Origin of the sequence: Gemella sp. 20925_1_85 (assembly GCF_041433735.1) — a bacterium.
Taxonomy (GTDB): Bacteria; Bacillota; Bacilli; order Staphylococcales; family Gemellaceae; genus Gemella.
Map to the genome: position 1 here is coordinate 1 of NZ_JAPWCC010000012.1, position 55,750 is coordinate 55,750.

General features: G+C 31.7%; 48 protein-coding genes and 1 riboswitch. Of the genes, 13 read left to right on the top strand and 35 right to left on the bottom strand.

Annotated features, from left to right (window positions below):
• Window positions 1-36 precede the first annotated feature (36 nt).
• The 19 genes from O3884_RS04935 to gnd all read right to left on the bottom strand — a co-directional run bounded on the left by O3884_RS04935 (window position 37) and on the right by gnd (window position 20,466).
• The gene (locus tag O3884_RS04935) at window positions 37-1,302 is read right to left on the bottom strand and encodes an NAD(P)H-dependent oxidoreductase (RefSeq protein ID WP_371452109.1); all 1,266 of its coding nucleotides are present in this window, start codon (window positions 1,300-1,302) and stop codon (window positions 37-39) included.
• Window positions 1,303-1,319: 17 nt separating this feature from the next.
• Window positions 1,320-2,033 carry an NADPH-dependent FMN reductase gene (locus O3884_RS04940; RefSeq protein ID WP_371452111.1) on the bottom strand — a complete coding sequence of 238 codons (714 nt, stop codon included), beginning with the start codon at window positions 2,031-2,033 and terminating at the stop codon, window positions 1,320-1,322.
• A 57-nt stretch (window positions 2,034-2,090) separates the two neighbouring features.
• Window positions 2,091-3,026: an FAD:protein FMN transferase gene (locus O3884_RS04945; RefSeq protein ID WP_371452113.1), complete on the bottom strand. Its 936-nt coding sequence runs from the start codon at window positions 3,024-3,026 to the stop codon at window positions 2,091-2,093.
• A gap of 543 nt (window positions 3,027-3,569) precedes the next feature.
• The gene (locus O3884_RS04950; RefSeq protein ID WP_371452114.1) at window positions 3,570-3,866 is read right to left on the bottom strand and encodes a hypothetical protein; all 297 of its coding nucleotides are present in this window, start codon (window positions 3,864-3,866) and stop codon (window positions 3,570-3,572) included.
• Window positions 3,866-4,558, bottom strand: a complete 693-nt coding sequence (locus O3884_RS04955; RefSeq protein WP_371452116.1) for an N-acetylmannosamine-6-phosphate 2-epimerase — start codon at window positions 4,556-4,558, stop codon at window positions 3,866-3,868. Before O3884_RS04955 ends, O3884_RS04950 begins: the two co-directional genes overlap by 1 nt.
• A gap of 4 nt (window positions 4,559-4,562) precedes the next feature.
• Window positions 4,563-5,390 carry a carbohydrate ABC transporter permease gene (locus O3884_RS04960; RefSeq protein WP_060913571.1) on the bottom strand — a complete coding sequence of 276 codons (828 nt, stop codon included), beginning with the start codon at window positions 5,388-5,390 and terminating at the stop codon, window positions 4,563-4,565.
• An 11-nt stretch (window positions 5,391-5,401) separates the two neighbouring features.
• Complete coding sequence (locus tag O3884_RS04965) at window positions 5,402-6,307, bottom strand: carbohydrate ABC transporter permease (protein WP_371452118.1); 906 nt, start codon at window positions 6,305-6,307, stop codon at window positions 5,402-5,404.
• Window positions 6,308-6,378: 71 nt separating this feature from the next.
• Complete coding sequence (locus O3884_RS04970) at window positions 6,379-7,680, bottom strand: ABC transporter substrate-binding protein (protein ID WP_299321669.1); 1,302 nt, start codon at window positions 7,678-7,680, stop codon at window positions 6,379-6,381.
• Window positions 7,681-7,735: 55 nt separating this feature from the next.
• On the bottom strand, window positions 7,736-8,839 hold the full coding sequence (locus O3884_RS04975; protein WP_371452121.1) for an ABC transporter ATP-binding protein: 1,104 nt from the start codon (window positions 8,837-8,839) through the stop codon (window positions 7,736-7,738).
• A gap of 567 nt (window positions 8,840-9,406) precedes the next feature.
• Window positions 9,407-10,723 carry a phosphopyruvate hydratase gene (eno, locus tag O3884_RS04980; RefSeq protein ID WP_371452123.1) on the bottom strand — a complete coding sequence of 439 codons (1,317 nt, stop codon included), beginning with the start codon at window positions 10,721-10,723 and terminating at the stop codon, window positions 9,407-9,409.
• 65 nt (window positions 10,724-10,788) lie between these two features.
• Window positions 10,789-11,553, bottom strand: a complete 765-nt coding sequence (tpiA, locus tag O3884_RS04985; RefSeq protein ID WP_371452125.1) for a triose-phosphate isomerase — start codon at window positions 11,551-11,553, stop codon at window positions 10,789-10,791.
• Window positions 11,554-11,580: 27 nt separating this feature from the next.
• Window positions 11,581-12,777 carry a phosphoglycerate kinase gene (locus O3884_RS04990; protein ID WP_004263110.1) on the bottom strand — a complete coding sequence of 399 codons (1,197 nt, stop codon included), beginning with the start codon at window positions 12,775-12,777 and terminating at the stop codon, window positions 11,581-11,583.
• A gap of 244 nt (window positions 12,778-13,021) precedes the next feature.
• The gene (gene gap, locus O3884_RS04995) at window positions 13,022-14,029 is read right to left on the bottom strand and encodes a type I glyceraldehyde-3-phosphate dehydrogenase (protein ID WP_060913578.1); all 1,008 of its coding nucleotides are present in this window, start codon (window positions 14,027-14,029) and stop codon (window positions 13,022-13,024) included.
• 13 nt (window positions 14,030-14,042) lie between these two features.
• On the bottom strand, window positions 14,043-15,089 hold the full coding sequence (locus O3884_RS05000; protein WP_371452128.1) for a sugar-binding transcriptional regulator: 1,047 nt from the start codon (window positions 15,087-15,089) through the stop codon (window positions 14,043-14,045).
• A gap of 169 nt (window positions 15,090-15,258) precedes the next feature.
• Complete coding sequence (locus O3884_RS05005; RefSeq protein ID WP_371452130.1) at window positions 15,259-15,885, bottom strand: exonuclease SbcC; 627 nt, start codon at window positions 15,883-15,885, stop codon at window positions 15,259-15,261.
• 98 nt (window positions 15,886-15,983) lie between these two features.
• On the bottom strand, window positions 15,984-16,946 hold the full coding sequence (locus O3884_RS05010) for an asparaginase (RefSeq protein ID WP_371452132.1): 963 nt from the start codon (window positions 16,944-16,946) through the stop codon (window positions 15,984-15,986).
• Between the two features lie 15 nt (window positions 16,947-16,961).
• Window positions 16,962-17,537, bottom strand: a complete 576-nt coding sequence (locus O3884_RS05015; RefSeq protein ID WP_371452134.1) for a beta-class carbonic anhydrase — start codon at window positions 17,535-17,537, stop codon at window positions 16,962-16,964.
• Window positions 17,538-17,690: 153 nt separating this feature from the next.
• The gene (gene zwf, locus O3884_RS05020) at window positions 17,691-19,082 is read right to left on the bottom strand and encodes a glucose-6-phosphate dehydrogenase (RefSeq protein ID WP_371452136.1); all 1,392 of its coding nucleotides are present in this window, start codon (window positions 19,080-19,082) and stop codon (window positions 17,691-17,693) included.
• Window positions 19,054-20,466, bottom strand: a complete 1,413-nt coding sequence (gnd, locus tag O3884_RS05025) for a decarboxylating NADP(+)-dependent phosphogluconate dehydrogenase (protein WP_371452138.1) — start codon at window positions 20,464-20,466, stop codon at window positions 19,054-19,056. The genes zwf and gnd overlap by 29 nt, the downstream gene beginning before the upstream one ends.
• Window positions 20,467-20,911: 445 nt before the next feature.
• Between gnd and aldA the strand changes: the two genes are divergently transcribed.
• Window positions 20,912-22,363 carry an aldehyde dehydrogenase gene (gene aldA / locus O3884_RS05030; RefSeq protein ID WP_371452140.1) on the top strand — a complete coding sequence of 484 codons (1,452 nt, stop codon included), beginning with the start codon at window positions 20,912-20,914 and terminating at the stop codon, window positions 22,361-22,363.
• 144 nt (window positions 22,364-22,507) lie between these two features.
• Here aldA and O3884_RS05035 read toward each other — a convergent pair whose 3' ends face one another.
• Entirely contained in the window at window positions 22,508-23,260 is a 753-nt protein-coding gene (locus O3884_RS05035; RefSeq protein WP_371452142.1) for a hypothetical protein, read from the bottom strand.
• 684 nt (window positions 23,261-23,944) lie between these two features.
• On the opposite strand from O3884_RS05035, the gene O3884_RS05040 reads away from it, so the two are divergent.
• The 5 genes from O3884_RS05040 (at window position 23,945) to ribH (ending at window position 29,001) form a co-directional block, all read left to right on the top strand.
• Window positions 23,945-25,288: a sodium-dependent transporter gene (locus O3884_RS05040; protein ID WP_371452144.1), complete on the top strand. Its 1,344-nt coding sequence runs from the start codon at window positions 23,945-23,947 to the stop codon at window positions 25,286-25,288.
• Between the two features lie 107 nt (window positions 25,289-25,395).
• A riboswitch (FMN riboswitch) is annotated at window positions 25,396-25,520 on the top strand.
• Window positions 25,521-25,691: 171 nt separating this feature from the next.
• Window positions 25,692-26,762: a bifunctional diaminohydroxyphosphoribosylaminopyrimidine deaminase/5-amino-6-(5-phosphoribosylamino)uracil reductase RibD gene (ribD, locus tag O3884_RS05045; protein WP_371452146.1), complete on the top strand. Its 1,071-nt coding sequence runs from the start codon at window positions 25,692-25,694 to the stop codon at window positions 26,760-26,762.
• Window positions 26,747-27,358: a riboflavin synthase gene (locus tag O3884_RS05050; RefSeq protein ID WP_004263116.1), complete on the top strand. Its 612-nt coding sequence runs from the start codon at window positions 26,747-26,749 to the stop codon at window positions 27,356-27,358. Before ribD ends, O3884_RS05050 begins: the two co-directional genes overlap by 16 nt.
• Entirely contained in the window at window positions 27,351-28,526 is a 1,176-nt protein-coding gene (gene ribA, locus O3884_RS05055) for a GTP cyclohydrolase II (RefSeq protein ID WP_371452148.1), read from the top strand. The genes O3884_RS05050 and ribA overlap by 8 nt, the downstream gene beginning before the upstream one ends.
• A gap of 13 nt (window positions 28,527-28,539) precedes the next feature.
• On the top strand, window positions 28,540-29,001 hold the full coding sequence (gene ribH, locus O3884_RS05060) for a 6,7-dimethyl-8-ribityllumazine synthase (RefSeq protein WP_004263049.1): 462 nt from the start codon (window positions 28,540-28,542) through the stop codon (window positions 28,999-29,001).
• Window positions 29,002-29,059: 58 nt separating this feature from the next.
• Here the strand turns inward: ribH and guaB are convergent, their stop codons facing one another.
• The 8 genes from guaB to O3884_RS05100 form a co-directional block, all read right to left on the bottom strand.
• Entirely contained in the window at window positions 29,060-30,523 is a 1,464-nt protein-coding gene (gene guaB / locus O3884_RS05065; protein ID WP_371452151.1) for an IMP dehydrogenase, read from the bottom strand.
• Between the two features lie 17 nt (window positions 30,524-30,540).
• Window positions 30,541-31,131: a xanthine phosphoribosyltransferase gene (locus O3884_RS05070; protein ID WP_371452153.1), complete on the bottom strand. Its 591-nt coding sequence runs from the start codon at window positions 31,129-31,131 to the stop codon at window positions 30,541-30,543.
• 108 nt (window positions 31,132-31,239) lie between these two features.
• A complete protein-coding gene (gene hslO / locus O3884_RS05075; protein ID WP_371452155.1) occupies window positions 31,240-32,115 on the bottom strand; it encodes an Hsp33 family molecular chaperone HslO in 876 nt (291 codons plus the stop codon).
• Window positions 32,116-32,280: 165 nt separating this feature from the next.
• On the bottom strand, window positions 32,281-32,826 hold the full coding sequence (locus O3884_RS05080; protein WP_371452157.1) for an LOG family protein: 546 nt from the start codon (window positions 32,824-32,826) through the stop codon (window positions 32,281-32,283).
• 118 nt (window positions 32,827-32,944) lie between these two features.
• Window positions 32,945-33,718, bottom strand: coding sequence for a type III pantothenate kinase (locus O3884_RS05085; protein ID WP_371452159.1), 774 nt, complete (start codon window positions 33,716-33,718; stop codon window positions 32,945-32,947).
• A gap of 162 nt (window positions 33,719-33,880) precedes the next feature.
• Window positions 33,881-35,059, bottom strand: a complete 1,179-nt coding sequence (locus O3884_RS05090) for a helix-turn-helix transcriptional regulator (protein WP_371452161.1) — start codon at window positions 35,057-35,059, stop codon at window positions 33,881-33,883.
• Between the two features lie 28 nt (window positions 35,060-35,087).
• Entirely contained in the window at window positions 35,088-35,909 is an 822-nt protein-coding gene (locus O3884_RS05095; RefSeq protein ID WP_371452163.1) for an ABC transporter permease, read from the bottom strand.
• Window positions 35,909-37,126 (bottom strand): ABC transporter ATP-binding protein, encoded by a 1,218-nt coding sequence (locus O3884_RS05100; protein ID WP_371452165.1) that lies wholly within the window; start codon window positions 37,124-37,126, stop codon window positions 35,909-35,911. The genes O3884_RS05095 and O3884_RS05100 overlap by 1 nt, the downstream gene beginning before the upstream one ends.
• A gap of 496 nt (window positions 37,127-37,622) precedes the next feature.
• Here O3884_RS05100 and O3884_RS05105 point away from each other — a divergent pair, with 496 nt between their 5' ends.
• Window positions 37,623-38,189, top strand: a complete 567-nt coding sequence (locus O3884_RS05105) for a 5-formyltetrahydrofolate cyclo-ligase (protein WP_371452166.1) — start codon at window positions 37,623-37,625, stop codon at window positions 38,187-38,189.
• A complete protein-coding gene (locus O3884_RS05110) occupies window positions 38,164-38,940 on the top strand; it encodes a class I SAM-dependent methyltransferase (protein ID WP_371452168.1) in 777 nt (258 codons plus the stop codon). Before O3884_RS05105 ends, O3884_RS05110 begins: the two co-directional genes overlap by 26 nt.
• Here the strand turns inward: O3884_RS05110 and O3884_RS05115 are convergent.
• The 3 genes from O3884_RS05115 to O3884_RS05125 all read right to left on the bottom strand — a co-directional run bounded on the left by O3884_RS05115 (window position 38,937) and on the right by O3884_RS05125 (window position 40,385).
• The gene (locus O3884_RS05115) at window positions 38,937-39,203 is read right to left on the bottom strand and encodes a UPF0223 family protein (protein ID WP_371452170.1); all 267 of its coding nucleotides are present in this window, start codon (window positions 39,201-39,203) and stop codon (window positions 38,937-38,939) included. The two genes, O3884_RS05110 and O3884_RS05115, sit on opposite strands and share 4 nt — an antisense overlap.
• Before the next feature lie 8 nt (window positions 39,204-39,211).
• The gene (locus tag O3884_RS05120; RefSeq protein WP_371452172.1) at window positions 39,212-39,886 is read right to left on the bottom strand and encodes a response regulator transcription factor; all 675 of its coding nucleotides are present in this window, start codon (window positions 39,884-39,886) and stop codon (window positions 39,212-39,214) included.
• Window positions 39,887-39,977: 91 nt separating this feature from the next.
• A complete protein-coding gene (locus tag O3884_RS05125; protein WP_371452184.1) occupies window positions 39,978-40,385 on the bottom strand; it encodes a VanZ family protein in 408 nt (135 codons plus the stop codon).
• A 300-nt stretch (window positions 40,386-40,685) separates the two neighbouring features.
• Between O3884_RS05125 and O3884_RS05130 the strand changes: the two genes are divergently transcribed.
• Window positions 40,686-41,003: a DUF1904 family protein gene (locus tag O3884_RS05130; RefSeq protein WP_003147927.1), complete on the top strand. Its 318-nt coding sequence runs from the start codon at window positions 40,686-40,688 to the stop codon at window positions 41,001-41,003.
• 64 nt (window positions 41,004-41,067) lie between these two features.
• On the opposite strand, the gene O3884_RS05135 is transcribed toward O3884_RS05130, so the two are convergent.
• The 3 genes from O3884_RS05135 to O3884_RS05145 form a co-directional block, all read right to left on the bottom strand.
• Window positions 41,068-42,801 carry an ABC transporter ATP-binding protein gene (locus O3884_RS05135; RefSeq protein WP_371452174.1) on the bottom strand — a complete coding sequence of 578 codons (1,734 nt, stop codon included), beginning with the start codon at window positions 42,799-42,801 and terminating at the stop codon, window positions 41,068-41,070.
• Window positions 42,788-44,551, bottom strand: a complete 1,764-nt coding sequence (locus tag O3884_RS05140) for an ABC transporter ATP-binding protein (protein WP_371452176.1) — start codon at window positions 44,549-44,551, stop codon at window positions 42,788-42,790. Before O3884_RS05140 ends, O3884_RS05135 begins: the two co-directional genes overlap by 14 nt.
• 123 nt (window positions 44,552-44,674) lie before the next feature.
• Window positions 44,675-45,280, bottom strand: coding sequence for a ribonuclease H1 domain-containing protein (locus tag O3884_RS05145; protein WP_371452178.1), 606 nt, complete (start codon window positions 45,278-45,280; stop codon window positions 44,675-44,677).
• 454 nt (window positions 45,281-45,734) lie between these two features.
• Here O3884_RS05145 and O3884_RS05150 point away from each other — a divergent pair, with 454 nt between their 5' ends.
• From O3884_RS05150 to mscL, 4 genes are all read left to right on the top strand, one after another.
• Window positions 45,735-52,019 (top strand): LPXTG cell wall anchor domain-containing protein, encoded by a 6,285-nt coding sequence (locus tag O3884_RS05150; protein WP_371452179.1) that lies wholly within the window; start codon window positions 45,735-45,737, stop codon window positions 52,017-52,019.
• Window positions 52,020-52,289: 270 nt separating this feature from the next.
• On the top strand, window positions 52,290-53,594 hold the full coding sequence (gene murC, locus O3884_RS05155; protein ID WP_371452180.1) for a UDP-N-acetylmuramate--L-alanine ligase: 1,305 nt from the start codon (window positions 52,290-52,292) through the stop codon (window positions 53,592-53,594).
• A gap of 65 nt (window positions 53,595-53,659) precedes the next feature.
• Window positions 53,660-54,178, top strand: coding sequence for a DUF948 domain-containing protein (locus O3884_RS05160; protein ID WP_060914209.1), 519 nt, complete (start codon window positions 53,660-53,662; stop codon window positions 54,176-54,178).
• Window positions 54,179-54,488: 310 nt separating this feature from the next.
• Window positions 54,489-54,860 (top strand): large conductance mechanosensitive channel protein MscL, encoded by a 372-nt coding sequence (gene mscL / locus O3884_RS05165; RefSeq protein WP_371452181.1) that lies wholly within the window; start codon window positions 54,489-54,491, stop codon window positions 54,858-54,860.
• Between the two features lie 137 nt (window positions 54,861-54,997).
• On the opposite strand, the gene O3884_RS05170 is transcribed toward mscL, so the two are convergent.
• Window positions 54,998-55,750: LPXTG cell wall anchor domain-containing protein (locus O3884_RS05170; RefSeq protein WP_371452183.1), on the bottom strand; the 753-nt coding region annotated here is incomplete at its 5' end.

Genomic DNA, 55,750 nt, shown 5'->3' on the forward strand with positions numbered 1-55,750 from the left:
ATACTTAAGCCTTTTTCTTATTTATTTTCGATTTTATTATGCTGAAGCTCCACTTGTTGCATCTGCTGCTGGTGCTGGCGCTGCTGGTGCTGCTCCACCATGACCTGCATCAGAAGCTCCACTTGTTGCATCTGCCGCTGCAGGAGCTGGTGCTGCTGCATATCCGTGACCTACAGGTACTCCATTTTTAACTAATGATTGACCTGTTTGTTTTAAGTACCAATCTACGATTGGTTTGAAGTCTAAGATGTACTCGTTGATACCTGCATATTTACCATTTTTGTCGTACATAGCTTGGTAGTTGTGCACAACATATTTATCTGGTCCATGAGTTGGAACGTGTGTACGGAATACATCGATTTGTCCTGAACGTAGTAATCCTACTAACCAGTTTACACTCTTATGTATTCTCTCTGGTTGCTCTGGGTGAACATTTGCTAATGAACATCCAACTTGTACTGGACGACGTTTTGCAAGCATTTCGTAATCTTCTTTGTGGTAGTTGTAGTATAAGAATTGGTTATTGCTGTCTGCATAAGTTAATTCCATTGGCATAGAGTTTAAGAAGTAGTTAAGTTGGTCTACTGTTAAGATACCACGATCAAGTTTAACATATGTATCTCCAGATACAGCGTTAACTTTTTCAGCTGCTTTTTCATACCAGTCATCAGCATTTCCATCAACACCTTCAATTGTTGTATCACATTTTCCACTAGCTGTTAAGTCTTCTGGCGGTGTTGGTTTTCTTTCTGCTAATGATTGCGCTACTGTAGCAAATTTAACGAATTTAGTTAAGCACATACGTAAGTAACCTACAGTACGATCATCTTTTAAGTTACCTTCAGCATCAAAAGCTTCTTTAGCTTTACCTAAAAGGAACTCATGTCCTGGGAATACAATCGCGTTTACACCTGGAGCGTCTAAGATTTGACGTAAGTGTAATTGAGCACGAGATGATCCTTGATCATAGTATGAAGCTCCAAGTACCATTACTGGTTTGTTTTCAAGTGGGTGTAATTCGAATGATAACCACTCTAATGCACTCTTAAGTGATGCAGTAATTGTGTGGTTGTGCTCAGGTGTAGCGATGATAACACCATCAGCTTGTAAAATTTTACGGTTCATTACTAATAAATCTTTGTTTTCTCTTGAATGATCTTCATCTTGGTTAAACATTGGTAAGTTAGTAATGTCTAATAATTCTAAAGTGAATAAATCTTTATATTCTTTTGCTATAAATTCCATTAATTTGCGGTTATAAGAAATCTCCGCGTTTGAACCTACGATACCTACTAATTTCATGTGTCTACACTCCTATCCTATTTTAAATCTTCCCAAGAGAAGTTTTCAATTTCTTTTTCAGCTAATTTATGAGCATTAATTAATTTCTCGGTAATTTTGATGAATAATAAGAAATCAGCAAATAAACTATCTAATTTAGCAACTGTTTCTGGATTAGAAATATCTCCAGCTTCGTCAAAAGCTTGTAAAGAATGTCCTAATAAGAACTCAGAACTTGGCATTACTCGTGCTTTAACTTCTGGTGAATCCATCATTTGACGTAAGTGCGCTTGTGCACGAGATGAACCAAGAGTTCCGTATGAAGCTCCTGTTAACATTACTGGTTTGTCAAGTAATGGGTGAATTCCATAAGATAACCAAGCGATTGCACTCATTAATGATGCAGGCACTGCGTGGTCATATTCAGGTGAACTGATGATAACCCCATCTGCTGCCTCAATTTTAGCTGCAATTTCTTTCACTCCTTCAGGTAATTCTTTATTAGCTGGTTTGTTGAATAAAGGAAGATCTTTAATTTCAACTAGTTCTATGTCAGCTTTACCTGCAAAATGTTTTTTAATATATTGTAAAAGTTGGCGGTTTGTAGATTTTTTAGAGTTTGTACCAACTAGACCAATTAATTTTACCATGTTTTTGTTTCCTCTCTCATTTTTTTTACTATCTACTTTATTTGTATCTAGATTTTCTTGTTTTGCTTTTTTAACATTTTTTTTGTTTTTTACTTCAGCCACTTTAATAGAGCCTCCTTAAATTAATAGTATATTCAGTATTCTTCAAGATATTTTTATCTAACATATTATTTTATCTAGCACTCCGCTTGTATAATAGACTTTACCTTCAGTTGTTACAACAACGCATTCTATATCAGGTAAGTTATTCACTTCTTCTAAAATATCTTTGATATCTTTTCCAAACAATCTTGTAGTCCAGATTTCTCCATCTACTGACTTCCTAGAGATTATTGATAGCCCAGCTACATTTGTTTCAACAGGATAACCAGTTTTTGGATTTAATATATGATGATACGTCTTACCATTTTCTGTATGATTTCGTTCATATATTCCTGATGTTACTACTGATTGATTTTTTATTCCTATAGTAAATAAATGATTCCCTCTTGTTTCAACTGGATTCTGTATACCTATGCGCCACATTAAATCTTGATTATGCTTAGCATCACCAAAAGTTAATACATTACCACCTAAATTGATTAACCCAGCATCTACTCCTCTTTTCTTCAAATATTCTATCATAAGATCAGCAATATATCCTTTTGCTAAGGCACCTAAATTAATAGCCATACCCTCTCTTGCAAGATAGACAGATTGTTCTTCTTCATTTAAGATTATTTGATTAGGATCAGTTATTTCTAATAAATTATCAATTTCTTGTTTTGTAGGGACTTTTACATCTTTAAACCCTATTCTCCATGTCTGCACAATCGGACCAATAGCAATATTTAAAAAGCTATTAGGAGCACAACTATGGTTTTTCCCTATTTTTATCAAATCAAATAAATCCGGATGGACTTTGACTGCTTTGATACCTGCATTATGATTAACTTCCATTAATTCAGAACTGTCGTCATTTGCACTAAATCTATGTTCATACATCTTCAACATTTCTACAGCATCATCTAAAATAGTTTCAGCATCAACGCTATCAAAAATAAGAATATCTATATGAGAACCCATTAATTTTAAGGTCTTTCTTCTTAATTCCATTTTTTTACACCTTACAATAAAAAATTTATTTGCTTAAGATAACTAAATATGTTATATACATCTACAAGAAACCTGTTATTAAAAGACAAAGTAATAATAGATGATTAATACTTTAATTACATTATATAACAGAAAGCTCTTCAAATCAATAAAATATTTAACTCATAAAGGAGATACAATATATCGTTTTCATTAAAAACACAATAATAAGTAATATCTTAATTTTAATTTTTCATAAAAAAAACTAAAAATATATCCCACATTTAATCTTTACTATCAAAAAATATTAATCTAGCAATATTTTATAACTTCTTAAGTTTTTTTAAATTTATCAAAATATATTTATTCTAAATTTCTAAAAATACAAATATAAACTAAAAAAAAACAAAAATGTGATAGTACACCTTTCATTTTCATTGATATTCATTTTCATTTACCTATCTGTATCATAGTAAGTATGTATATGCTGTTATAAAATAAAACTATTAATCAGTCTAAATATTAAAGAAAATCTTCCATTTTCAACTGATTAATAGTCTATTTTTAATTTTTAATTTTTAATTTGATTTTCCTAGCTGTAAATACTAGTAAATTCATTATAATGCTAGAAAATACTATTGGCATATACACATTTAATACTGACGCTCCTACTTCTTGCCCCTCTATTAACTTATAGTATATCCCTATAAATAATACTCCCAATGCAAGTGCATTTATTAATAATGGTGAAAGCCATAATTTCTTAAACGCTATATTTAAAATATATGTGATAAACCACGATCCTAGTATATACCATTTACTATAGGTATACCAATATGCCAATAAAACTATTATACTCATTATCTCAACTCACTTAAAAATCTTGTTGCAATTTCTTGCGGTCTAGTTATTGCTCCACCAACTACTATACAGTGTGCCCCCGCTTCAAAAGCTTGTTTCGCTTGTTGTGGGGTATGAATTTTTCCTTCTGCAATAACCGGAATTTTTACTTTTTCTACGATTTCTTTTACTAAGCTTGGATTGAATTCTTTAGAATCTGCCGTGTATGGTGTATAGCCATTCATCGTTGTCCCTACGAAATCTACCCCTGCTCTTTCCGCTTCAATAGCTTCTTCTAAATTAGAAATATCTGCCATCAATAATACATTAGGATACTTTTCTTTTATTTCTTCCACGAATTCACTAGGTGTTTTTCCATCCCCTCGTTCTCTATTCGTACAATCTAACGCTATTATATCAGATCCTGCATCAACTAATTTATCAACTTCATCCATTGTAGCAGTTATATATGAAGCGTATCCTTCATATGATTTTTTTATTATACCAATTACTGGTAAATTTGTTTGTTCTTTTATTTGTTTAATATCTAAAACTCCTTGAGCTCTAATAGCCTTTACCCCTGCATTCTTAACAGCTTGTGCCATTAAACACATTATTCCGCCTTCTTCTTTATATAAAGCTTCACCTGGTAACGCTTGACAAGAGACTATCATTTCCCCTTCTAGATACTCTAATAATTGTTGTTTATCCATAAGATTATCCTTTCACCGCTCCTAAAGTAACACCTTGAGTAAAGTAATTTTGGAAACAAATGAACACGATTATCATCGGTAAAGACGCTAATGATGCTCCTGCCATTAGTAATCCGTAGTCATTAGAGAACTCTTGACCTTGTGCTAACGCTGCTAACCCTAAAGGTAATGTAGACATGTCTGGTGTATTAGAGAAGATTAATTGTGAGAAGTAATCGTTCCAGCTAGCGATGAAAGTAAAGATCGCTAATGCTCCGATACCTGGTTTAATAATTGGTAAGGCGATATTTATAAATGTCCTTACTTCACCACAACCATCTATTCTTGCTGATTCAAGTAACTCTGTTGGAATTGCTTGAGAGAATTGTCTCATTAAGAATACACCGAACGGCCAACCTACTGCAGGTAGAATTAACGCGTAGTATGTATTCATTAAGTTAAATTCAGTTATTAAGTTTAATAAAGGTATTAAAATTACTTGTTTAGGTAATGCCATTGCTGCAACAAACACCATGAATATTATCTTAACACCTGGGAAATTTTTCTTAGCTAGCGCGTATCCTGCTAGAGCTGATGTAGCACAAACTAAAAATGTTGTCATTACTGAAATAAATACTGAGTTAAAGAACCATCTTAATGTATTTGATGTAAATAACTTCTCATAGTTTTCCAATGTTGGAGTTGATGGCCACCATTCTGGTGGAATTGTTATCGCTACATCTTGTAATTTAAATGATCCTGATGCAATCCAATAAAATGGAAAAATAAAGAATATAGTTAACCCAAGTAATATTATCATTGATACTATTTTAAAAATACTTATACTTTTCATTCTAAATCCTCCTAATCATTATCTGTAGATAGGAACTTGAATTGTAATATTGAAATTATTCCAATAATTACAGCAAGGATAATACCCATCGCACTAGCTACACCATGATTTCCGTTTTTAATTGCTGCTTCATAAACTAGATACATAATTGTACTTGTTCCATAGTTTGGTCCCCCAGCAGTTAATAACTGGATTAAGGCGAAAATTTGGAACGAGTTGATTGTAGTTACAACAACAATATATAATGTTGTTGGTTTAATCAGCGGCCAAGTGATTTTTGTAAATACTTGCCATTTTGTTGCTCCATCAATCTCTGAAGCTTCTAATAACTCTTTTGGCACGTTACCTAAAGCAGCAACATAAAGAATTATAGGTTGACCCAATGAAGTAGTAATCAAAATCGTAATAATAGCATATAATGCTGTACTCGGATTTCCTAACCAGTCTACATTATCATTAATTAAATGCATCGACTTAAATACATAGTTTAAAATTCCGTATTCTGGGTGATAGATCCAAGCCCAAACTACAGTGACAGAAACTACAGAAGAAATCGCTGGTATATAGAATACTCCACGGAAGAACGATCTTACTACTGCACTCTTATTGTAAATCGTTACTGCAACAAATATAGATACTAATACTACTATAGGCACTGCAACTACCGTTACAATAACGGTATTAATAAGGGATTTCATGAATGGTTCGTGGATCGTCGCTCCACTTCCACTGAACATTAAGTCTGAATAGTGTTTAAGTCCAACAAATACTGGATTCTTTTTAGCAAAACTATATAATGACAACTGCAGTCCACGTAACATCGGGACTAAAACAAATGTTATGAAAAATAAACTAACTGGCAAAATAAATAGATATGCACTAAAGTCTATTTTTTTTCTTTTCTTAGTAGTTTTCATAGAACCTCCTAAAAATTTTATTTTTTATCTAAAAAAGGGATAGAAGCAACTCTATCCCTTCATACGTCAAATTACAATGCTTCTTTTATTGTTTTATTTGCATCTTCAACAAATTTATCTAATCCTTCTTTAGGTGTAGTTTTTCCATTTAATACACCTTGAACCATGTTGAACCATAGCGGTCTCATTTTTGCGAATCCTGGAATTGTGTTATAGTATGGAGCATATTGTCCAGTTAATCCTTCAGCAAATTTAAGTTCTTCTGAATCGTATAATCCTGTTTCACCTTTTTTAGCTGAGAAGTTTCCAGATGCTAATAGAGTACGTTTACCCCAATCTTTGTCATTAACCATAAAGTCAACGAATTTTTTAGCCGCTGCTGCTTTATCTGCATCACCATTATCAAAGATAGCTGGTCCTGCAACTAGATAATCGTATTTAGCTTTTCCGCCATTGTTAGGGAACGGTAAGAATTTGTAGTTAAATCCAGATGCGTGTGAAGCTGCAATACCAGGAGAGAATAAGATTGTAGTTGCTGCACGCCCTGATTTGAATGCCTCTAGAGCATCTTTAGCCTCTAACGCTACCCCTTGTCCTAATAAACCATCATCATAAGCTTTTTTTACCCACTCTAATCCTTTAACACCATTTGCATCATTAATAGTGTATTTGCTGATTGCATCATCTGTGATCCAAGAGTTGTATAAGTTCGCTACAAATGCTCTTGGCCCTTGGTCTCCTGCTTGTGATTTAGTGTAGAATAAAGCTGGAGTGATACTTGAATCTTTTTGTTTAACTGCTTTTAAGAATTTTTCATATTCTTCTACAGTCCAACTTCTATCTTGTTTGTTAAGAGGTAGAAGGTCTGTTACACCTAACTTATCAGTTAAGTCTTTGTTAACACCCATTAAGAATGGTGCTACCCCTTGTGGATACATGTAAAGTTTATCTTTATAACTTGATGCTTTAACTGCTGCTTCATTTAATTTAGATTTATCAACATCATCTAATGGAACTAATAAATCTTTCGCTGCCCAAGCAATTACACGCCCTGGCGCATCATAAATTACGTCTGGAGCAGTTTTCGATTGAATAGCTGTTTCAATTTTGGCTGGTCCATCTGTAAATTCTATTTTTTGATAGTTAACTTTAATATTTGGATTTTTTGCTTCAAACGCTTTGATTAAAGCTGCATCAAAATCCTCAGTTTTTTTGAATTCTTTATCTTTTGTAAATTGTGGGAAATCCCAATAAGTAATTTCTACTTTTTTATTCGGATCGGCTTGTTTTTCTTCTTTTTTGCCACCCACACACCCTGTTAAAACAAGAGCTGTTGTTGCTGCTACAGCAAACAATTTATTTAATTTTCTCATAATATGAGCCTCCTTATTTTGTATGTTTTTTAAAAAATTTGACGTCTTAGTTAGATTATTCCAAGATACTTAGTTCTGTATCTACATCGAAGTAATGAGCTCTATTCATATCTAATGCGAATGTAAGTTCATCTCCCATTTTAATATTTTGTCTTGAGTGTACAATCGCTTTGATATTTTCACCATTTAAATCTGTATGAACGATATATTCTGAACCTAATAACTCTGCCACAATTACTTTTGAAGTAATTTTAGCATGTGAATATGTTTCTAGTACGAGTGGATCATTAGAGATATTCTCTGGTCTAATTCCTAGAACTACTTCTTTCCCTTCATAGCCTAGTTCTTTCAATTTATCATAGTGTCCTATCGGAATTTCTATTTCTCCTCCATCTTTAGTTACAAAGTTACCTTCAGCAACTCTTCCTCTCATGAAGTTCATTGTAGGAGCTCCGATAAATCCTGCAACGAATAGATTTTCTGGATGATCATAAATCTCTTTAGGACTTCCAACTTGTTGAACAATACCTTTTTTCATTACTACGATTCTATCAGCCATTGTCATAGCTTCAGTTTGGTCGTGTGTTACATAAATCGTAGTAGCTCCTAATGTGTTATGTATTTTAATGATTTCCGCTCTCATGTTACTTCTTAACTTAGCATCTAAATTCGATAACGGTTCATCCATAAGAAATACTTTAGGACTTCTAACTATTGCTCTTCCCAATGCAACCCTTTGACGTTGTCCTCCAGAAAGTGCTTTTGGCTTTCTATCTAAAAGCTCTTCTAACCCAAGAATTTTTGCAGCTTCTTCAACCTTCGCTTTAATTTCATCTTTAGGTACTTTTCTTAATTTTAAAGCAAATGCCATATTATCAAAAACTGTCATATGCGGATATAACGCATAACTTTGGAATACCATTGCGATATCTCTATCTTTAGGTTCAACATCATTAACTAATTTATCCCCTATGTAAAACTCACCTTCTGTAATATCTTCTAGACCAGCAATCATTCTAAGTGTAGTAGATTTCCCACACCCTGATGGTCCAACAAATACAACAAATTCCTTGTCAGCCACTTCCAAATTAAAATCAGTTACCGCGCAAAAACCATTATCATATTTCTTATAGATTTTTTTTAATGATAAACTCGCCATACTAACCTCCTATAAATTGATATTTATCTTTTCATCAAAAATAGTATCATAAATGAAAGCGTTTGTAAAGATAAAAATCTAGAAATTTAATGTTCTAACCTTTATAAGAAACTATTATTTTTTCATTTTTATTTGAACAATAAACAAACTTATTTTTTAGAAATATCGTGTAAAATATATTAAAAAACACATTTTTAACAGTAAAACAAACATTTTATTATACAATATTATATTGTATTTTTTTATCATATTAAACTTTCAATTTAACACATTAACACTTGTATAATTATAATTATCTTTTTAAAATGTTTTATTATTACCATTTTTAAACAAAAATCATATTCAATATTAATTAATAAACTCTAAGTTGTTTTACATAATATAAATTAAAGAACACTTATTAAAACTATTACTTTTTATTAGTAAAATATAGATTTTTAATATCCTTAATATATTTATAAATATTAATAAACATAAACATAATTTTTTTATATAAAAACTTATAAATATAAATAAAAAAAGGTAAAAGTCTTAGACTTTTACCTTTTTAAATCTATTTTATTCTAATTAGCGTTTGATGTTGTAGAATGCTAATTCACCTGGGTATACAGCTGTTGCATCTAATTCATCTTCAATACGTAATAATTGGTTGTATTTAGCAATACGGTCTGTACGGCTAAGAGAACCTGTTTTGATTTGTCCAGCGTTAGTAGCAACTGCGATATCTGAGATTGTTGAATCTTCAGTTTCTCCAGAACGGTGAGAAATAACAGCTGTGTAACGAGCACGTTTAGCCATTTCGATAGCGTTTAGAGTTTCAGTTAAAGTACCGATTTGGTTAACTTTGATTAGGATTGAGTTACCAACACCTTGTGCGATACCTTGTGATAATTTCTTAGTATTAGTTACGAATAAATCGTCTCCTACTAATTGTACACGGTCACCGATACGGTCTGTAAGTAATTTCCATCCTTCCCAGTCGTTTTCATCCATACCATCTTCGATAGTGATGATTGGGTATTTGTTTACTAATTCTTCTAAGTAATCAACTTGCTCTGCTGAAGTACGAACTGCTCCACCTTCACCTTCGAATTTAGCGTAGTTGTAAACTCCGTTTTCGTAGAATTCAGATGACGCACAGTCGAATCCTAAGAATACATCTTTACCTGGTTCTAATCCAGCTGCTTTAATTGCAGAAAGAATAGTTTCAACTGCATCTTCAGTTCCTTCGAATGTTGGAGCGAATCCACCTTCGTCACCTACTGCAGTAGATAAACCACGGTTGTGTAATAATTTAGCTAAGTTGTGGAATACTTCAGCTCCCCAACGTAAAGCTTCTTTAAATGTAGGTGCTCCTACTGGTAAGATCATGAACTCTTGGAATGCGATTGGAGCGTCTGAGTGAGATCCACCGTTTACGATGTTCATCATTGGAGTTGGTAATTCTTTAGAGTTTGTTCCTCCTAAGTATCTGTATAGAGGTACTCCTAAAGAATCAGCTGCAGCGTGTGCTACTGCTAAAGATACACCTAAGATAGCGTTAGCTCCTAGACGTCCTTTGTTTTCAGTTCCATCTAATTCGATCATAGCTTCGTCAATTCCTACTTGATCAAATACGTCGAATTTACCTTCTAATAATGGTGCAATTTCTTCATTAACGTTAGTTACAGCTTTAGTTACACCTTTACCTAAGTAACGACCTTTGTCTCCATCACGTAATTCAACTGCTTCGTATTGTCCAGTTGATGCTCCTGATGGTACTAGTGCGCGTCCAAACGCTCCTGATTCAGTTGTTACTTCAACTTCTACAGTTGGGTTACCACGTGAATCTAAAACTTCTCTTGCATATACTTCTGCGATAATATCAAATGTTTTTGCTAACATTAATTTTCTCCTTGTTGTTTAATTTATATTTCTATTATACTACAATTTTTTAAAAATTGCTAAACCTAATCTAATTTTCCGCCTTCTAAAAGAGCTAAGAATGATTCTGGTTGTAAAGCAGCTCCACCTACTAATGCTCCATCTACGTCTGGGCATGATAGATATTCTTTTACGTTTTCAGGTTTAACTGAACCACCGTATTGGATACGAACTTTTTCAGCAACTTCTTTTCCGTATAGTCCTTCAACTACATCACGAACAGCTTTACACATTTTTTGTGCGTCTTCTTTAGTAGCTGATTTTCCTGTTCCGATAGCCCAGATTGGTTCGTAAGCGATAACTGATGATGCTACTTGTTCAGCTGTTAAATCAGCTAAAGCGCCTTTTACTTGATCTCCTACGAATTCAGCAGCTTTTCCTGCTTCATAAGTTTCAAGTGTTTCACCACAGCAGATGATTGGTAATAAACCATTTGCAAAAATAGCTTTTGCTTTTTTGTTAATATCTTCATCTGTTTCGTGGAAATATTCACGACGCTCTGAGTGACCGATTACTACGTAATTAACTCCCATTTCAGCTAATACTTTTGGTGAAGTTTCACCAGTGTATGCTCCTGAGTTTTCAAAGTAACAGTTTTGAGCTGCAACTTTTAATCCAGTTCCTTCAGCAGCGCTAAGTAATGCACTTAAGTCAACAGCTGGAGCTGCAATACCAGCTTCAACTTTATCAGCTGATGGTAATTTCCCAGCGATTGCTTCAACAAAAGCTTTAGTTTCTTCTGGGTTTTTATTCATTTTCCAGTTTCCTGCGATAAATGGTAATCTTGACATAATGTTACTCTCCTTGAGTTTTAAAAATTATTTATTTGATAATGAATCAATTCCTGGTAATACTTTTCCTTCTAGGTATTCTAGAGAAGCTCCCCCACCTGTAGAAATGTGTGAGAATTTTTCTGCATATCCTAAAGAAATAGCTGCTGTCGCACTATCTCCACCACCGATAATAGTAGTAGCACCTTCTAGGTGAGCGATAGCTTCACATACACCAATTGTACCTTTTGCAAAGTTTGGCATTTCGAACACACCCATTGGTCCGTTCCAAATTACAGTTTTCGCTCCCTCAAGAGTGTTTTTGAATAATTCAACAGATTTAGGACCGATATCTAATCCTTCTTCATCAGGTTGAATATCACCTTCAGCAACACGGCTAGGCGCATCATTTGAGAACTCTTTAGCTACAACTGTGTCGATTGGTAATACTAATTTATCACCAGCTTTTGCCATAAGTTCACGAGCGTATTCAACTTTATCATCTTCACAAAGTGAAATTCCGATTTCTTTACCTTGTGCTTTCATGAAAGTATAAGCCATACCTCCACCGATGATTACTTTATCAGCTTTATCCAATAAGTTTTCAATTACTGCAATTTTATCAGAAACTTTTGCTCCACCTAAGATTGCAACAAGTGGTCTTTCTGGGTTATCTACTGCTCCACCGATAAATTTAATTTCTTTATCTACTAGGAATCCAGAAGCAGAGTTCCCTTCACCAATGTTAGATGCAATACCTACGTTTGAAGCGTGAGCACGGTGAGCTGTACCGAATGCATCGTTTACATATACATCACCTAGAGAAGCCCAATATTTAGCAAGTTCTGGATCATTTTTAGATTCTTTTTTACCATCTACATCTTCGAAACGAGTGTTTTCGAACATTAAGATTTCACCTTCATTTAATCCTTTAACCGCTGCTTCTAATTCAGCTCCGCGAGTTTCAGCTACGAATTTTACTTCTTTACCTAATAATTCTGATAATCTTTTAGCAACCGGTGCTAAACTTTTTGAAGCTTTATCAGCTTCTTCTTTAACACGTCCTAAGTGAGAGAACGCTACTACTTTAGCTCCTTGATTTAAAGCATACTCAATTGTTGGTAATGCTGCAGTAATACGATTATCGTTTGTAATTACACCATCTTTTAAAGGCACGTTGAAATCAACACGCATTAAGACAGTTTTCCCTTGTAAGTTACCTAAGTCTTTAATAGATTTCTTCATGGAAAGCTCCTTTTAAATATTTTTGGAATATATGAGACAAGGGAGTGACTCAAAAATCGTGATTTCATAGAAATCGATTTTGTCGAGTCACCCCCGCAAAGTTTATTAGATATCTAAAGAGCTTTTACAAAGCGAATTTAGATATCAATAAACCACTGCGTTTATGTACTCTCATATGAACTTTGTTAAGTTTTAGGACTTTTGGGAAAGCCCCTTATCTACTCTTATTTATTACCTAATTAGATTATTTGATTAATCCTGCAAAGTATTTTAATGTTCTTACTAATTGAGCAGTGTAAGACATTTCGTTGTCGTACCAAGATACAACTTTAACTAATTGTTTGTCACCAACTGTGATAACTTTTGTTTGAGTTGCATCGAATAATGATCCGTAAGAAATTCCTACGATATCAGAAGATACGATTGGGTCTACGTTGTAACCGAATGATTCGTTAGAAGCAGCTTCCATAGCAGCGTTAACTTCTTCAGCTGTAACAGTTTTTTCTACTACTGCTACTAATTCAGTTAATGATCCTGTTGGTACAGGTACACGTTGAGCAGCTCCATCTAATTTACCGCTTAATTCTGGGATTACTAATCCGATTGCTTTAGCAGCACCAGTTGTGTTAGGTACGATGTTAGCAGCTGCAGCACGAGCACGACGTAAGTCTCCTTTAGGGTGTGGAGCGTCTAGTGTGTTTTGGTCACCAGTGTATCCGTGGATAGTTGTCATTAATCCTTCAACTACTGTGAAGTTATCGTGTAATGCTTTAGCCATTGGAGCTAAACAGTTTGTAGTACATGAAGCACCAGAGATAACTGTTTCAGTTCCATCTAAGATTTCGTGGTTTACGTTGTAAACTACAGTTTTAACGTCGTTTCCACCTGGAGCAGAGATTACAACTTTTTTAGCTCCTGCTTTAATGTGAGCTTCAGCTTTTTCTTTAGAAGTGAAGAAACCAGTACATTCTAATACTACGTCTACTCCTAATTCTCCCCATGGTAATTCAGCTGGATTTGGATTAGCGAAAGCTTTGATTTCTTTACCGTTTACTACGATACTTCCTTCTGCTGCTGATACTTCTCCGTCAAAACGTCCTTGAGTTGTATCGTATTTTAATAAGTGAACTAGTTGAGCAACTGGTGTTAAGTCGTTAATTGCTACTACTTCGATTCCTTCTACGTTTTGGATTCTTCTTAGTGCTAGACGTCCGATACGTCCAAATCCGTTAATTGCTACTTTTACTGTCATTTTTTAGTTCCTCCTAAAAATTTTTATTAACTTTTTTTATTATTTTTTTGCAAATAGCCTCGTCAATAATTAGTGTCGCATTTGCTGGTTTAGTGTTTAGATAACTATACACCGCATCAGCCTTCGCTTCTCCACCAACTATCGTAAAGACATTATCAATGCCATTAACATCTTTAAAACTCATACCTATAGTAGAGGTTTTAAATATCTCACTGCCGTTCTCATCGAAATAACTTCCAAATGATTCACTAACAGCTTTTTTTTCGTTCAATACTTCTAAAACTTCTTTAGACGATTTACGCCTTTCTGCCATTTCAAAAGCATTTCCTATACTATGGATAATTATGGATGTTTTTTCTATAACATCAAGCGCATTTTTTACAACAGGTTCTTTTACAAGTTCCTCTAATGCTTTTTGTCCTATATTATCTGGCGCGTGTAACAATTGATATGCATGACCTGAATTTTTAGCCATTTTAGAAGCTATATCATTTGCTTGATACTCAGTATCCACAACAGATAGGCCACCTCTAATAGGTGTTATAGTAACATTTTTCCCATAACCAAATGTTGCATTAGCTTTGCCGGCTATGTAGTACATTGTACTTCCTCCGCTGACTCCAATTACGCAATCTTTAGTTATTTTAGCATTAACCTTATCCAACAGCAGGCTTGTCATTTCTTCTCTAGTGGCTTCATTATTAATGAAGTCACCAGCCACTATATGAACTTGTTTTAATGAAAAATGATTTTTTATAAAACTTCTTTCTTTTGCAAAGACATCGTTTATAACCGCTTCTTTTATCTCTAAAAGAAGAATCTCTCCTTTTTCAGTAACACTCATCCCTGTAGCATTTTTTGTAATTAGCCCTAACTTGGATAAAACTTCACATTCTGTACGTAATTGCCTTTCTGTCATATTGATAAAATTCAATAATGTTTTTCGACCAACAGGTTGATTAACTTTAATTGTAACCAACAGTTCATATCTATTATTAAATTTCATAAACATTTCAGGTACGAGTCTACTTTGCATATGTAACAAATGTAAAATATCCATCTTAAGTTTCCCCTATAGTATTGAAAATTTATTTGTGGACACCTATTGTCCAGTTAGGTCGTTTTTCGACCAACTTATTTTAAAAAAATAAACTTTCTGATTAAAATTATAGCAAAGGCTTAACAAAAAATCAAGTCTTTAGAATGATTTTAATCAAAAAATTCATTTTTTATTTCAAGATTGTTAGTAATTCAATTTGGATTATGAAATAAAATACAAATATCATTTCATATTCTTTGTAATCTATTGGTAACTCAGAGATGTATTGACTAGGATAATTTACTTCAATATCTTTTTTCAAGTCAGCGACATTAATATTATCAAAATTGTATCTAGCAAGTAAGCTCTCTAATTCACTATCACTATAATAGAATATTTTCTTAACTTTTGAAGAAAATAAACTGTCAGCAAGTGTAATATTCTCTAGTACAGACAATACTGATTGTAGATCATGCGCTGCTTTGTTAGAATTTCCCGAAATAAGACTGTATAACTTTTTCAATAAAAGTCTTGGAATTTTGTATTTTAATTCTAAAACTTCAAAATCTACTTCTTCTGTTTTTTCTGTATTATTTTGTTTTTTCGCTGTTTTTGACTTAACTACTTGATTAGAATTCTTATCAACAAAAACTACGAATTTATCATCTATATCTACTATTTCATGTTTATTAAACTCAGTTTCCCTATCTAAGTTTTTTAATGTTTTTTCTTGATCTAATTTTTGGTAAGGTCGCTTAAATTTATTTTCATCTAATAGATAAAAACCTCTATACGACTTATGATATTTAAATTTCAATTTTACACCTCTATCCTAATTTTAATCTTTTAATATACTACCATAATTACTAAAAATATTCAACCTTCTATTCATATTGGTATCAATTCTAACTATTATTAGAACAACTCTCGTAACTTATCAAACGGAATACCTGCTTCTAATAAAATCATTAATTTAATTCTAGCTTTTTGACCACTTAGCCCTGTTGTAAAGATAACCCCATCTTGTTGGAATCTTTTTCCTCCACCTTCATAGTCATAAACATCTTGAGTAACTCCATTAAAAGCACGAGAAACAAAAACAACAGGGATATTCTTTTCAATACAGTTTCTAATTGCTGAGACAGTTTTGGGAGGTAAGTTTCCAGCTCCTAAAGCTTCTATTACTAGACCATCTACTCCTAAATCACATACAGCATTAATTAAATCTCCATCCATTCCAGCATACGCTTTTAATAGGTATACTCTTTTTTCTGTAGTACTAACATTATAGTGCTCTTCTTTTATCAATTTTTGGAAATATATAACTTTGTTTTTTGATACCAGACCTATCGGACCAAATGTTGGGGTTTGAAAAGTAGCAACGTTGGTTGTGTGTGTCTTCGTAACATAGGTCGCTGTATGAACTTCATCATTCATAACTACTGAAACTCCCTTATCACTACTTTCATCATCAGTAGCAACTACTAAAGAACTTCTAAGATTTGCTAGGCCATCCGCTCCTATTTCATTACTTGAGCGCATAGCTCCAGTTATAACGATTGGAATATTTACATCTAGAGTTAACTCTAAATAATATGCTGTTTCTTCAAGAGTGTCTGTACCATGAGTAACCACTACACCATCATACCCTTCTTGAACAGCTTCTTCTATTCTATTTTTAATCCCGAACATTTCATTTTGCGTTATTTGAGGTGATGCTAGATGATATAAATCTTCAACATGTAAATCTCCGATATAAGAGAATATGTTTCCACCAACACCTATAGGATTACTATCAGTTGGAGCGACTTTCCCAGTTTTCTGATTTTCGCTCATAGAAATCGTACCGCCTGTATTTAGTATTAGTATTTTTTTCAACTTAAGTTCCCCTCTCTAATTTCTTAAATTATCATATCCATTTACAACTAAGTCTACTTTTCCATTTTCAGGATTGATAACCAACCCATGAACAGGTACATCTTTAGGAATCAAAGGATGTTTTGTTATCATATTTACGTCATGAGCTACACTTTCATTAACATCATCAAATCCATGTAACCATGAACTCAGATCAAGACCTGAATACTGTAGAATATCTAAAGTTTCCTTACCTACTCCTCTACTCTGCATTTTTTCCATAATTAAACCAGTATCTATATTTTGCATACCACAATCATGATGTCCCATAACGATAATCTCATCTGCTTTTAGCATATAAACTGCTATTATCAAACTTCTCATTATCGAACCAAAAGGATGAGTTAAGATTGCACCAGCATTTTTTACTACTTTCACATCTCCTGAAGATAAGTTTAGGGATTTTGTTGCTAACTCCACTAATCTTGTATCCATACATGTAAACATCACTACTCTCTTTGCAGGATATTTATCTTCAGTTTTATATTTTTGATATTCCTCAAATCTCACAAAATATTCATTATACTCTAACATTGAATCTAAAAGTCTCATTTATTGCTCCTTTTCAAACTCTCTATTTTTATTCATCTTTTCATTATACTACACTTATCTGATATCGTAAACTTTGCAATTCTGACACCAAAATTTCAAATTATAAAAATTAAATGTACTGCATGAGTTTACTCACACAATACATTTAATAATTTATTTAACCCAATTAACAAGTTCGTCAGCTTCTTTAGGACCTTTTGAACCTTGCTCATAAGTATATAATGGAGAACCTTGTTCTTCATACTTAGCTATTAATTCATTTACAAATGTCCATGAAGCTACTATTTGATTCCATTGCGAGAATAATGCTCTATCTTCTCTGAAACAAGCATCTAGTAGTCTTTCATAAGCCTCTGGAGTATTTATTATATTTTCTAAAATACAACTTTGACAGAAATCTAAAGAGATAGGTTGTAACTCTTGTTCAGTCCCTGGTTTTTTAGCATTAAATTGGAAATATACACCTTCTTCAGGTTGAATTTTTATTATTAATACATTACCTGGAGAAGATCCAACAGCTTTAAATTGAACTACTACTTGAGTTTCTCTTTTTTCTAGTTTTTTACCAGTTCTTATAAAGAATGGTACACCTTGCCAGCGTTCATTATCTACGAATAATTTTAACGCTGCGTATGTTTCCGTCTTAGAATCAGCAGGGATATTTTCTTCTTGAAGATATCCTTCATATTGTCCCATTACTAGACTTTCATGAACATCCTCAATCGGTTTAAGTGAAGCAAGAAGGTTGTATTGACTTTCGTGAATACCACGGCTTCCCTCTTCTTTAGGTTCTTCCATCGCTACAAGTGATAATACTTGTAATAAATGGTTTTGAACCATATCTTTTAAAGCACCACTTTTATCGTAGTAACTAGCTCTTGTTCCTACACCAACTGTCTCTGCAGCTGTTATTTGAACATTTTCGATAAAATCTTTATTCCAAATACCTTTGAAGATTATATTTTCAAAACGTAAAGAAAGAATGTTTTGAATCATCTCTTTACCTAAATAATGGTCGATATGATAAATTTCATTTTCATCGAAGAATTTAGCAAGCTCATCATTTAGTAATCCAGCTTTTTCTAAATCTTCTCCGAATGGTTTCTCAATAATAACCTTCGCATTATTATCAGAACAATGTTTTTTAAGTCCGTTCGTAATAGTGATAAAGAACGAAGGAGCCACTGCAAAGTAATATACATGATTTTGAATGTCTTGCTCAACATAGAAGTTTTGCAGCATTTCATAATCATCTGCATTTGTCATATCCATTTTGAAGTAAATAATTCTCTTAGCATATGCATCGAATTGTGCATCATCAAATTTTGTACGAGCGTATTCTTTAACCCACGTACGAGCAATATCGATATAATCAGATTGTGTATATGCTCTACGACCTATCACAACAATCTTAAAATCATCGGCTAATTTACCTAATGCGTTTAAGTTATATAATGCAGGTAACAGTTTTCTATATGTTAAGTCTCCTGTCCCCCCGAAAAGTGTTATAGCTGTTTTATTTTCCATTGTTTCCAACCCAGTCATAGTGATAACTTCCTTCTTTATCAGTTCTTTCAAAAGTATGTGCTCCAAAATAGTCACGTTGTGCTTGAATTAAGTTTGCACCACTGTTTGCTGTAGTGTAGATATCTAAGTATGAAATTGCAGATGTCATAGCACTTAGTGGTAATCTATTAGTAATTGCTAATGTAGCAACTTCACGTAAACTATCTTGTCTTGTTTCAATTACTTCTTTGAAGAATGGATCAAAAATTAAGTTTTCTAATTTTGGATTATTTTGGTACGCTTCGATAATATTTTGTAAGATTTTCGCTTGAATAATACATCCACCACGGAAAATTTTAGCAATTTGTGAATAATCAAAAGTCCAGTTATATTCTTTTTCAGCAGCTTGTAGTAATTTAAATCCTTGTGCATAAGATACAATTTTCGAAATAAATAATGCATCTTTTACAATATTTTTTAGTCTTTCTTTATCTTCTACAACTGCATAAGGTTTACGAGTAAATTCTTGTTCAGCAAGAACACGTTCTTCTTTAAGGTTTGACATATATCTTCCATTTAAAGCAGCTGTAATAACTGATACATCGATTCCTAAGTCAATAGCTTGTTCGTTAGTCCATTTACCTGTACCTTTTTGTTGAGATTTATCTAAAATTTTATCTACTAAGTAGCTTCCATCTTCTTCTTTAACTTTGAAGATATTTGCAGTGATTTCAATTAGATAAGATTCTAATTCACCTTTATTCCACTCTTCAAAAGTTTCTTGTAATTCTTCGTTAGTAAATCCACCTAGGTGTTTAAGAACTTTGTAAGCTTCAGAGATTAATTGCATATCTCCATACTCAATACCATTGTGGACCATTTTCACATAGTGACCTGCTCCACCAGTTGAAGTGTAGCTACAGCAAGGAACGCCATTCACTTTAGCAGCAATAGCTTCTAAAATTGGACGAATTTCTTCATATGCTTTTTCATCTCCACCAGGCATTAAAGCAGGACCGAATCTTGCACCTTCTTCTCCTCCTGATACACCAACACCGAAGTAGTTGATTCCTTTTTCTAATAATAAGTCGTATCTTCTTTGAGTATCTTTGAAGAATGAGTTTCCTCCATCGATAATAATATCACCTTTTTCAAGTAGAGGTGTTAATTGTTCTATTAAACTGTCAACAGCAAACCCAGCTTTAACCATTAAAACAACTTTTCTAGGTTTTTCTAGACCGTCAATCAGCTCTTGTAGTGAATATCTTCCTACTACATTTTTGTGTGGGTGCTCCTCTAGCATTTTATCCACAACTGTTGTTGTTCTATTAAATACCGCAACTTTAAATCCATTGTCCGCGATATTTAAAGCTAAGTTGCTTCCCATTACTGATAAACCAATAACTCCTATATTCTGTTTCATTAATGAACCTCCTAATTGTTTCTTACCTAAGATTATACCACTAAACATATTGAATATGGAAATAATTTTGCTCGAGAAAATTTTTTCTTATTATTTACTTTACTTACTTAATGTATTAAATACTAAATTTAACATCAATCTGTAATAAGTACAAAAATTCATTTTTAGAAAACAAGTAACCCCTTGCTCTTATGTATGCGTTTTATTTGCTATATTACAGATATCTATATTTTTTTGATTTTTTATACCCTTTATTAATTAACACTTATTTTTGAAAATATATATATGCAATTTTTTTATTAAAATTATTCAAATCAATCTTTAAATATATAAATATATATCAAAAACTTAAACAAAACACTTGATTTATACTTTTTCATAATATATAATGTTAGCAAGAAATGGTAACGTTTACTTACTAGAAAAGAAAAAGGAGAACTAAACTATGAGTGAAGTTAAAGTTTTAAAAAATTTTATCAATGGGGAATTCGAAAATAATTCAAATTATGATTATCTTGACGTGCTAAATCCGTCAACAGAAGAAGTTATCGCAAAAGTTCCTTCTTCAACTAGAGAAGATGTAGACCGCGCTATCGATATCGCAGAAGTTGCGCAACGTGATTGGGAGAAATTACCAGCTGTTGAAAGAGGAGCGTACCTAAGAAAAATTGCGAATCGTATTCGTGAACGCGAACCTGAAATTACACAAACTATTGTTAACGAAGGTGGTAAAACTTTCGATTTAGCTAAAGTTGAAGTGTTATTCACTGCAGATTACTTAGATTACATGGCTGAGTGGGCTAGAAGATATGAGGGAGAAATTATTCAAAGTGATAGAAAAGATGAACACATCTTCCTATTCAAACGCCCTCACGGAGTAACTACTGGTATCTTACCTTGGAACTTCCCATTCTTCTTAATCGCTAGAAAAGCTGCACCAGCTTTACTTACAGGGAACACAATCGTATTAAAACCAAGCCAATTAACACCAATTAACGCAGATATTTTCGCTGAAATCTGTGTAGAAGTTGGCCTACCTAAAGGTATCCTAAACATTATTCACGGTCGCGGATCTGTGGTTGGAAATAGATTAGCTTCTAACCCTAAAGTTGGATTAGTAAGCTTAACAGGTAGCTTAACAGCTGGACAAGAAGTTATGAAAGCTGCAGCTGAAAACATTACTAATGTTTCTCTAGAACTTGGAGGAAAAGCACCAGCTATCGTATTTAAAGATGCAGACTTAAATCTTGCTGCAAAAGCAATCGTAGCTTCTCGTGTAATTAACTCTGGACAAGTATGTAACTGCGCAGAAAGAGTATATGTACACGAAGATGTTAAAGCTGAATTCGAAAAATTATTATTTGCAGAACTTGATAAAGTTAAATTCGGTGACCCTAATAAAGAAGGTGGCGTAGATTATGGACCACTTATTGAAAAACGTGCTTTAGATACAGTTGCAGAAAAAGTAGCTTATGCAGTTAAACAAGGTGCTACTCTATCTTACGGTGGAACTCGTGATGAAAACCAAGTTGGATACTTCTTTGGACCAACTGTATTAACAGACGTAACTAACGAAATGAACATCATGAAAGAAGAAACATTCGGACCTGTAATTCCAATCGCTACATTCAAAACTTTAGAAGAAGTATTAGAATACGCTAACGATTCAGAATACGGATTAACTTCATCAGTTTATACTACTAACCTAAACACTGCATTCAAAGCAGTTAACGGTCTAAAATTCGGTGAAACATATATCAACCGTGAAAACTTCGAAGCAATGCAAGGATTCCACGCTGGACGTCGTAAATCTGGTATCGGTGGAGCAGACGGTAAACACGGTTTAGAAGAATACTTAACTACTCAAGTTGTTTACATGCAACTAGATAACGAATAAAAAAGAAAAACAGATTCTAGATTTCTAGAGTCTGTTTTCTATGTAATAAAAGATATCAAAAGAAAATGGATGCAATCCTAAATCAAGGACTACATCCATTTTTGAAATATCTATATTAGATTGGAATATTATTTTATAATATTCTTAGCTGATTGGTCCAGCAATTGGAAATGGATTAAACCCTGGGTCACTTGGAGTTTGATCGACTCTAATACTAGGATCGATTACTCTAGCTTTTTTAGGTGGTTGTGGCGCTGGTTGTGGTTCCGGAGTTGGTGCTGGAGCCGGTTGCGGTTGTGGTGCTGGTGTTGGCGCCGGAGCCGGTTGTGGTGCTGGCGTTGGTTTAGTTCCTCCGCCTAAAATTTCACTTAATCTTGGACGACCATCATCTGGTGTTCCTAGTTCTTTTTTATCTCCAACTTTGTTACCTGCTTTATCTCCAGGTACCCCTGTTTTAACAGCTGGTTTACCATCTTCGTATTTGTAAGAAACTGTTGCTCTTACTAAGTGAGAGTTGATAGATTTTGAGATTGTTACGTGCTCAGTTACTGCAGCAGTTTTTGGTAATGCTTTTGGAGCAAATCCGTTTCCTACTTTTTTAGCATCAACGTTGAAAGGTACTAATTTAGTTTCACCTTTTTTAAGGTTTCCAACGTTTACTACGTGTTGACCTTTTCCATCAACTGAAATTGTAACTTTTGCAGCTTGTACGTCTTGAGTTGCAGTAACTTGTACGAAGTTACCTTCTGCGTTTTGTACGAATTTAGCTACAACGTGTTTTGATTGAGCTTGTTCAGCAGCTTGCGCTACTGGTGTAGTTGTTTGAGCTGCTACTGGTGCTACTGCTAATCCAGCAACTACTGTAGCTGCTACTAATTTTTTAACATTTTTATTCATTGTTAAACTTCCTCCTAAATTTTCTATAAATACACTAATTTATGCATTAAATTCATATAGTTACAATACTAACATATATTAAAATTCAATGCAAGAGTTTACGTAATTTTTTAAAGATTTTTTACATATTATTTAAATATATTTACAATTGAAATTTATATAACCTCTTTTTTCCTATTATATTAAGCTTTTAGTAACTTTTTATAATAAAAATTTAAATCATATTAATTATTTAATTTATCCCCTATCCGATATTTTTTATCAATTAAAACGATTTTCATAAATTAGCATTAACTTAGAACTAGAGTTTTCTAATTACAATTGAAAATTTAATGCCCTTTTTATTTTTTTCATAAAGATTACAAAAAAATAATTGACAAATTTTCAGATAAATGTTAAGATTTTAAAACAATTACAAAAAGGAGCTACTCAATTATGAAAAACACAATTTTAACTAGTAAAAGAGAATACTTTTTCGTGCCATTTTAGCAGCACTTATATCTCATAGCATTGTAGATATAAGTGCAACGATGTCTACAATGGCTAGTTAAGTTTGTTTTTCGGCCATTGGTAAAAATACTAAATGGTCTTTGAGTATAATAATATATATTTCTAAAAAAGCTATTTAGTATTTTCTAAATAGCTTTTACTTATTTTTTAAATCAAATTTAGGAGGAAAAATTTATGTCAGATAATTCAAAATGGAGTTCTAAAATAGGATTCATACTTGCTTCTGCTGGTTCTGCAATAGGACTAGGTGCAGTGTGGAAGTTCCCGTATATGACCGCAGCTAATGGTGGAGGTGGATTCTTACTTGTCTTCCTTATCTTTACATTATTAATTGGATTACCGCTTCTTCTTGCTGAATTCGTACTAGGTCGTGGTGCGGGAGTATCAGCGATTAGAACTTTTGGTAAATTAGGAAAAAATAAAAAATACAATGTTATTGGTTATATCGGTGGATTCGCCCTATTTATCTTACTATCATTCTACAGTGTTATCGGTGGATGGATTTTAGTATATCTTGGTATTTCAATCGCGGATGCACTTGGCATCCACGCTACTACTGATCATGCAGCACTTTTCACTAGTATTATTTCTAACACTTGGATCGCATTAGGAGCTCAAGCACTATTCATCTTATTAAATATTTATATTGTATCTCGCGGGGTTCAAAAAGGTATTGAAAAAGCATCAAAAATTATGATGCCACTATTATTCATTATCTTCCTAGTAATTATCGCTAGATCATTAACATTACCTAATGCGATGAGCGGGGTTACTTATTTCTTAAAACCAGATTTCACTAAAATCACTAGTTCTGGTATTTTATTCGCACTAGGACAATCATTCTTCGCTCTATCAATCGGGGTTACAGCTATGCTTACATATGCTTCTTACCTTGATAGAAGAACTAATCTTGTTCAATCTGGTATCTCAGTTGTATTAATGAACATCGCTGTTTCAGTAATGGCTGGTCTTGCAATCTTCCCTGCGATGAGTTCATTCGGTATGGAATCTGAAGGTGGACCAAGTTTATTATTCATCGTACTACCTCAATTATTCAATAACATGGCATTTGGTAAAATTTTCTATATCTTATTCTTAATATTATTCCTATTCGCTACTATTACTTCATCAGTAGTTATGTTAGAAATCAATGTAGGAAACATTACTAATCAAAGAAATACTAACCGTACTAAATTCAGTGTGATTATTGGAATCTTGACTTTCATCGTTGGAATTCCTTCTGCTCTATCTTACGGTTCATTATCTAATACATTAATATTTGGAAAAACAGTTTTCGATTTAATGGATTTCTTAGTATCTAATATTCTAATGCCACTTGGTTGTCTAGCTTTATCAATATTCACAGGATATGTACTTGATAAAAAAGTAGCTTTAGAACAATTACACATCGACGAAAATAAAAAATCTAGCCTAGTATTATTCAAAGTATGGTTATTCTTACTAAGATATGTACTTCCAATTATTATCCTTATCGTTTGTTTAGCACAATTCTTATAATAAATTAAATAAAACTATCACATTGTATATTTCATATTTTGTGATAGTTTTTATTTTTTATCATTGACAACCGTTTTCATTAGTGTTAATATTAAGTCATGAATTAAATATTTCTTCGGGGTCGGGTGAAAGTCCCAACCGGCGGTGACTAGTTTACTAGAAGTCCGTGAGCGCAAGCTGATCTGGTGAGATTCCAGAACCGACAGTAAAGTCTGGATGGGAGAAGAAATTAGTAGTATTAGGATAAAAATACCTAATGCTTTATCGAGAATATTTTTATAGCCTATGGTGCATCTAAGAGTACTAAGGTCTATTAATCGAATATAAAACTAACCATCAATCCCGATTAAATTTGAAATTCAAATGTAATTGGGATTTTTATTTTTAGAAAGGAGTTGATAATATGCATGAATATTTTATGAATCTTGCTCTACTTGAAGCCAAGCGTGGCGCTAAGTATACACATACTAATCCAATGGTTGGAGCAGTTATTGTAAAAGATAATGAAATTATCGCAAGAGGTTCACACCTTCGATACAGCTGTGAACATGCTGAAAAAAATGCAATTTCTACTTGCAAAACTCCTGAAAAATTATTTAATTCAACACTTTACGTTACTTTAGAACCTTGTAATCATAAAGGTAAACAACCACCTTGTACAAATGCTATCGTAGAAATGGGTATCTCTAAAGTAATTGTTGCTCAATTAGATCCTAATCCTATCGTTAGTGGAAAAGGTATCAAATACTTGCAAGACAATGGTATCGAGGTAATAACTGGTGTTCTTGAAAAAGAAGCTTATAACTTAAATTACGCTTATAATCTATTCCATACTGAAAATAGACCTTATGTAGTTTTAAAACAAGCCACTAGTCTCGATGGAAAACTAGCCTTTACCGATGAAAGAACACAGATTACCGGTAAAGAAGTTTATGATTTTGTCAGAAATGAAAGAGATAATTATCAAGCAATTCTCGTAGGTGCCAAAACGGTATTAATAGATAATCCAACATTACTTGGTGCTAATACATCTCTTTTCCCACCAAAAAGAATTGTCCTAGATGCTGAAGGTTCTATCTTTGAACAAAGTAATCTTAACTTATTTAACAACAGTTCATCTGAAGTTATAGTTTTCACAAAGGTTAAACACGAAAACTTACCTTCACATGTGACTCTTATCACACCTAATGATTTCAGCATAAAAGAAATTTTATCAGAAATTGCGAAACTCGGTATTCAATCGGTTTATGTTGAAGGTGGGCCTAACATTCACGATCAATTCTTAGCTAGTGGGTATTGGGATGAAGTCATAACTTATATCTCCCCTATTCTTTTAGGTGGAAACAACACTTCGTCATTCACTAGTAGTAGAATAACAAATGAAAAAATAAAACTTCATGATACTAAAATTACTAAACTTGGCGAAGATATACGTATCTCAGGAAGGAGAGTATCTCAATGTTTACAGGATTAATAAAAGAACAAGGTAAAATAGTAAAAATTATTAAATCTAGCCACAGTATAAAACTGACTATTCAAGCGAGTAAGAATTTACTAGAAACATACAAAATTGGTGATAGTATGGCGGTAAACGGCGTATGTCTAACATGTGTTCAAAAAAGCTCATCACAATTTACTGTAGATATTATGCCAGAGACTTATAAAAGAACGACATTTAAAGATTTGAAAATAAATGACGCTGTCAACTTAGAACCTGCAATGGGGCATTCAGATAGATTCGAAGGTCATATTGTTTCTGGACATAGTGATGGTTTAGCACAATTAGCAGCTAGACAAAAAGACGAAAATGCCATCCTACTTACTTTCTCTTATCCTAGTAAATTCCAAGGTGAAATTATTAACCAAGGATCTATTACAATTAATGGGATAAGTTTAACAGTAGTAACTTGTGATAATAACAAATTTACGGTATCGCTAATTCCACATACAGCTAAACATACAAATTTAGAAAAATTAAAAATTGGCGATAGTGTAAATATAGAAACAGATATATTAGCAAAATACATAAAAGCTCAATTAAAACTATTTGGAGGAAAGTTTAATGATTAATAACGTAAGACAAGCAATAGAAGATTTAAAAGCTGGAAAATTAATCGTTCTTATCGATGATGATGACAGAGAGGCTGAAGGAGATTTAGTAGGACTAGCTGAACTTGTTACTGGTGAAACTGTTAATTTTATGGCAAAACATGCACGTGGTTTAATTTGCGCACCAGTTTCAACTGAAATAGCTAAAAGATTAAATCTGCACTCTATGTTAGATAAAAATACAGATCCACACGAGACTGCATTCACTGTTAGCGTTGACCACAAAACATCAACTACAGGAATCTCAGCTTTCGAAAGAGCGAAAACTATAAAAGAATTAGCAAATCCTAATTCTAGACCTGACGATTTCAATAGACCCGGACATATGTTCCCACTTATCGGTCGTGACGGTGGAATCAAGGTTCGTCGCGGTCACACAGAAGCAAGTTTAGACTTAGCAAGGTTAGCTAATAGTACAGAAGCCACATACATCTGTGAAATTATGAATGAAGATGGCACTATGGCTAGAAGAGATGACTTATATGAATTCGCTAAAAAATGGAATTTAACGGTTGTTGATTTGGATGAACTAACACGTTTTTTGTCATTTGAAGATAGTGTCAAAGTAAAATTACCTACAGAATTTGGTGATTTTGATTTACAGCTATTCGAAGACGAATTTAATAAAGAACATTTAATCATTAGCAAAGGTGATTTGACTTCTAAAGAACCTTTATTAATACGAGTTCACTCAGAGTGCTTAACTGGAGATGTCTTCACTTCACACAGATGTGACTGTGGGGAACAACTACACGCAGCTCTACAAAAAATTTCAGACTTAGGTCGCGGAGCAGTTCTTTATCTACGACAAGAAGGACGAGGAATAGGATTAAGAAATAAACTTCTTGCCTATCAACTACAAGAACAAGGCGTTGATACTTACGAAGCTAATGTTCAACTAGGATTTGCTCCCGATGAAAGAGACTATACTATAGCCGTAGATATACTAGACTATTTAGGAATTAAATCAGTAAAACTTCTAACTAATAATCCTGATAAAGTAGAGCAACTAAGCTCTCTAGGAATTAATGTGGTAGACCGTGTTCCAATAAATATAAAACCACAAAAAGAAAACAAACACTATTTACAAACAAAAAAAATTAAATTTAATCACTTTTTAGACATTTAAGGAGAATATTATTATGACAACATTTGAAGGAAAATTTATAGGTAAAGATATTAAAGTAGCAATCGTAGTAGCTCGTTTCAACGAATTTATTACGTCTAAATTATTAGGTGGAGCTAAGGATACACTAATTAGAAACGAAGTAAAAGAAGAAAACATCGATGTTTACTGGGTTCCAGGAGCATTCGAAATTCCATTTATCACTAAAAAATTAGTAGCTACAAATAAATACGATGGCGTTATTACATTAGGAAGTGTTATTCGTGGAAGCACTAGTCACTATGACCTAGTTTGTAACGAAGTTGCAAAAGGTGTTGGTCACATTAGTCTTAATAGCGACATTCCTGTTATGTTCGGTGTTATAACTACTGAGGACATCGATCAAGCTATTGAAAGAGCAGGATCAAAAGCAGGAAACAAAGGTAGCGACTGCGCGCAAGGTCTTCTTGAAATGATCGATTTAACTAAACAAATCTAAGAAATAAAACAAAGCTAGGAACTTGAACTTCAAGATCCTAGCTTTTTTATTATTCTTATTATTTAGAGTAGTTTGGACTTTCTTTTGTGATTTGAACGTCGTGTGGGTGAGATTCGATTAATCCTGCACCTGTCATGCGAACAAATTGTGAGTTTTCACGAAGTACACGTAAATCACGTGACCCTGTGTAACCCATACCTGCACGTAATCCACCAATAATTTGGTAAATTGTTTCAGAAACAGCACCTTTATAAGGTGTACGTCCTTCGATTCCTTCTGGAACTAATTTTTTACCGTCTTCTTGGAAGTAACGGTCTTTAGATCCTTTTTCCATTGCAGAAATTGATCCCATTCCACGGTATGCTTTAAATGTTCTACCTTGGAAAATCTCTAATTCACCTGGTGATTCTTCACAACCTGCAAGCATAGAACCTAACATTACTGCATGTCCTCCAGCTGCGATAGCTTTTACTACGTCACCAGTATATTTAATTCCACCATCAGCGATGATTGTTTTTCCTAATTCACGAGCTACTGTCGCACAGTCATAGATAGCAGTTATTTGTGGTACACCTACCCCTGCAACTACACGAGTAGTACAGATTGATCCTGGTCCAATACCAACTTTAACAACATCTGCCCCTGCTTCGAATAAATCACGAGCAGCTTCTCCAGTTGCTACATTACCTGCGATAATATCTAGGTTAGGATAGTTAGTTCTTAGTGTTTTAACAGCATCTAATACACCTTTAGAGTGTCCGTGAGCTGTATCAACTACGATAGCATCTACTCCAGCAGCTACTAAAGCATCTACACGGTCTACTGTATCGTTTGTAATCCCAACAGATCCAGCTACTAATAAACGTCCTTTAGCATCTTTTGCTGAGTTAGGGTATTTAGCTAATTTTTCAATATCTTTAATTGTAATTAATCCTGTTAATTTTCCTTCTTCATTAGTTAAGATTAATTTCTCAATTTTGTGGCTACGTAAGATTTCACTAGCCTCTTCTAAAGTAGTTTTCTCTGGAGCAGTAATAAGGTGCTCTTTAGTCATTACTTCACTAATTTTAATATCAAAATCAGTTAAGAATCTCATATCACGGTTAGTGATGATTCCTACTACTTTCATATCTTTTTCATTGTTTACAATAGGTACACCTGAAATTCTGTATTGTTGCATTAACTCTTCTGCTTCATATACTAAGCTATCTGGTGTAAGGAAGAAAGGATCAGTTATTACTCCACTTTCTGAACGTTTAACTTTTCGTACTTGCTCAGCTTGTTCTTCAATACTCATATTTTTGTGAATTACACCTAGACCACCTTCACGTGCCATTGCAATCGCCATTTTGTGTTCTGTTACTGTATCCATTGCAGCAGAAATAACAGGTACTGATAATTTGATTTTCTCCGTTAAACTAACTTTTAAATCAACCTTCTTAGGTAAGATATCACTTTTTGCTGGTACTAAAAGTACATCATCAAATGTTAAACCTTCTTTTTGAAATTTATTTTCCCACATTTTATTAAAATCCTTTCTTATTTTTCGTCATCTGATATATTAAATTTAACTTCGTTATTTTCAAGAGAAGCTATTCTACATAAAGAACAAACATTTACATTTCTTTCATCTAATAATTTTCTACCATCTTGGAAACTTTTCTCAACTAGGATACCAACACCGACAGTTTCGGCACCAGCTTGTTTCACTATTTCCATAAGCCCTAATGTAGCTTGCCCGTTAGCAAGGAAATCATCGACTATAAGAACTTTATCATCTCTATTGATGAATTTTTCAGAAACTACTATAGTATTAGTTATATTTTTAGTATAGCTATGAACCTCGGCAGTATACACATCATTATTTTTCAAAGTAGATGGCTTACTCTTTTTAGCAAATACCATCGGCACTTTAAATAAATTAGCAACCATAATTGCTGGTGCAATACCGCTTGCCTCAATTGTTAAAATCTTCGTTATCTTCTCTTTTTTAAAATACTCATAAAAAGACTCTGCCATTTTCATCATTAAACCAGCATCGATTTGATGGTTTAAAAATGAATCAACTTTAAGGACATTATTATCATAAACTTTACCATCGGTAATAACCATTTCTCTTAGTAATTCCATAACTCCTCCTATATAAACTTTGAGTAATTTTATTTATGATACCAAACTTTCATTGAAAATTCAAGAGCCTAATGAAATGTTATTCATTAAGGCTCTTTATTCATAATATTATTTTAAATTTTCTAATAAGTCAGTTATTTCTTTTTGAGAAAAATGATATTTTTCTTTACAAAATGCACAAACTAATTCTGTTGTCTCTTGCTTAGCGATATCTTCTAACTCTTCTTTACCTAGTGTTACTAAAGCATCAGCATAGCGTTCTTTAGAACATGTACATTTGAACTCAACGTCATTTTTATGTAAGATACGGTAGTTTTCTTCTCCACCAAAGATAATATTCGCAATTTCTTCTGGAGTTTTTCCTTCATGAATAAGCGTAGAAATTGGTTTAATATTACTAATTGCTTTTTCAATTTTTGTTATTGTATCATTAGTTGCATTTGGCAGTACTTGTAAAATGAATCCACCTGCAGCTATTACAGAATTATCAGTTTCTACTAATACCCCTAAAGAGACTGCTGAAGGTACTTGTTCACTAGCTGCGAAGTAATATGTGAAGTCTTCAGCAATTTCTCCAGATACGATTGGTGATGTAGTAGTGTATTTTTCATTTAATCCTAAATCACGCACCACTGTGATATTACCACCACCTACTACTCCTTTTACATCAAGTTTCCCTTGTGCATTACTTGGAATATGAACTTGCATATTTTTCGCGTATGCTGTAGTCTCTCCAAGTTCATTTGATGAAGCATATATAGTTCCTACAGGTCCATCTCCACGCACAGCTACATCAATTCTATCTCCACTCTTAAGCATAGCTCCCATCATAGTAGTAACTGTAGCAGTACGTCCCACTGCTGCAATCGCCGTTGGATACGCATCGTGTCTTTGTCTGATTTCTTCTACTAAATCTGTAGTTTTTGTTACAAAAAATCTAATTTCATCATTAAAGGCTAGTCCTCTAATTAAATAATCTTTCATTAAAATATTTTCCTTTCAAATTCTTATACTTCTAAAAATTTCTTACGATTTTCTATTATACATTTAATTTTTATTATTGTCTATTTTTTTATGTGAGTGACTCAAAAATCGTGATTTCGGAGAAATAAAATTTTGTTGAGTCAACCTCCCTAACATAACTACTTCTTATTTATTATTATAATTTGCGATAAACTCGTGCATCTCAGCTACACTATCAGTAAATAATGTTCTTTGTCTATCTTCTTTAGTTAAGAATCCTTCTTCAACCATCTTATCAAAATATTGTTCTAGAAAATCATAGTATCCGTCAACATTCATTAAAATACATGGTGCATCTTTTTTTCCTACTCGAACCCATGAAATCACCTGTGATATTTCTTCTAATGTTCCAGGACCTCCTGGTAAAGCAACAAATACATCACCTAAATTAACAAGCTTTTCTTTTCTTATAGACATGTCATCAACAATAATAAACTCAGTTATACCAGTGTGGCTTATCTCTCTATCTACTAAAAATTGAGGCATTATACCAATAACTTCACTATTATTTTCTAATACAGTATCAGCTATAACACCCATTAATCCAACTTTACCACCACCGTAAACTAGAGTGTGGTTATTGTCAGCAATCCACTTTCCAAGTTCTTTAGCATTTTCTTTATATGCTTCATTTCTACCATTATTCGCACCACAAAAAACAGTAATTTTCATATCAATTTATCTCCTTTTAAACTACACTAAAATCTTTGTTTTTACTATATTCAGAATAAAAGACTTACCTCTACTTTTTAAGTGGTAAATCTTCAATTCTTCTTATTAACAAATAATATTATTGCTCTTTATTAATTTTATATAATTCAATAATACCTTTCAGAGTTAATTCTTCATCAACTATATCAACTACATTACTATGCTTTGCGATAAATTTAGATAAACCACCTGTTAATACTACTTTATAATCTTTATCTAAATCTTGTTTAAGATGCTTAATAATATTTTCAAATTGTCCTAAGAAGCCATAGAATAATCCCGCTTGCATCTGGCTAGTTGTATCTAAGCCTAATGAAGTACTCACAGCTTCAAATTCTACTCTTGGTAACTTAGCAGCTCTTGCATACAATGCTTCTGCACTAATATTCATTCCTGGGCAAATAATTCCTCCACGGTAATTCATATCTTCATCGACACAATCAAATGTAGTCGCTGTTCCAAAATCTACAACAATTGCAGGTAAGTATGAACTAACTTTCGCTCCGACGATATCAACAACTCGATCCGCTCCAAGTTTACTACTATACGGTTCTGGAACTTTTATACCAGTATTAATTTCAGCAGATACAATAATAGGTTCCTTTTTAAAATATTTTTTACTCAGTAGTTCTAGAGCAAACATCATCTTAGGCACTACACTTGATATAACTACTCCATCAAAATCTTCAAACTTTATCCCTTTATCAATGAAGAAATTTCGAATAATAACATAAAGTTCATCTTCAGTTTTAGTATTATCTGTCGCAATGCGCCAAGAGTGCAGCATCTTATAATCACTTCCAAATACTCCAAGTACAATATTCGTATTTCCAACATCTAATGCAAAAATCATTTACAATCTCCTATGATTAACTTATTTTAAGAATGATTATATTATACCACAATTATTCTAATGCAAATAGTAAAATACAAATATATTAAAGTCAATAAATTAAACTACCAGAAAAACAAAAAAGATTATTGACTAATATATTAGCCAACAATCTTTTTATTATTATCTTTTCGATAATGACTCTCTATATTTAAGAGGTGTCATTTTCACTAGAGTTTTGAATATTCTAATGAAGTAACTTGTATCAAAGTATCCAATATAATCAGCTACTTCTGAGATAGAAAAATCAGTATTCGCTAGTAGATAACAAGCATTAGAAATACGTTTATCGTGAATATAGTCTACAATACTAATCCCCATGTCTTTATTAAAAATCGAAGATAGATAACTCTTGTTAACACCTAAGTAATCACTTACGTTGTCTAAGCTGATTTTTTCAGAAATACGATCATTAATATATGCAATACAGTTACGCACTACAGCTTGTTTATCTTTGTATTTATTTCTATCTACAAGTAAACAGTAACTTCTAATAACGTCTTCTGATAAATCGTAGTTATCAAGTTTGTTTTTAATCTTAACCCATAGTTCTTCAATCCCTAGGTAATCTTCGTTATGTTGTTCTAAAGCATAACGTAATAAATCATTCATATTATATGATTTTCTACGACGAACATTAACACCTTGTTCTATATGATTTTCTTCCACTCCATGATTTCTATGACGTAGATCAAATAACATATTTACACGAGAAATATTTCCATCTACTACAGCTTCTAATATTTCACGTTTAAATTTAACTTCACTCTCTAAAATTCCATTTAAATATGTGTTTTTTCTAGAAGATGCTCTTCTTACGTTTTTCACACTTGAGTCTTCAATTAAAACGATAGCATCTAAGAAATCAACATTTTCATCTTCTACTAATAACTCTATTAAGTAGTTGAATTTTTTACGTGGTGTAATTGGTAATGAAAAATATACATCACAAATTAATTCATTAATACTTGCTCCATATTTAGTTAAAGATTCTTGGAATAATTTTGTTGGTATTAAGTACTCTAAAAATGGAGTAATTAAGTAGAACTCTTCTTCGTTTTCACTCGGAATAAATAAACAAGAAATCCCTAATCCACTTTGACATTTTACTAACTTACCAGCTCTTAATCCTTCTTTTACTTTTGGTAAATTCCTCTTAATAAATCTACTAAAAATACTGCTTAATTGTTCTTCACCTAAATTAAGTCGGATTTCTTCATCCGTATATTTATAAGTTAATACATCTCCATTTAAATCTAAAATATCCTTAATTCGCTCAATTTTCTTTAATGAACTTCTCATCTTACCTACCTCCTAACAACTTTTAATTTTAGTCTATTGTAATATCACGTCTTGCATTTACAATATATGAAATTGTAAAGAATACAACACTATATGCTACTAACATAATAATTAATGCATTTGCATTATCAAACTTAAATACTTCTTTTACAGTCTGACGAGCTGCTTCATTTTGGTAATAGTTACTAAATAACGGAACATCAAACATATGGTATTTCGCCCATGAATATTTTGAAACAGCTAAAATTGTTAAACCTTGTATCAGTCCCGTTCCTAAAAGTGATAACATTACTAGTACTAGCGATAATATTTGTGTTTTAAACACTACACAAACTAATACTACCATAGCAACGAAGAAGATGAATACCGCTAAGTCTGCTAAATTCGTAATAATTAATTGCTTAGTAACTGTTCTACCAAAATATCCTTCTTCAATAGTATCATTCAAGTGATTTAAACCTACTTTTCTATCGAAAAATACATAATATTTTGTTAAAAAGTCAAATACCGTTCCTACTACTAAGAATATAATATAGTTAATAAACGCTAAAACTATTTTCGCAGTAAGTATTGCAGAACGAGATTTTGGTTTAGTATATAAGAATTTAATTGTTCCTTTTGAATACTCTTGTGATAAATTGTTAGCTAACATAATTAGTGAAAATACCAAAGCTAATGCTGCAGAAACCACTGTTATTCCACTTAATATTTTCACAGCATCAATGCCATCTTCAAACTGTCTTTTTGCAAAATAACTATTTAATAAAATAATCCCAAATGATAGTAAGAAGTATAACCATGTAGTTTTCTTTTTATAATCTTTTATAAATTCATTTATAAATAATTTCATTATTTTCTCTCCCCTCCTGTAATTTGTAGGAATCGATCCTCTAATGATGTATGTAATTCACGAATTGTATCTATTTCTACATTGTTATTAACTAAGTATGTAATAATACGAGCTTTCTCTTCGCGGTCAAGATTTTCAAATACAAATCCATCGTTAGTTAACTCATATCTAACACCTAATTCTCTCACTAATATTTCTGTTTTTTCTATATCATGTGTTTTTATTAATGTTTTAATAACTTCGTCTGCAACAAGGTTTTCTAGTTTATCATCCGCAATAATTTTACCTTTTTCGATTACGATAACTCTATCACAAACTTTTTCGATTTCATCTAGTAAGTGTGATGAAATTAAGATTGATACTCCAGTTGCTGCGATTTCTTTAAGTTTGTTACGGAAATCTTGAACTCCTTGTGGATCTAGACCATTTACAGGTTCATCAAGAATAAGTACCTTAGGATCATTAAGTAATGCTTGCGCTAATCCTAAACGTTGACGCATACCTAAAGAATAAGTTTTAACTTTCTTTCTAATAACTTTTTTTAGTCCAACGAATTCTACTAATTCTTTCATACGTGCTCTTGTTACTTTTTTACCGCAAACACGAGCAATTTGTTTTAAGTTAGACCATCCAGACATATAGTTATAAAACTCAGGTGTTTCAATCATCGCTCCAACTTCTTTTAACATAGTAGTTTTACCTAAACCTAAAGGTTTCTCAAAGCAATAAACATCCCCTTTAGTTGTTTTAGTTAATCCTACCATCATTCTCATTATAGTAGTCTTACCACTTCCGTTTGGCCCTAATAGTCCGATAATTTCACCTTCGCGCATGTCAAAAGTTATATCCTCAACTATTGTTTTTAATCCGATACGTTTTTTAAGTCCTAAAACCTCTAGTACTACTGGACTTTCTTCCACTTCTTCTTTTTTAACTTCTTTTGCTTGTTCATTTTCAATTGCATGAACTAACTCATTTCTATCTAATACAACTGTTTCCGCATGAACATCTGTCTCTTCAGTAACAGTAGGCATAATTACCGTCTCTTCTAAATTCTCCTGCTCATCATGCGATTTTCTAGTATATGTAGATGAGTTTTCTATATCTACTTGTTTTCTAATCTTTTCTAGTAAACTTGAATAATCATCTGATTTTTTACTATTTTTTCCCAATTCATCATTACTTAATATATCTTTATTTTTTTCTGAATTTGTCATTATTTGTAGAAGATTCCTTTCTTATAAATTTTCTTTTATATTATATCATATTTATACTATTATTTCCATTAAATAATGAATAATTATTTTTTATTTTACTACTTTATCAATTTACATATCATAAACCATTATTTAAGATTTTTTTATTTATATAATTGCCTTTAAATTCTGAAAGTTTGAAAGCTATCTACATCAACATCCATCGTTTTTTCACCTAATTATATTTTCTTAAAATTTTGATTATACTTGTACATACATTATTATAAAAATTCTAAAAATTTATACATAATATTCATATTTCTATCATAAGTTTATTTACTACTAAAATCCATATTTGTTTTTATAATAACTTTTATAAATAATAAACTATTAAATTTATTATTACAGATATAATATACTTTTTTTCATTTACATAACCTTATATATCCAAAACACTTTTTTCAAATTAAAATTACATTTGAATTTATGATATAATATAAATTGAGGTGAATTTACTTTGAAAAAAGAACTTAGAAAAAAATTTATTGTCGAAAGAAACAATTTAACTGAAGGGTACAGAAATAATGCATCTGCTGAAATACTCTCTAAACTTGAAAACAACGAATTATTTATATCTGCAGAAAAAATATTTATTTTTGTAGGATTTGATAGTGAAATACCTACCCTATCATTTATAAATAAATGGATTAGCAAAAAGCAGATCTTTGTACCAAAAATTGATAACAAAATTATGAATCTAGTACATATAAAATCTATAGATGATTTAGCTCCAGGGCATTTTGGAATACTAGAACCTACTAGTTCTAGCTATTATACTGGTAGTATTGATTTAGTAATTACTCCTTCTATAGTATTTGATAAAAATGGATATCGCCTTGGATATGGCAAAGGCTACTATGATAAATTTTTTGCGACAAATAAACATAAGGCTAGCATCGGTTTATCATACGATACGCTTCTTCAAGAAAAAGTTCCTACTGATCAATATGATAAAAAGGTAGACATTATAATAACAGAGGAGCAAACATTAATAATCAATGAAAAATATAATAGTAACGACTAGTGTAAAAACAACATTCGAACTCAACACTAAAGCACAAAGCCTTGCTAATGAATTAAATTTAAAATATATTATAAGAAATAAAAAAACAATTAAACAATTATTAGAGTCTGTTCAAGGCGTACTCGTTGTTTATAAAAACAAACTAAGTTATTTCGAAAATGATTCAGAATTATTCTTTCACTTAGATACAACTGCATTAAAAATAAAAAATTCGGACAATGAACCTCTAGTTGAGATAATTAATAAAGAAAAACAAAAAGTTCTAGATTGTACCATGGGCCTTGCAGGAGACAGCATTCTCTTAAGCTATTACGGCCATAATGTTACTTCTCTAGAAAAAAATAATATTATACATCTTATTACAAGTAACGGTCTAAAACACTACGTTTCTCCTAACGAAGAGATAAACAAAGCTATGAGAAAAATAATAACTTATAACGTTGATTGTATAGAGTATTTAAAGAGAACACCTGAGAATGCATTCGATATTATATACTTTGATCCAATGTTTTCACATGATATAGCCGAATCTAACAATCTTTCAGGAATAACTCCTCTTGCTGATAATAGTTTTCCATATGATGAATTTATAAAAGAGGCATATCGTGTTGCAAGAGACAAGATTATTATTAAAGCTCATTTCAAAGACAATATATTTGAAAAATACAATTTCACAAGAATAATTAGAAAAAATACTAAATTCCATTTCGGATTCCTTAATACAAATCAAAAACCAAAAACTAAGCATTAAAGCTTAATTTTTGGTTTTTCATTTTTCATTTCTTTTACAGCTTGATAACCATCATATCCCGTAATTTCTTTAAAATCACGATACAAAGAATTTTCCTCAGACTTAGCTCGAACTACACTCTTAAAGTCTTTGTATACAGCTTTAAACTCTGATAGTTCTACTCCTGATAAATAGCATTCTTCTATTAAATCTAAAAATTTAATAATAATAGTTATCTCATCCGTATTATATAATGTATAATCTATTGGATAATTAAATTCCATACTCTTACCTACTCAAATGTATAACCAACACCGCGAACAGTTCTTAGATTTTTATCATAACCAATTTTTCGTAACTCTTTTCTTAATCCTGAAATATAAACTTCGATAGCGTTAATTGTTGTTTCTGAATCAACACCCCACACACGATCAAATATTTCTTCTTTTTCTAGTACGATATTATTATTGATTACAAAGAATGATAATAATTCAAGGTATTTTCCTTTAATAGTGTCTAATGAACCTCCGTTTGAAGATACCAATTCATTTTTAAGATCTAATACTAAATCTTTATAAGTAATTTCATTCTCACCTTTTAGGTTACTTTCACGTTGAAGTAAGTTTGACATTGTTGTCAATAAAAGAGAAGCATCCGCTACACGTGGTAGATATTCTGTTACTCTATGCTTCATAACTCTAGCCTTTTCTTCTGTTGATTCAGCTATAGTTATTACAATTACTGGTGTTTTAAGTTCTTTTTCTTCACGAATGTAATCTAGTAGATCTATTCCGCCCATTCCTGGTAAAATACTATCAGCTATAACAAAATCATACACGTTCTCATTTATAAGTTTTTGTCCATCTAATCCATTATAACAAACATCCGCATCAAATTTTTCTGAAATTGCAGCTCTCAATGATGCAGCTAATAATTTGTCATCTTCTACAATAAGCGCTTTAAGCATCAATAACTCCTCCTTTTATTTTTTATTCATCTAAATAATTATTTTATATCTTTTCTAAAAAAAATACAACTAAAAACTACAATATTTTTTACTATTTTTTCATTATAAGAAAATATACAATACTTGAAACTAATATTCCTACTAAAGCCCCACTACTATCTATTAATACATCAACAATATTTCCATCTCTACCTGGTACAAAAGTTTGATGAAATTCATCGCTTGAGGCGTAGATAATAGAAAACAAGAAACTTAATATACCAGTTTTTTTAAAATCTTTTATATTGTTATTTTCTATAAATAAATTCGATAAATATGAAAATGAGAAAAATCCCAAAGTCATATATTCACTAAAGTGACCTAATTTTCTTATGATTAAATCATTAGAAATCTTTGATGATTCCTCCCCAGGTTGACTAGAAAATAAAAATATCACTAGGCAAACTAAAATTAATATTATTAATGAAAAGTATTTCTTATATAAAAGTTTAATAAAAATTTCTCCTTAGTATTTATTTTAATATTTTTTTCCTACTTTCTATCATACCATATTATTCTAATAAATGGTAATATTTGTAAGTAAAATAACCAAGAAAATACTTTTAACATTCTACTAACCATCTAAAAAACACAATATTTTCTTCAAATTACTCATATAATGAAATTTATAAATATTTATTATAAACAAAAATTTAATTTCATAAAACTTTAAACATCCTATCTCTAAACATTTCTCAACAAAAATATAAAATATTGTGATATAATTATAGTAAACGAATTCAAATAATGGAGGTCTATTATGCCACGTATAGTTGCTAGAGGATTTAAAAAAGAAGATTTAAAAAAAGTTAGTGCTGAACTTTTCGATACTATTGCTGAAATAATCGAAAGACCACGCGAAGCATTTACATTAGATTTAATTGAAAGTGTTGCTATTCTTGATGGAGAAGAAATCAGTAGAGCAAACTTAGAAATCGGTTGGGTTCACCGTCCAGTTGAAGTTTGCGAAAAAGTTGCTACTGCTGTTAATGAACTTTTCAAACCACTTGGTTATGAAACAGTTATGATTTCATTCAAAGACATTGATTTAGCATACGAATTTGTATTCAAAAAATAATTATTAAAAAAGTGATTCAAAAAATCAGGTTCAATCGAATCCTGATTTCCGAATCACTCTTTTTTTATCCTTTTACTTGAGTTTCATACATTTTTTTGTAACTTCCCTCAAGAGCTAATAATTGTTCGTGTGTTCCACTTTCAATTACCCTCCCTTTTCTAAGGACATAAATCATATCTGCATTTTTTATCGTCGATAATCTATGAGCTATTATAAGCGTTGTTCGTCCTTGTTTTAATTCTTCTATAGCTCGACTTACATTTTGTTCTGTTTCGCTATCGATATTGGCCGTCGATTCATCAAGAATCAAAATCTTAGGATCTTTAGCTAAAGCTCTAGCTAAACAGATAAGTTGCTTCTCACCTGTAGAAAAGTTATTTCCACCTACTTCTACTTTTGAGTCTAACGAGCGATTTTCTAATATGAAATCTCCTCCAACTCTAGCCAAGGCCTCTCTGGCAATCTTTTCATCATTAGAAGTAGTAATGTTTTCGAGTAAAGTCCCTTCAAATAAAAATGAATCCTGAAGTACTATAGCCGTTTTTTCTCTTAGATACTCCTTACTATAATCATTTATATTTCTGCCATTTATTAGGACATTTCCTTTAGTCGCACTGTAGAACTTAACAATTAAGTTCATTATAGTACTCTTACCGCTTCCTGTATGACCTACAAAAGCCACAGTTTGATTCTCTTTGATTTCAAGATTTAAATCACGTAGCACATAAAAATCATCTTTATAAGAAAAATACACATCTTCGAATTTAATATTTCCTCGGAAATCATCCTCGATAATATCGTTGTGACTGTCTTCCTCAACTCCTAGCTTAAGTATCTCTTGAATATTTATAGCCGCACCTTGCGCTCTGATATAATTAGAAATCCCCATCGTAAAATCTGCAATTCTATAAATTATATCGGTAGTATAATTTATAAATAGATATACCATACCCAATGTAATGCCATAAACATTATTAAAATGTGAATACGAATAGTAATAAACAATACCTATGAAAATCACTATTCTAAATACTCCAGTTATATTATGAAGTAATAGACTATCTACTAGATTTAATTTTTTCCAATATTTATAGCGCTCTTCATTATGCTTATTCCAATCTTCAATACTTTCTTTTTCTTTATTAAAAGCTTTGATTATTTCTAAATTTTGATAATTTTCATTGATAATCCCATTACTTTGAGAAAACTTACGTCTATATCCCTTAATACTATCTATAGATAACTTGTTGTAAATTTTTAATACTATAAACATTACCGGGAATAGCACTAGCATAAATAATCCAAAGCGTACATCTACATAAAATAATACAATATAAGAAAAAATAATCTTTAGCACAATTATTAATATCTGCACAAATGTCGAAACGAAAAATGTTCTAATTTGGTTTACATCACTCGTTATCCTAGATACTACAGAACCAGCGGGCATATTATCGAAATACTTAATCGGCAGACTTTGAATATGATCGTATACCTGCATCTGAATTCTAACGTAAACCTCGTTAGCACCTTTTACTAAGTAAATATTTCTAATATAGTTAGATATCCCCGAACATAATAGTATAAGTCCATAACCAGCTACTACCACCAATGATTTTAGAATTATCTGACGCGTTAAATCTCCAGTTATTCCATCAAAAACTTTCGACAACACGTACACACCAGCAACACCTAGCCCTACATTTAGTAGTGAAAAGACAAAACCTATTATATAAGATCTCTTTGCTTTTTTCATATAAGGAAGAAATTGAAATAACGGATTTTTATTCTTCATCATCTTCTACCTCCTTATTTTGATACTCATCTAGTTGTCTATACCAAGAACATTTTTCAAGAAGCTCTTCATGCGTTCCGAAATTTAATATTTTACCATTGTCTAATACAACTATTTTATTAGCATGCCTTACTGCAGAAATTCTATGAGCTACTATTATATTAGTCTTACCTTCTCGGGTTTTTTTAATATTTTCTATAATAGTTTTTTCTGTATTAGAATCTACCGCACTTAAGCTGTCATCAAGTATTAAGATATCAGGATCAGATAACAATGCTCTCGCTATACCTAGACGTTGTTTTTGTCCACCTGATAGAGATAAACCATTTTCTCCTACAAGGGTATCAATACCATCTTTAAATCTACTAATATCTTTTTTTATGTCCGCTTGCTCCAGCACCTCGTCTAATCTATCCTCTAAATCATATCTATAAAAAAGTACATTTTCTTTTATAGATTTTGAAAATAACTGATATTCTTGTGGTGCATAACCAATTTTTCCCCTAACAGAATAATCATAGTATTTCTCAATCCCCTTGCCATCAAGAAGAAGTGTATTCTCATCTATTGGATATAATCGCAGAAGTTGCTTAATAAATGTCGTTTTCCCACTACCAGTTTTTCCTACTACTCCTATAGTTTCACCTTTATTAATAGTAAAATTAATATCTTCTAGTACATGATTATTATCTTCATAACTGAAATTAAAATCTTTAAATTCAATACTACTATTAAACTCAAAATTACTTTCAGCTAGGTCATTGTTAACATCAGCTTTTTTATCAGAGATTTCTAAGACTCTTTTCGTAGCTTGTCGAACTTCTATAATCATAATAACTAACTCAGATAAAGCAATGTATGGCCACTGAATCATACCTATAACTACACAGACAGAAATCAACTCTCCTAATGTCATCATTCCTAAATTAATAAAGTAAAATCCTCCAGCTACAGCTATAATATAACTTGTCGCTAACGATACTGTATTAAGTGGTTGATAGACAAGAGTTTTTTTCATATATTCTTCATTACTTCTAGCATAACTTCTAAGTTTTCCTACAAAACTATTTCTCACTTTATCCAGTAAGCTATACGCTCTAATAACTCGAATACCTTTAACATTTTCTAAAGTCTCTTCTGTAATTTCATCCATAGTTTTCGCCATCTCATTATAATATTTTTCCTGAACCTTACGTCTTCTAACTAAATAAATAGTCTGAATAATCAAAGGTATATGTATCAGTAATAAATAAATTAAGCTAGATTTATTAAATATAAGAACACTTATAAATAAATTGTAAATTATCCCATCAAAAATTAATAAAATACCATACCCGAAAAGAGGCGCAATGTAGTTTGTAATATCATTAGTCGATCTACTAATTACCTCACCTATACTAAACTTATTAAAAAACACAGGGGTATGTCTATAAATATCATATTGAATATCATAGGTCATATCTTTAATAACTTTATCATATCCTATAAACGTATAGTATTCTTTAAAGAAGTAGACAATATACAGTGCTATTCCTGCTAAAACAATTCTTAGAATTTCATTAACTACACCATTAAAATCAATATTTCCACCTGCTATACCATCAACAATATAACTCAATCTGTCAGTTGGGTATAATGTAAAATAATAAGATGCAATTGAGACTATCAATGCAATTATTATGCGTTTTTTATCTCTATAAATAAGACTTGCTATTTTATTAAATATTTGCTTATTATTTATCATATCATTCATTTTTCACCCTCCTTTATTTATGTATTTTAATAATTATAACACATTTAAACACTTAAACAAATAATAGGGTAAGACTCAAAAATTATATTTTCAAATCATTACCCAACTTAATCTATTTCTTATTTAATTCGCTTTAAATTCTTCAATTGCATCCTTCGCAAGCTTATCTACTACTTCATTAAGTTCAACACCTGTATGTGCCTTAACTTTTACAAAATTTACCTTCACTACTGATTTTACCTTATTATAAAATTTCACATAATCCTGTGTATAAGGTAAGTTCGCTTGCCAATCTCCAGTTGCCCAAGATTCTATTCCTTGATAGTCATAAAATAAAGTGATTTCTTTGATTTTTTTATCAACAGCATACCACATAACGAATTTAGCTGCTTCTAATTCGCCTGCAACATTGTGTAATTGAGCATAATCTTCTCTATTTCCAGCATGTTTGAACTCATATTTCTTATCGCCATCTACTATAACTACTCCAGAACCATAGATACCTTGTACCCTATCAAAACTTCCGTCAATATATGCATACACCCCATCAACTGTTTCTACATTCTCTATCTTTTCTTCGTTACCTTTTACGAACTTTTCTGCTTCTTCTAAAGTTTTAAAACTTTTGTATATCGCACCTTTAAAGCCAGTAACCTGTTCTTTACACTCATCCCATGTTGAAAAAATTCCAGTTTTTTTACCTTTTCTTACAGCATAAAATTTAGTCATCATATTCTCCTTACAAAAATATTTACTCTAAAATTATACTACATAGAAAATATTAAGTAAATTTTTAAAAAGAAAATTTAAAATAAACTGAGAAAAATTATTTTTTTAGTTTAGATACATTTTTTAAATAAGAAAAACTATAAATTAGCCTATACAAATATCTTCTTAACTTTTTTCACTAATAATAAAAAAACTAAATTTAAAATATTATTCCAAATTAGCAATTATAATTTTTATTAATTCAAGAAATTTTATTTTATTTTTTATATAAAAGACATTGATAATCTATTTCAATTGAAGCGTTTTTATGTTATAGTATAGGTGTCTATTATTTTAAATATTGATTTTATAGTCTTTACGCAAACAGGATAAGGAGTTTTAATTGATCTTTAATCAATCTTGAAAAATTAATAATAGAATAAATTATTATATTATATACAAAAGGAGAAAATCCATGAAAACAAATAAATTATTAAAATCAAGTATGAGTGTTGCATTGGCACTTACTATATCTTCTATTACTGCTCAAGCTTGGCCAACAAATAGTAATATAGCAAAAGCTGATTTCGGTGATACTGCAGCTACTCAACAAACTAAGACTGAACTAAATGAAATAATAAATAAAATTTTTAACGACCAGTCTATCACAAATAGATACTTAGGAACTACTTTTTTCCACAAAACTTCAAACTTTCCTTATTACCATGTAACATTTGAAAATCACCAAGTTCCCGATGATGTTATTGACACTACTCCTTGGTATAATATGTGGAGCGAAGCTGCTGCTGCAAAAGCAAAACTTGATGCTAATTCATATACAGAAAAAACTGCACAAAATGCAATTAACACTTTAAAATACTATATTCAACTATACAATTTCGATGTAAATCATGACTTAAAAGATGACGGGTTCTATACTACTACAGACTTCAAAACACCAACAATGGTAACTGTTTCTAGCGATGGACAACAAGATTTCTATAAAAAAGTAGTTGATAACAAAGAAGAAATTAAAAATCTATTCAAAGAATCTTTAGTAGGTATCTACAAACAAGGACAAGATATCGAAATTAATCTTGTTGCTAACCCTGATAAAGTTAGTAAAATTACAAGCTTTGTTGTTAATAAAGTTTCTGGTTTAGATACAAATGTTAAACTAGGTCCTTCTGCTGAAGATCAACATCTTGTTGCCTTTAGCGTTCCTGGCGAATTAAAAGCTGAACAATTAGTTGTTTCTAATATGACTTATATTGATAAAAATGGAGTCAAACAACAAACAGGTCCATTTGCTTTAGATATTAACTACTCAGCTGCTAAAAAAAGTAATGAAGCTATCCCTAAATACAGAGAAAAATTAGACGAAAAAATTCAAAATTGGATTGATCGTGGTAATAAAGTTAATGAATGGTTACTAACAAAAGAGAATACTTCAGATACAGCTGCAGACTTCTCACAAAGAGCTAAAATTAGCGAAGCTGTAACAAAACTACAAGAATTAAAACGTTCAGATAGTGCTAACTACGATAAACTTTATGAAATTTCTACTCCTATTCATGAAATGGAAGACATTGCAACATTAAGAGAGGTTCTAGATATTAAAGTTGCAAAACTATTAGAATTCTTTGATCTTTATAACGAAAAAACATACACTAAAGAAAGTATCGAAAACTACAAAAATTACATTAAGAGTGTTCCTGCATTAAAAAATACAAGAAACATAAAAGAATTAGTTCAGTTAATTAAAGACTTCGATAACGCGAACTTTACATACTTAAGATACAATACTGCAGAACTAAAAAGAATAATCGATATCGCTGACAGAAAAATAAGAAGTGAATACGAACCTGTGTCTCTTGAAAAATTTGATCAAGCTTTAAATCACGCTAAAGACTGGATTAAACAAACAAACAGTTATAACCCTCAAATTAATGAGACATCAGACCTTGTTAAACAATTAACTGAAGCTATCAACAATCTTACTACAAAAGACGGTCAAAAAGGAGAACCAGTTCCTGCCGCACCTGTTGAAAATACTACTAAACCAGCAGAGCCATATAATGTAACTGCAAAATTCGTAGAAAGAGGTAGCGACAAACCTATTAAAACAAGATACAGTCGTGATTTAACAGAACTTATAAAAAATGTAGAAGTTCACGAATTAGGAAATGGTAAAAACGAAGTAATATTAACATTAGAACCTAAAATCATGGGAGGAGCTATCGACTTTGCTCTAGCAGACACTTTCAAATACAACAGTCTAGGAAATACAGATGCGGATGCTGTTGTTTTAGAGACAAAAAATATTGGAGGTCGCGACTACCCTACTAAATTAAAACTTACAGTTGATGCTACTAAGAAAAACATTGAAATAGCACTGCTAGGAAATTTCAATTTTAAAGATTCATTCTCATTAGGAAAAAATGGAATCGATAACTTTACAAAACCAACAGATTTATATATCGATTACTCTACGAAATTAGAAGCTAAAAAAGAATCACCTCTAAAAGCTTCTTTAAGAGATAAAATTAATTACTACACAAGTAATACAGTACAAGATAACTATAAAGATTTAAAACCAGTGTTCAAAACTTCATTCAATCAATTAATTACTAAAGCTCAACAACTTTTAAATAGTGATTCATTAACAAAAGATGAAGTAGACAATATTATAAATAAATTATTAGAAGAAACAACTAAATTAGATTCATTGGCTAACCTTCACAAATCACTACAAAATGCAAAAGAACAGTATGAAAATGATTGGAAAAACAACACTCACTTTACTAATGAAAGTAAAGCATTAGTTAAAGAAAAACTAGATGCAGTTGAAAGTAAAATAAACTCTCTAGATCCGGTAGATATAGAAGGTAAAAAAGAAACTTACTCAAACGAATTCGACAAAGAAGGAACTGTAACAGTATACAAAAAACTAGATGAATTAACAGGAGAAGTTCAACATCTTGGAGACTATCTTCGCATCAATACTGAAGAACTTTCAGGAGAAATTAAAAAAGCTGAAGAAGCTTACAACAATTTCAACAAAATTACTCAATCAAAACTTAAACTTAAACAATTAATAGACGAAGCAAAAGCATATGTTGAACATGCCAAACTTACTCCTGAATCAAATGACACTGATGATCAAGTAAATACTGATTTGACAGATTACTACAAAGAACAATTCAAATTCGCTATAGAAGACTTAAACGGTTCTCAAAACTCTGAAGCAGAACAAGTTTCAGCTAAAGAACAACTTAAGAAAAAAATTGCTGAAGTTGAACTGATAAAACAAGGTAAAAAAGAACCAGCAGCCTTTGTTACTTTAACTAACGAACTAACAAAAGCTAAAGAATTATTAAACAATGATTCTTCTACTGAAGAGGCGTTACTAACTGAATTAAATAAACTGAATAACGCTGTAAATATATTTAATAATTCTGCTGATTCAACTCAAAATCAACCAAGTAATCCATCAGAATCTCCTTCTACAGATTCTAATAATAAAGTTCAATTAGAAAGTTCATTATTAAAACAAGATTTAACTAGCCCTTCTATGGCAAATGGAATTATTAAAAACGTGTATCTAGTAACTGAAAATGGAAAAAATTACTTAGAATTAGATCTTATTCCTATGAATAATGGAACAACTAACGTTGCTGTTATGAGTAAACTTACATATTTTGATGGTAATACTGAAAAAGATGTTCAAGTATTAAAAGAAGATACTGCTGATGTTACTTACAATAATGTAACTAATTCTTATAAATATCCTTCAAAAATTAGAATACCAATCGAAGGAAAACCATCTACAATAAAACTTAACACTTTTGCAAGCAGTACATTATTCGGTACTGATAAACATGAAAATATAGCTGTATTATCTGTAAAATACCCTAAAGAAAATGCTGTTATCACTGCAGATAAAAAACAACTAAACGCACTATTCGAAGCTACTACAAGTAAATACTATGATAGTTGGAATAATGTATTTAAAAATGCAAACGTAACCCAAGATATGGCGGTAATTAAAAACTTCGGTAACAAAATCAATGCTGCACAAAATGTATTGAAAAATAATATTGCCAGCACAGAAGAAATTTCTACCGCATTTACTGAACTATCAGACTTAAAAAATCAATATGATTTACTTATTCAACTAAGAACTTCAAACGCTGAAGCTGTAGCTAACTTCAATTCTGATAAAGACAGTAAAAACTACAGTGAAGAAAGCATCAACGCTGTAGATAGCTATCTTCAAGGAAAAATAGATAAACTAGAGGACTTAGTACACAACAACCCTAAATCTAATGAAATCTTGAAATTATTTAACGATGTCCAAACATACTATAACCTTCTTAGATATGACACTTCAAAACTAGACACAGCTATTAAATCAGCTCAAGACAAACTAGCTGCAAGTAACTATTCAGATGAGTCTAAAAATAATTTAACTACAGCTATTAGTAAAGCAACTGAATTCATAAACAAAGCTAAAGAAACAAGAAATCTAGAAGACACTCGTTCTAGTTTATTAAAAGAAATCGAAGATGCAGTCAACGGATTAAAAGAAGCTCCTGCTCCTGAAGTAAATAAACCAAGTGATAACACTAATGCATCTAATAATGAAACAAATAAACCTATCGATAAAGTCGACACTCCTGCTAATAGCGAAACTAACAAACCTAACGATAAAGTTGACACTCCTGCTAATAGTGATGCCAACAAACCTAATGACAAGGTCGATACTCCAGCTAATAGCGATGCCAACAAACCTAACGACAAAGTCGATACTCCAGCTAATAGCGATGCCAACAAACCTAACGACAAAGTCGACACTCCAACTAACGGCGAAGTTAACAAACCTAACGACAAGGTTGATACTCCAGCTAATAGCGATGCCAACAAACCTAACGACAAAGTCGACACTCCAACTAACGGCGAAGTTAACAAACCTAACGACAAGGTTGATACTCCTAATAATAGCGAAGCTAATAAACCTAACGACAAAGTCGACACTCCAACTAATAGTGATGCCAACAAACCTAACGACAAAGTCGACACTCCTAGCGATAACAAACCAACTGAAAATGATAATGATGAAGTTGCGAAAAAATTTGCTACTGAAAGAGCAAACCTTCTTTTACCTTTAGAAACAGCTAAAATATTAGTTAATGATGACAAAGATAAAGAAGGAATTAATAAAGAAGCATACGCTAAACTAAAAGAAGCCACTGAAAAAGCTCAAAAAGCATATGATGAAGAAAAATCTATAGATAAGATTCTAGAAGAAAAATCTAGCATAGATAAAGCATTAGAAGAGTATACTAAACATAAAAATGATAAAGAAACTGTCCCAGGAAATAATAAACCTGAAGATAAGCCTGATAATAATTCAAGCAATAACGGAACTGTAGATAATACAAAACCAAGTGATAATTCTAATAGTAGCACAGCTAATGATAATGCTAATAACTCTTCAAACAATACTAATAACAGTTCTACTGAAGTAAAACCAGGAACTAGCGAAAATACAGGAAATAACAAACCTGAAGATAAACCTACTCCGGATAATAAGCCTAATAATAATTCAAACAATAATGGAACTGTAGATAATACAAAACCAAGCGACAATTCTAATAGTAGCACTGCTAATAATAATGCTAATAACTCTTCAAATAATGCTAATAACAGTTCTACTGAAGTAAAACCTGGAACCAACGAAAACACAGGAAGTAATAAACCTGAAGATAAACCTAATAATAATTCAAACAATAACGGAACTGTAGATAATACAAAACCAAGTGATAATTCTAATAGTGGCACAGCTAATGATAATACAAATAACTCTTCAAACAATACTAATAACAGTTCTACTGAAGTAAAACCTGGGGGCAACGAAAATACTGGAAATAACAAACCTGAAAATAAACCTAATAATAATTCAGATTCAGGAAACACTAACACAGACAACAACGTGACTCCATCTGAAGATATAATAAACAATATATTCTCTAATGATGCTTTAGGGGTTAAAGTTACTTTAACTGATAAAACAACTGCAGCAAAACTTTCTGCAACTCCTGTAGAAGATAAAGCTTTAGCAAGTTCAGTTCTAGAAAAATTAAACTTACCTGCAGACAATCAAATCAGAATATTAGATTTAAAACTTCTAGACAAAGACAATCATGTAGTTAATTCAAAAGCAAACCGTACTGTAGCAATAGTTCTAAAAGAAGACGAAAAAGATGTAGCTGTTTATCACATAAAAGATAACGGAGAGCTAGACCTTATGAAGTCAACTATAAAAGATGGAAAAGTAATATTTGACATAGATCACTTCAGTAAATTCGCAATAATTTCTAATAAACCTAAACAAAATAACGAAAACAGTGGTAATACTTCAAATAACAATAATACGGCTATCAGCAATGATAATCATGATTCAACTCACAATGATTCTAATAGCGGTATTGCGCATAATGATTCTAACGTCGAAAACACTCATACTTTAGGACATAGCGACTCAAATAACAAACAAACTTCTCCTACAGTGCAAAATAATCAACCTACTCAAATTACACCATTAAATAGTAGTGTAACATCAAATATCAACAATTCAAAAGCAGGAAAACACTTAGCTAAAACTGGACTATCAAATAATAATTTAGTTTCATTAGCTGCTATCGGATTAGTATTAAGTAGTGCACTAATTCTTGGAAGAAGAAAAAATAAAAGATAATATTATTTCTAATAATTATTAAATAAACTAATTAAAAGAGGGATAATTTAAAGGCTAATTTCTAAAATTTCCCTCTTTTAAATTATATACAATAGATATCTATAATAAATAATTACTAAATGAAAAATAAAGAAAATTTTTGAAAATATCGTGATATAAAAAACTCCTATTTATTGAATTTTTATGAGATTTGGTGTAAAATTGAATTGCTTATGAAAAAAATATTAAGGAAATTTTTTATTTTATAAAGACAACTTAGGAGATATGATAATGAGTAAATATCATTTTATAGGTATTAAAGGTTCTGGAATGAGTTCCCTTGCACAAATCGCTTATGATATGGGGCATGAAGTTCAAGGCTCAGATGAAGAAACATACTTTTTTACACAAGAAAAATTAGAACAAAGAAACATTCCGATGTTCTACTATGGAGCAGAAAATATTAAAGAAGGATATGATGTAATTTTAGGTAACGCATTCGATGAAACACATGTTGAGTATAGACGTGCTAAAGAATTAGGTTTAAAAACATACACTTACTCTCAATTTCTTGGGAAACTACTTTCTGAGATTCCTTCTATTGCAGTTACTGGAGCACATGGGAAAACTACTACCACTACAATGACTAGTAACATATTTAAGCACAGTCATGTTACATCATACTTAATCGGTGATGGAACTGGCCATGGTGAAAAACATTCTGAATTTATGATAGCTGAGGCATGTGAGTACTATAGACACTTTTTAGCGTATCATCCTGATTACGCTATTGTTACTAATATTGATTTCGATCACCCTGATTATTTCAATGATGAACACGACATGTTTGATGCATTCCAAAGTTTTGTGAATCAAGTTAAAAATACAGTAGTAATCTGCGGCGATGATCGTTTAGCTTCTCAACTTAAACCTGCAAATGCTAAAACTATTAAATACGGGTTTAATAAAGGGAATGATTATCAAATCAAAAATGTTCAAACTACATCAGAACACAGTAAATTCGACATTTATAAAAACTCTGAATTACTAGGAACATTTACTATGGCAGTATTTGGACTACACGATATCTCAAATGCTACTTCTGCTATCGCTTTAGCTGATATCAATGGGATTAGCGTTGAAAAAATTCAAGAAGCACTTGATTTATACAAACCTGCTGAAAGAAGATTTAGCGAACACAAAATTGGAAACAGTGTAGTTGTAGATGATTACGCTCACCACCCAAGTGAAATAAAAGCGACTATAGACAGTGCACGTAGAAAATATGAAGGAAAAGAAGTTATCGCTATTTTCCAACCTCACACATATACACGAACAGCTAAATTCTTAAATGAATTCGCTGAAAGCTTAGAAACTGCAGATAGAGTATTCCTTTGCCCAATCTTCGCTTCTGTACGTGAGAAAGAAAAAATTGTAGGAATCGAAGATCTACAAAAAGTAACTAAAGGCGCTCAAATAATAAATAGTGAAAATGATTTTGATAAACTTAACTTTGATAATAGTGTATTCCTATTTATGGGAGCTGGAAATATTAATAAACTTTGTCATAAATTTATCGAACAAAAATCAAAATAATTTAGTTGTATTATAGTCAATATTAAAATATAATTGAGTATAAGACTTATAAAGGAGGAAACATTATGTTAGATATAAACTGGTTAATTTTAGCTTATGCTGGAATCTTTTTAGCGGGAGTAGGAGTCTTAATCCTATGCATAAGCGCGGCGATTACACTTGGAACTGTTAGAAAATCACTAACTGTCGCTACTGAATGTGTAGAAGATGTAACGAACATTGCAGAAGATGCACTAAATCTTGCTAAAGATCTTAATGAAACAGTTAAAAAAGTAGAAGGTAATTTAGAGCCAATCATGGCAGAAACTAATATTTTATTACAAAATACAAACATTTTAGCTGAAGACTTACAAGTTAAATCTGAAAAATTAGATCCACTGTTTAACTCTGCAGAAGGATTAGCAACATCTATCAATGGTTTACAATCATCTGTAGATAACATGAAATCTAATGTTACTGGATTCAAAAAAAATACAGATCAAAAAATTGAAAATCTTTCTGAAAAAGTAGAAGAAAATAAAGCTAAAGCTTCTAATCTACTTAACAAATTCTTAAAGAAAGATAAAGTTGAAGAAGAAAAATAATACATAAAAAAGAGATGAAATTTAATTACAAAGTTTCTTCTCTTTTTTCTATATTTTAGAACTTATAACCACTATAATATTTTCTTTTAATCACTTAGATTTGAATATAAAATTCGTGATTTTCTTATTTACATTTGTATATAAATTCATTTAAATTTATACACAATTTCTTTAAATAATAAGACAACAATAAAGAGAATACTTTTACTTTATTTTTTCTCATTTTTTTTAACTTTATACTTGATTTTATTTCAATTTTGATATATTATACTGAGGTATTTAAAATTTTATAGAAGGAGAATTATTTTTTATGTTAAACGAATTTAAAAAATTTGCATTTAAAGGTAACGTATTAGACCTAGCTATCGGGGTTATCATGGGGGCTGCTTTCGGTAAAATCGTTAGTTCATTAGTAACTGACATTATGATGCCACTTATCGCTCTTGTATTCCCAGCTAAACCAGATTTCACAAACTTAGCTTGGGAAGGAATCAAATACGGTAACTTTATCCAAATCACTATCGACTTCTTAATTACTGCTATCGCAATCTTCGTATTCGTTAAAGCTATTAACACTGCTAAAGACAAAATGTCTAAAGAAGAAGCAGCTGAAGAAGAAACTCCAGAAGTTGATGCTAAAGAAGAACTTCTTAAAGAAATCCGTGATCTATTAAAAAAATAATAGATTAAAATTTTAAGGTCTGACAATGTCGGACCTTTTTTATTATATAGTATAAATAGAAATCCCTTGGAAAATTCTATTCCAAGGGATTTTTCTGTGTTCTTATTAAAGTATTTATTCACCAAATAAAGATTTCACTAATCTTCATCATTTCTACGACGTTTAAACGCTGCAAATAGACCTACGATAGCTAAGCCTAATCCTGCTAGCTCACTATTATTTTCTGTTTGACCAGTATTAGCTAAACGTTTAGTAGAACGATTAAGAGTTTTATCTTGGAAGTTAGAATGAACATTTGTAGTTCTATCTTCTCTACCTATATATTTTGGTAACTCAGGTTGTTCTTCTGGAGCGCCGTTTACTCCTCCACTGAATTCTGGTAACGCTGGTTGAACTTCTGGTATTCCATTCACTCCTCCACCGAATTCTGGTAAGGCTGATTGAAGTTCTGGTATTCCATTCACTCCTCCACCGAATTCTGGTAACGCTGGTTGAACTTCTGGGGCTCCATTCACTCCTCCTGCAAATTCTGGACTAGTTTGATGTTCTTCTGGTTCTCCGTTTACTCCCCCTGCAAATTCTGGACGAGCTGGCTGTTCTTCCGGTTCTCCATTTACTCCTCCACTGAATTCTGGTAAGGTTGGTTGGACTTCTGGGGCTCCATTCACTCCTCCTGCGAATTCTGGACTAGTTTGATGTTCTTCTGGTTCTCCGTTCACTCCTCCAGCGAATTCTGGTAAGGTTGGTTGCACCTCTGGATCTCCATTTACTCCTCCTGCAAATTCTGGTAAGGTTGGTTGTACCTCTGGATCTCCATTTACTCCTCCACTAAATTCCGGTAAGGCTGATTGGACTTCTGGTATTCCTTTTTCATTACTATGACGGACCAC

Coding starts and splice junctions, on each gene's coding strand:
- O3884_RS04935 (WP_371452109.1), bottom strand. CDS start 1,302: ATGAAATTAGTAGGTATCGTAGGTTCAAACGCGGAGATTTCTTATAAC.
- O3884_RS04945 (WP_371452113.1), bottom strand. CDS start 3,026: ATGGAATTAAGAAGAAAGACCTTAAAATTAATGGGTTCTCATATAGAT.
- O3884_RS04950 (WP_371452114.1), bottom strand. CDS start 3,866: ATGAGTATAATAGTTTTATTGGCATATTGGTATACCTATAGTAAATGG.
- O3884_RS04955 (WP_371452116.1), bottom strand. CDS start 4,558: ATGGATAAACAACAATTATTAGAGTATCTAGAAGGGGAAATGATAGTC.
- O3884_RS04960 (WP_060913571.1), bottom strand. CDS start 5,390: ATGAAAAGTATAAGTATTTTTAAAATAGTATCAATGATAATATTACTT.
- O3884_RS04965 (WP_371452118.1), bottom strand. CDS start 6,307: ATGAAAACTACTAAGAAAAGAAAAAAAATAGACTTTAGTGCATATCTA.
- O3884_RS04970 (WP_299321669.1), bottom strand. CDS start 7,680: ATGAGAAAATTAAATAAATTGTTTGCTGTAGCAGCAACAACAGCTCTT.
- O3884_RS04975 (WP_371452121.1), bottom strand. CDS start 8,839: ATGGCGAGTTTATCATTAAAAAAAATCTATAAGAAATATGATAATGGT.
- eno (WP_371452123.1), bottom strand. CDS start 10,723: ATGTTAGCAAAAACATTTGATATTATCGCAGAAGTATATGCAAGAGAA.
- tpiA (WP_371452125.1), bottom strand. CDS start 11,553: ATGTCAAGATTACCATTTATCGCAGGAAACTGGAAAATGAATAAAAAC.
- O3884_RS04990 (WP_004263110.1), bottom strand. CDS start 12,777: ATGAAGAAATCTATTAAAGACTTAGGTAACTTACAAGGGAAAACTGTC.
- gap (WP_060913578.1), bottom strand. CDS start 14,029: ATGACAGTAAAAGTAGCAATTAACGGATTTGGACGTATCGGACGTCTA.
- O3884_RS05000 (WP_371452128.1), bottom strand. CDS start 15,089: ATGGATATTTTACATTTGTTACATATGCAAAGTAGACTCGTACCTGAA.
- O3884_RS05015 (WP_371452134.1), bottom strand. CDS start 17,537: ATGAGACTTTTAGATTCAATGTTAGAGTATAATGAATATTTTGTGAGA.
- zwf (WP_371452136.1), bottom strand. CDS start 19,082: ATGACTGGGTTGGAAACAATGGAAAATAAAACAGCTATAACACTTTTC.
- gnd (WP_371452138.1), bottom strand. CDS start 20,466: ATGAAACAGAATATAGGAGTTATTGGTTTATCAGTAATGGGAAGCAAC.
- aldA (WP_371452140.1), top strand. CDS start 20,912: ATGAGTGAAGTTAAAGTTTTAAAAAATTTTATCAATGGGGAATTCGAA.
- O3884_RS05035 (WP_371452142.1), bottom strand. CDS start 23,260: ATGAATAAAAATGTTAAAAAATTAGTAGCAGCTACAGTAGTTGCTGGA.
- O3884_RS05040 (WP_371452144.1), top strand. CDS start 23,945: ATGTCAGATAATTCAAAATGGAGTTCTAAAATAGGATTCATACTTGCT.
- ribD (WP_371452146.1), top strand. CDS start 25,692: ATGCATGAATATTTTATGAATCTTGCTCTACTTGAAGCCAAGCGTGGC.
- O3884_RS05050 (WP_004263116.1), top strand. CDS start 26,747: ATGTTTACAGGATTAATAAAAGAACAAGGTAAAATAGTAAAAATTATT.
- ribA (WP_371452148.1), top strand. CDS start 27,351: ATGATTAATAACGTAAGACAAGCAATAGAAGATTTAAAAGCTGGAAAA.
- ribH (WP_004263049.1), top strand. CDS start 28,540: ATGACAACATTTGAAGGAAAATTTATAGGTAAAGATATTAAAGTAGCA.
- guaB (WP_371452151.1), bottom strand. CDS start 30,523: ATGTGGGAAAATAAATTTCAAAAAGAAGGTTTAACATTTGATGATGTA.
- O3884_RS05070 (WP_371452153.1), bottom strand. CDS start 31,131: ATGGAATTACTAAGAGAAATGGTTATTACCGATGGTAAAGTTTATGAT.
- hslO (WP_371452155.1), bottom strand. CDS start 32,115: ATGAAAGATTATTTAATTAGAGGACTAGCCTTTAATGATGAAATTAGA.
- O3884_RS05080 (WP_371452157.1), bottom strand. CDS start 32,826: ATGAAAATTACTGTTTTTTGTGGTGCGAATAATGGTAGAAATGAAGCA.
- O3884_RS05085 (WP_371452159.1), bottom strand. CDS start 33,718: ATGATTTTTGCATTAGATGTTGGAAATACGAATATTGTACTTGGAGTA.
- O3884_RS05090 (WP_371452161.1), bottom strand. CDS start 35,059: ATGAGAAGTTCATTAAAGAAAATTGAGCGAATTAAGGATATTTTAGAT.
- O3884_RS05095 (WP_371452163.1), bottom strand. CDS start 35,909: ATGAAATTATTTATAAATGAATTTATAAAAGATTATAAAAAGAAAACT.
- O3884_RS05100 (WP_371452165.1), bottom strand. CDS start 37,126: ATGACAAATTCAGAAAAAAATAAAGATATATTAAGTAATGATGAATTG.
- O3884_RS05110 (WP_371452168.1), top strand. CDS start 38,164: ATGAAAAATATAATAGTAACGACTAGTGTAAAAACAACATTCGAACTC.
- O3884_RS05115 (WP_371452170.1), bottom strand. CDS start 39,203: ATGGAATTTAATTATCCAATAGATTATACATTATATAATACGGATGAG.
- O3884_RS05120 (WP_371452172.1), bottom strand. CDS start 39,886: ATGCTTAAAGCGCTTATTGTAGAAGATGACAAATTATTAGCTGCATCA.
- O3884_RS05130 (WP_003147927.1), top strand. CDS start 40,686: ATGCCACGTATAGTTGCTAGAGGATTTAAAAAAGAAGATTTAAAAAAA.
- O3884_RS05135 (WP_371452174.1), bottom strand. CDS start 42,801: ATGATGAAGAATAAAAATCCGTTATTTCAATTTCTTCCTTATATGAAA.
- O3884_RS05140 (WP_371452176.1), bottom strand. CDS start 44,551: ATGAATGATATGATAAATAATAAGCAAATATTTAATAAAATAGCAAGT.
- O3884_RS05145 (WP_371452178.1), bottom strand. CDS start 45,280: ATGACTAAATTTTATGCTGTAAGAAAAGGTAAAAAAACTGGAATTTTT.
- O3884_RS05150 (WP_371452179.1), top strand. CDS start 45,735: ATGAAAACAAATAAATTATTAAAATCAAGTATGAGTGTTGCATTGGCA.
- murC (WP_371452180.1), top strand. CDS start 52,290: ATGAGTAAATATCATTTTATAGGTATTAAAGGTTCTGGAATGAGTTCC.
- O3884_RS05160 (WP_060914209.1), top strand. CDS start 53,660: ATGTTAGATATAAACTGGTTAATTTTAGCTTATGCTGGAATCTTTTTA.
- mscL (WP_371452181.1), top strand. CDS start 54,489: ATGTTAAACGAATTTAAAAAATTTGCATTTAAAGGTAACGTATTAGAC.